Here is a 54,732-nt window from a genome sequence, read left to right as displayed (position 1 = left end):
CTGAACTGGTCCAGGGAGACGATCTTCGGACCTTCGTCGCCCGACGGGGGCGGCGCCTTGGCTTCTGGTTCGGCCTCAGGCTCGGGATCATCTTCAATGACTTCGGGCGCGGAGAACTGCAGGGCGAATTGAACCGACGGATCGTAGAAGCGGGTCACGGCGGAGTAGGGCACATTCAGGCGCTTGGGCTGGCCGCCGAACTTCAGCGTCACCGAGAACGAGCTCTCGCCTGGCGCCAGGTCCCAATACTGGTGCTGCAGGACGATCGTCATCTCGTCCGGATACTTGCCCAGCAGGTCTTGCGGACCCGAGACGCCGACGGCCTTGGTCTTGAAGGTGATGTAGAGGTGATGCGGCTCGGGCAGGCCGCCCGGCTCCGCGGCCTTCTTCAACGCGGCCCTGACCACGCCGCGCAAGGCGTCCTGGGCCATGGCCTCGTATTGCATGAGGTCTTCGGGCTGTTCGGTTTGGGACATGCGCTGGGGTCGATACTTCGGACTGAAAACGAAGCCGCGAGCCTAGCGTGTCGGAACGCTATCGCAAAGCTCTCCGATGTCATTCCGGAGGGAGTGCGACAAAGGCGCTATCGCCCTCGCGGCGCAAGCGTTTGCATCGCGCTGAAGACCTTGCCGACTGTTGGGAAGTGGAGGGATTCTGTTGGCAGGCTCCCTCCGGGCCCCGCCTAGGGATCTGAACCCCTAGGACTTAAGAGGCGAATTCACCTGCACCGCATTACGCGGCGACGGCGAACTCTTCAGCGAAGTTATCGTTCGCATTTAGATAAAGGCCCGAAACGGTGGGCCAAGCCGAGAGAAAGCAGTCACCTTTACACGTCTGTCGATGCTGATCGGCCCCATACAGTCCCATGATAACTTGGGAGAGATTTGGTGGAGCCGCCGGGAATCGCACCCGGGTCCAGTCCGCTTATTACGTGCGCGTTTATCCCCATAGTTCGGCCGAAGCCGGACAATCACAATATAGGGGCTTCGGGCTCGGTATGGAAGGCCGGGCGCTGGACTGTCCCCAGGCTAAGGCGGCCGTTGGACAAAGTGCCGCTGACGACCGCGCCGTGATCCTCGAACAGTTTCAGCGTCTCGCCGACCAGAACGTAGACGCCGGTGAACACGTCGGCGAAGTCGTCGCGAGTCTCGATGAAGCGCCCGTCAGCGCGAAGCTCCAGCGAGATGTGGCCGTCGGGCGAGATCCAGACGCCGGCGACGGGGATGTGGGGAACGATGGCGGACATCATCATCGGGCGAGTCTCCCAATCTGGAAGGGCTGGGCGGGGGCGGATGTCTTGAGTGCGGGTTTCGGAAGCACGGCGGTCGCGGCGGTCAGCGCGGCCGTTCCGCCCAGCAGGGCGGCGACAAACCAGCGCGGAGCCGTCACGCCGCGTCGGGGCGTGTAGCGTCTCATCGCAGAGCTCTGATTTTTGAAGTTGGCCGTGTCGGGGAGCGGAACGACGCCACCATGCGGCAAAGGAGCGTCCCGCCCGTAGACCGATGCTCCGTCATGATTGCACGATCCTCCGGAAGGGCGGGGCGTCGCGTGACGGAGGATCGTGCAAGGCGTACAAATAGCCTCGCACGAACAAGGAAAATTCATGAGCACGCGCGAGGCGCTAGCCGTCTTGATTGAACGATTCACGCCGGATGAAGGTCCGGTCGAGACCTGCTGCCCCAGGGTCAACCTCTATCGGCTGACGAAGCCCAGCGAACCTCACCACGGCCTTCATGACGCGTCCTTTTGCGTGCTGGCCCAGGGGCGCAAGCGCGTCACCGTTGGCGACGCCGTGCACGAGTACGATGAGCGGCACTTCTTCCTGTCGTCTATCGACGTGCCGGCCATGGGCCAGGTCGTCGATGCTTCGGCGGACAAGCCCTACTTGAGTTTCCGGATCGTGCTGGACGCCAAGCTGATCAGCGAGATGATCATGGAGTGCGGCCTGGCCGCTCGCCTCGACGCCGCGGCGCCGCTGGTGGGCGGGATGTCGGCGGGGGCCATGACGCCTCAACTGTTCGACGCGGTCTGCCGGATGGTTTCGCTGCTGGATGCGCCGGACGACGTGGCGGTCATGGCCCCGCTGATCGAGCGGGAAATCCTATACCGCCTGTTGACGGGGCCGCAGGGGCCACGCCTGGCCCAGATCGCTCGCCGCGATGGGCGGCTGCGTCAGGTCAACCGTGCGATCGGCTGGATCAAACGCAACTTCGACCAGCCCTTCAGCATCGAGGCCGTCGCCGACGAAGCGCGGATGAGCCCCTCGGCGCTGCACCAGCACTTCAAGGCGGTGACCTCGCTGTCGCCGCTGCAGTACCAGAAGCAGATTCGTCTACAGGAGGCCCGCCGACTTATTCTGGTGCAACGTCTGGACGCGGCGACCGCAGGCCACACCGTCGGCTATGACAGTCCATCGCAATTCAGCCGCGAGTACGCCCGCCTATTCGGCGCGCCGCCGATTAAGGACGTGGCGCGTCTTCGCGAGCAGCCGGAGATGGCGGCGGCGGGCGCTTAGGGGCCTGTGAGCCCGTTCAGCGGCCCATCCCGCTACATGCCCTCGACGCCCCGCTCGATGGAAAGGACGCCGGTGCGCGAGAGTTCCACGAGGCCTAAGGGGCGCATCAGGTCCAGGAACTTGTCGATCTTGGACGGCGCGCCCGAGATCTCGAACACGAAGCTTTCCAGCGTCGTGTCGACCGGCTTGGCGCGGAAGATCTCGGCGATGCGCAGGGCCTCGACGCGATCGACGCCCGAGCCGCGCACCTTAACCAAGGCCAACTCGCGCTCGACGCCGTTGGGGTCGCGGGTGACGTCGTGCACGCGGCGGACGTTCACGACCTTGTTCAGCTGGGCCTCGATCTGATCCAGCACGTGGCGAGTGCCGCGCGTCACCACGGTGATGCGGCTGGTGTGGGCGTTGCGGTCGGTTTCGGCGACCGTGAGGCTCTCGATATTGTAGCCACGCGCCGCGAACAGGCCGACGACGCGATGCAGAACGCCGGGTTCATTGTCGACGAGCAGCGCGAAGGTCGCGGTCTGTTCGGCCTGGCCCGAGGGGCTAAGGTCGTAGGCCGAGGCGGGGGCGGGTTGGACGTTGGCGGTCATGGATCGCTTCTATGCCAAAGGAATGGGGAAGGGCGAAGGGCTTAGACCAGCCCCGCGCCATCCTCGCCGATCACATTACCGATGTCCTCGACCTCGCCCATGATCATCTCATTGTGGGCCTTGCCCGACGGGATCATCGGCAGGCAGTTCTCGTTCTTCTCGACCCGGCAGTCGAAGATCACCGGCTTGTCGCAATTGATCATCTCGAGAATCTTGCCATCCAGCTCGGCCGGGTCATCGCAGCGGATACCGTGGGCGCCATAGGCCTCGGCCAGCTTCACGAAGTCGGGCAGGCTGTCCGAGTACGAGTGGCTGTAGCGCTCGCCGTGCAGCAGCTGTTGCCACTGACGGACCATGCCCATCCATTCGTTGTTCAGGATGAAGATCTTGACCGGCAGGTCGAACTGGATCGCCGTCGACAGCTCCTGGATGCACATCTGGATCGAGGCTTCGCCGGCGATGTCGACGACCAGGCTGTCCGGATGGGCCAATTGCACGCCGAGGGCGGCGGGCAGGCCGTAGCCCATGGTGCCCAGGCCCCCGGAGGTCATCCAGCGGTTCGGTTCCTCGAAGCGGAAGAACTGCGCGGCCCACATCTGGTGCTGGCCGACCTCGGTCGTGATGTAGACGTCCTTGTCCTTGGTCAGCTCGTACAGGCGCTGGATCGCGTACTGTGGCTTGATGACCGTGTCGGAGGCTCGGTAGTTCAGGCACTGGCGCGCGCGCCATTGGTCGATCTGGGCCCACCAGTCGCTCAGGGCGGCCTTGTTGGGCTGCAGGTTCGCGGTCTTCCAGGCGGCGATCAGGTCTTCCAGCACGGAAGCCGCGTCGCCGACGATCGGCAGGTCGACGCGGACGTTCTTGTTGATCGACGAGGCGTCGATGTCGATGTGGATCTTCTTGCTGCCTGGCGAGAAGGCGTCCAGGCGGCCGGTCACCCGGTCGTCGAAGCGCGCGCCGACGCAGATCATCACGTCGCAATCGTGCATGGCGTTGTTGGCCTCGAACGTGCCGTGCATGCCCAGCATGCCTAGCCATGCAGGGTCGGCCGCCGGGAACGCTCCCAAGCCCATCAGGGTCGAGGTGACCGGCGCGCCGGTTAGGGCCTGAAACTCCCGCAGCGACGCGCTGGCCTTGGGGCCAGCATTGATGACGCCGCCGCCGGTGTAGAAGATCGGGCGGCGAGCACTGGAAATTAGCTTGACCGCCTCGGCGATCCGGGCCGCGTCGCCCTTGATGCGCGGGGCGTAGGCGTGGGTCGATTGGACCTCGTGCGGGCCGTAGTACTCGCCCTTGGCGAACTGGACGTCCTTGGGGATGTCGATCAGCACCGGGCCCGGGCGGCCGGTCGTGGCGATCTTGAAGGCCTCATGGATGATCTGCGGCAGGTCGCGGACGTCTTTGACCAAGTAGTTGTGCTTGGTGCACGAGCGGGTCATGCCGACCGTGTCGGCTTCCTGGAAGGCGTCGGTGCCGATCAGGTGCGTCGGAACCTGGCCGGTGATGACCACCATCGGGATCGAGTCCATCAGGGCGTCCATGATGCCGGTGATGGCGTTGGTCGCGCCCGGGCCCGAGGTGACCAGCACGACGCCCGGCTTGCCCGAGCTGCGGGCATAGCCTTCGGCCGCGTGGGTTGCGCCCTGTTCGTGACGGACCAGGATGTGCTGCAGGCGCGGCTCGTGGAACAGCGCGTCATAAATCGGCAGGACCGCGCCGCCCGGATAGCCGAACAGCACCTCGACGCCCTGGTCCACGAGGCCGCGAACCACGATCTCGGCGCCAGTCATGGCGCGGGAGGTCTCGGCGGCGGCGGGAGCCTTGCTCTCGATGGTCTGGTGGGCGGTCATGGGACGGATCCGGTGGGAAGCGGGAAGGGTGTAGGCGGAAAAGAAAAAAGGTCCCGAAGGACCTTTGCGCGCGCGACCGAACTACGGCGTGACTTCTAAGGTCACGTCGCGGACGGCCGCTCCATAAGTACGATCATGGTTTTGCGCACGAGTCTTGCTCCAAAGCTACGGAATGGGTGATGACATGCGCGCGTTAACCCGTCAAGGCGCGCATTGCCGCAAGGATGTGCCTTTTTCGGGCGCGGTTGCCCGCCAAATCGAAGGTCGGCGAGGCAGGTTTGTCCTCTTATCGCCTGCCCCTCCGCAAACCCGGTTCGTCTTGCCGGCGCGAAGACGTGAATTTGTCGCCAGAACCTAGGCCCGACTTGGGTGAAACACCCGCCCGTCAGGCCTCCAGCGTGCGCGCCAGCAATTCCAGAGCCGCGGCGGCGAAGGCCTGCATGTTGGGGCCGCGATCCGCGTGGCCGGTCTCGAGCGTGGCGCTGACCGAGGTCTCCTCGCCGACCACAGCCATGCAGCAGTGGCCGGGCGCGTCGCCATAGCGGTTGCCGTCGGGGCCGGCCGCGCCGGTTTCCGACAGGCCCCACGTCGCCTTCAGGTTCTTGCGGGCCACGCGCGCCAGCAGTTCCGCATAGGGTTCGCTGGCCGAGCGCAGGCCGTCCATCGCCTTCTGGGGAATGTCCATCAAGGTCAGCCGCGCCCGGGCCGTATAGACGACCGCGCCGCCGGCATAGAACTTGGACGCGCCCGGCACGGCGAGCAGCGCCGCCGAGATCAGTCCGCCGGCGGAAGACTCGGCGATGGCGACGGTCTCGCCTCGAGCGATCAGGCGTTCGGCGACGCGTTCGGCGAGGGCTTTGAGGTCGGACATCGGATTTCCTTCGGGCTTACCGGTCCTCTCCATAGGGGCAAGTCGGGAACCTGCAAACACAGGCTATCGCCAAGATTGAGCGGGTGTGGTCACCATGGCCAAGCTCAACCTGGAGATCACCGTGCTCGTCCAAGCCGCCACGCCCCCCGCCGCGACCGCGCCGGCGCCCCCCGCGCCCCAGCCGCCGCAACTGCAAAGGCTGGCGCCGGTCGCGCAGAAGGCAAAGCCGCTGACGCTGACCAAGGGCGGCCGGACCGAGAACGCGGTGGTGCGCTACCAGATTTTCCTGCGAACCATCGCCAAGCCCGGCGCGGTTCCGGCGACGCCCGAGGGCGTCACGGTGTCAGCGATCCCCTGCGTCTGGGTCGTCGAGTCCTATCTGCAGCGCGATCTGTGCTTCTACTCGATCACGGGCCTGCTCGGTTGCGAGGAGGGCGCTACCAAGCCGTTGCAAGCCATCGAAAACGGTCAGGCCGATCTGCCGGTCGGGACGGCCTGCGAGGTCTTCGCCAAGCCGGTGACGGCCGCCGAGGACCGGGTGATCGCGACCCTGGATCGCCTCAAGGACCAGATGTTCGACGAGGACTATCAGCTCGCCGTGAAGCCCAGGTTGATCAAGGCCGGTGCGACCGTCACGGAACGCTGACGGCTCCTGCTGGGACTCGATCCCAATCTGGCGTCTGGTTGCGGAACCAGGTTAGTTGGCGCTTGGCGTAGCGGCGGGTCTCCTGCCGCGCGGCTTCCAGCGCCTGCTCCAGCGTGGTCTCGCCACGCAGATGGGCCACGAACTCGCGGTATCCGACGGCCTTGAGAGCAGGGAGGGACGGATCGAGCCCTCGGGTCTCCATGGCCCGCACCTCGTCCAGGGCGCCTTGCTCGACCATCGCCGCCAGGCGCGCGTCGCAGCGCGCGTAGAGATCGGCGCGGGGCGGATCGAGCACCACGCCCTTCCAGCTTCCCGGCTGGAGGGCGGGCTTGGTGTCGGTCTGCCAGGCGGTCAGGGACTTGCCGGTGGCGATCGCCACGGCGTGAGCGCGGACCAGGCGCTGACGATCGCCGACCTCGATGCGGGCCTCGGCCTCGGGGTCGAGCGGCTTCAGAATCTCGCGGAATTCCGTCTCGCCTCGGGCCGCGTAGAGCAGGCCGGAAATCTCCCGCTGGGTTTCCGGCACCGGCGGCACATCCGCCAGACCGTGGGTGAGGGCGCGGAAATAGAGACCGGTGCCGCCAACCACGATAGCCGGATTGCCCCGCGCCGCGATCTCGGACAGCGCGGCCGTCGAGGCTTCCAGCCAACGTCCGACGGACCAGCCGACCGCGGCGTCCATGACGCCGAACAGGTGGTGCGGCGCGTGGGCCATCTCCTCGGGAGAAGGGCCCGCCGTCAGCACGCGCAGGCCAGCGTAAATCTGCATGGAGTCGGCGTTGACGATCTCGCCGCCGATCTTCTCCGCCAGCCGGAGCGCATAGGCCGACTTGCCGCTTGCGGTCGGCCCCGCGATCAGCCAGATGCGATAGTCATCGCCTTGGGAGCGATCCAAGGTTGCGTCAGACTGGGGAGAGCTCATGCGTCCGTCCTGCCTCATCGCGGCCAGCCTTGCCGTATCCGCGCTTGTCGCGCCAGCCTTCGCGAACGCGGCGGACGTCAACGTCAAGGCGCAGGTCGCGCCATTGCCCGCCGCCAAGCCGCTGGCGACGGCTCCGACGCTCTCGGCGGCTACGAGTGAAAAGGCGGGCTGTGGCGCGGTGCTCCTGATCCTGGGCAAGGTGGCGGACGGCTATCCCGAGGTGTTCGCCAAGCAGAGCAACGGCAAGACGGTGCAGTCCATGCTCAGCGCCTTCGGGTTCAAGGGTAAAGCCATGCTGGATGAAGCCTTCGCGGAAGGTGGGGCCTTGGGCCTGACGCCCAGTCAAACCTACGAGGCCGGCGTCGCCTCTCTACTGAGCTTGGCCAAGTCCGAAGTCACCGGCGCGAGCGATCCGAGCGCTGCGGGTCGACAAGCCAGTATGGTCCTCATGAAGCGCTGCACGGGGATGGGCGGATAGCTGAGGCGGGTTGACGGCCGGGGTCGCCTGGCTTAGCGCCCCCCGCATGCTCGCCATCACGCTCGTCGGCCAAGAGGCCGAAACCGTCGCTCGCGCCCTGGACCTGGGGCCGTCGGTCCTTCTGGGCCCAAACGCCTTGGATTTGTCGACGAACGTCGCGCTGGCTGACGCCAAGGCGCGGGTCGCCGAGGTGGTCGCCGACCAGGCGATCGACTTCGCCCTCCAACCCGTGGAGAACCGCAAGAAGCGGCTGCTGATCGCGGACATGGACTCGACGATTATCAATGTCGAATGCCTGGACGAGCTCGCCGACTTCGCTGGCGTGAAGGCGCAGGTTTCCGAGATCACCGAACGCGCCATGCGGGGCGAACTGGCCTTCGAGGGCGCGCTGCGCGAGCGGGTCGGCATGCTCAAGGGTCTGTCGGTCGACGCGCTGCAAAGCTGCTACGACGAGCGCGTCCAGCTGAACCCCGGCGCGCGGACCCTGGTCACGACCATGGCCAAGCACGGCGCGCGCTGCGCGCTGGTCTCGGGCGGCTTCACCTTCTTCACCAGCCGCGTGGCGGAGGCGGCGGGCTTCCACTTGAACCGCGCCAACACCTTGATCGAGCAGGGCGGCGCGCTGACCGGCGAGGTCGGGGATCCGATCCTCGGCAAGGAGGCCAAGCTGGCGGCGCTGCGCGAGGAGACGGCGGCCCTGGGCCTCACCCCCGCCGACGCCCTGGCGGTCGGCGACGGCGCCAACGACTTGGCGATGATCGAGGCTGCGGGCCTGGGCGTCGCCTATCGCGCCAAACCGATCGTCGCGGCCCAGGCCCATGCCAAGGTCGACCATACCGATCTGACGACCTTGCTCTACTTCCAGGGCTACCGCGCCGAGGAGTTCGTCTCGTGAGTTTTCCCCGCCGCGTCGAGGCCGTTGTCTTCGACATGGATGGCCTGCTGCTGGACACCGAGATCGTCTACCGCGCGGCGATGATCGAGGCCGGGGGCGTCTTCGGCGTCCAGTTCACCGGCGAGACCTACGCCTCGATGGTGGGGAAGACGAACCCGGAATGTGGGGTGATGCTGCGCGAGCTGTACGGCGAGACCTTTCCGGTCCAGGCCTATTTCGAGCGCGTCTGGTCTGATGTCGAAGATCTGCTGGAAGCTGAGACCAAGCTGAAGGCCGGGGTGGTCGAAATCCTCGACTATCTCGACGACCGGGGCCTGCCGCGCGGAATCGCCACCTCGAACGGGCTTCCGGCCGTTGAGCGGTATCTGGGGCGCTTCGATCTGCTGCACCGGTTCAACGCCGTCGTCGCGCACCATGACGTCACTCGACACAAGCCCAATCCCGATCCCTATTTGCTGGCGGCCCAGCGCATCGGGGTCGAGCCGGCTTATTGCCTGGCGCTGGAGGACTCGCATCCGGGCGTCCGCGCCGCCCATGCGGCCGGCATGATGACGGTGATGGTGCCGGACATTCTCGATCCCAACGAGGAGATGCACGACAAGTGCGTCCACATCGCCGAGAGCCTGCATCACGTGATGGACCTGCTGAAGGCTTCGACCTGAGGCCCTACGAGCCGGCGCGCTCTTGTAAAAGCGGGGCGCGGCGCGGATATGAAGGCCCGCAACACGAGGCCTGACTGACGTGACCGGCGTAAACCCCGCTACCCTCGACGACGCCCGCGCGGCGCTGGACCGTATTCCCGACCCCGTCAGCGGGCGAGGGCTGGTGGCGGCCGAGCTGGTCCAGGGCTTGGTGGTCCGCAACGGCCGCGCCGGCTTCATGCTGGAGGTGCCCGCCAGCCAGGCGGCGACCTATGCCCCAGTCCGCGAGGCCGCCGAGAAGGCCCTGGCCGCTCTGCCCGGCGTCGACGTCGCCCAGGTCGTGCTGACCGCCCAGGCCGCAGAGGGCGCGACCCGGGTGCGCAAGGGGGCCAAGGTTTCCGAGGACCCGCAAGCGCGCATGGTCCCGCCGCCGGAAGCCGAAAAGCCCGCCTACGTCCGCCACGTGATCGCCGTCGCATCCGGTAAGGGCGGGGTGGGCAAGTCCACCGTCTCGACCAACCTCGCCGTCGCCTTCGCCCAGATGGGCCTGCGCGTTGGCCTGCTGGACGCCGACGTCTATGGCCCCTCGGCGCCCAAGATGATGGGCGTCGACGGCGATCCGCTGTTCGAGAACGAAAAGCTCCAGCCGCTGGAAGCTCACGGCGTCAGGCTGATGTCGATCGGCTTCATCGTCGACGAGGGCAAGGCGATGATCTGGCGCGGGCCGATGGCCTCGTCGGCGGTGCGCCAGATGATCCACGATGTCGCCTGGGGCTCGGAAGCTCAGCCGCTGGACGTGCTGGTCGTCGACTTGCCGCCGGGCACCGGCGACATCCAGCTGACCCTGGTCCAGAAGCTGCGGATCGACGGCGTTGTCCTGGTGACGACCCCGCAGGAGATCGCCCTGATCGACGCCCGCCGCGCGGCGGTGATGTTCGAGAAGACCGCGACCCCGATCCTGGGCCTGATCGAGAACATGGCCTTCTTCGCCGATCCCTCGACCGGCGCCCCGATCCCGATCTTTGGCGAGGGCGGCGGCGTGGCCGAGGCCGCCCGCCTGAAGGTTCCGCTGCTGGGCCGCGTGCCGATCGAGATGGGCGTGCGGATTGGCGGCGACGAGGGCGTTCCGGCCGTGATCGGCGAGCCCAAGGGCCAGGCGGCCCAGGTCTTCGTCGCGGCGGCCAAGACGCTGTGGAAAGCCGTCGGTTAACGCCCATGAAAAAGCCCGCCCGGATCGCTCCGGGCGGGCCTTTCATTTCAGGCTTTGCGCTTCCTAGAAAGTGAAGCGCGCGCCGGCCGAGAGCACCACGGCTGAGCCCGTCGCGTTGGCCTTCAACGCGGTGGCCGTCGCGGCGGCCGTGCCGGCGTAGAAGGTGTCACTGCGATTGATGGCGCTGTCGGCGAAGTCGATATAGGTCGCCGCGACGTCCAGCTTCAGGTTCGGCTTGGCGGCCCAGGTCGCGCCGGTCGAGTACATCATGCGGTCGCCGTCCGGAACGCGGGCGGTGCGGCCGATGTCCGGCGTCGGGGTCGGGTCCTTCTGGACGCCGCCACGCAGGGTCAGGCGGGGGCTGTATTGGTAGTCCACGCCCACGGCGATCGTGGTGATGTCCTTGTAGTCCTGCGGGGTCACCGTGGTGCCAGCGGCGCGGGTCACGCGGATCGCGTCGAACTCGCTCCAACCGATGCGGCTGACCGAGGCGTTCAGAGTGGTCTTGGACGTGACGCCCCAGCGGCCGCCGATGGTGGCGATCCAGGGCGTCGTGATTTCTGCCTCGCCGTCGAACGAGCCGTTGCTGGCCGCTAGCAGGCTCAGCAGGCCCGACACGTCGACCTTGCCCTTCAGGGTGTGCTTGATCTTGGAGCGATAGCTGGCGCCGAAGGTCAGGTTCGAGGTCGGGTGATACTGGGCGCCGGCGCTCCAGCCATAGTCCCAGCCGTCGCCGGTCAAGGCCTGGCGGCCGGTGTCGGCCAGCAGCGGCGAGATCTGCGGCAGGGCGTTGGTCAGGTTGGCGTCCATGTACTCGGCGCTGATGCCAACGCCCAGGTCGAGCTTGTCGTTCAGGCGATAGGCGACCGTGCCTTGGATATCCACCGAGGTCAGGCGCGACTTCAGCGCGTCATAGCGCGCGACGCTGGTCGAGCTGTACTTGGTGGTGAAATTGTAGGGCGCGGCGGTCGACAAGCCGATGACGATCTTGTCGTTCAGACGCCAGGCGCCGCCCAGGTTGGGCAGCAGGCCGTTCAGCAGGGGATTGCTGGCGCGGCTGTCGCCGCTGATGGCGGTCGTCGCTTGGCCCGGACGGGTGATCGTCGAGCCGTTATTGGTGGCGTCGGAATCGACCAGAATGCCGTGCAGGCCGCCGTAGATCTCGCCACGTTCGACGCGGGCGATCGCGGCGGGGTTCCACCACAGGCTGGCGACGCCCGTATCGGCGACTTCGCCCGAATAGGCGCGACCCGCGCCGCGGACCGATTGTTCCTGGAGATAGAAAGCCGAGGCGGAGGCCTGCGAGGCGGCGAGAACGGCGACGCCGAAAGCCGCGCCGGCGGCGAGGCGGTTACGCGTAATGGACATGAAACTGACGAGACCTTCTGGGGGAGGAGAGGTCCGCCGAACGCTTGTTTGCGCTGGTGGAGCGAGGGCTCTAGCGCATCAGGTCAGAAACCGTTGCTATTTTTTCGCTTGAGGGTGAATTTTGTTGGCCCTGTCAAAGAAATGGGGGCCTGAAGCCCCCATTTAAATCGACGTTATGTCAGAATTTGCCTCGTTTTTGCCTTCCGTAACGGAAACGAATCCCCGTTGCCGGCGTCAGCCGCCCGCCATCTTGCGGAAGAACTTCTGACCCTGCTCGCCGCCGTTGAAGTAGGCCTTTTGGCCCGCCTCGTCGGTGATCTGGTCCCAGCTGTCGCGGACTTCCTCGGCCGAAAGACCACCTTCGCCCAGATAGACGCCTTCGGTCTCGTAGATGCGCGAGAGGGCGAAGGCCCCGGCGCCGGCCGTCAGGATCGCGCCGGTAGGGGCTTCGTCCGAGCAGAGATAGACTACGCCGGGCGTCACATATTCCGGCGCCAGCTTGGCCAGCACTTCCGGCGGCATCAGGCCCTCGGTCATGCGGGTGGCCGCGACCGGGCTGATGGCGTTGATCTTCACGTCGTTCTTGGCGCCCTCGAGCTTGAGGGTGTTCATCAGGCCCAGCACCGCCATCTTGGCCGCGCCGTAGTTGCTTTGGCCGAAGTTGCCGTACATGCCCGACGATGAGGTCGTCACGACGATGCGGCCGTAGTTCTGGGCCTTCATGATATCCCAGACCGCCTTGATCGGCTTGAACGTGCCGAACACATGCACCTGCAGGACCAGCTCGAAGTCGGCCAGCTCCATCTTGGAGAGGGTCTTGTCGCGCAGGATGCCGGCGTTGGCGATCAGGATGTCGATGCGGCCCCAGGTGTCCATCGCCTGCTTGACCATGTTCGCGACGCCCGCGTCATCGGTGACGGACGAGCCGTTGGCGATGGCTTCGCCGCCGAAGGCCTTGATCTCCTCGACGACCTTTTGGGCCGCTTCGGACGAGCCGCCCGAGCCATCGACGCTGCCGCCCAGGTCGTTGACCAGGACCTTGGCGCCGCGCCGCGCCAGCTCCAGGGCGTGCTGTCGGCCGAGGCCCCCGCCGGCGCCCGTCACGATCGCCACCTTGCCGTCGAAGCGGATGTCCGCCATGCCGAAGTCTCCCTCAAACGCGTGTTTGGTTTGGCCGTGTTGTGCGGCGCGGGAGGAGGGGCGTCAAGGGGAGCGGTTCTCCAATCCTCCCCCCAGCGGGGGAGGTGGCGCGAAGCGCCGGTGGGGGAAGTCCGGCTGACCTTGCCCCTCCCGCCTCCGGTCCTTCGGACCGCCTCCCCCACAGGGGGAGGATTTTGAACGCACGCACACCCCCGCCGCTTCACGCGATCGCTCGCTGAAGGGATGGAAAGGGACGCGGAGCGCCGGACATCCGTCCGGAGGTTTGGGTAGTGAGTACCGTTTCGACGAAGCCCGACGCTCCGCGCGATCGTTATCCGCCAGCGTCCCGTCGGGTGGCCCTGTTCAGGCCTTACCGGGACCTGGGCCTCCCGTTTCCGAGAGACCCAACGGTCGGAGAGGACGGGCTTTCAGCCAAACACGCCCTTTTGCCTCCAACCACGCCGACGGCGGGCGGGTGAGCCCAGCAAGCTCAGCCCCGGACCGTCCGAGTATCCCCCTCGAACCTGTCCCCGCTCGATCGCCCCCCGCCGCCACGATGGTCGCTGGCCATGCGCCCTTTCCTCGCGACGAGGTGGGTAAAGCATAAGGGCGGTTTCAACGCGGATGACAGAGCGGCGTGTAAAAGTCGGAAGCGGTTGATTTCGTTCGGTTCGATTCCGGATACGCGGATGATACAGCGCTGCGAACGCTCGTACCTGCCCCCTCCGCGCTGACGCGCTCCTCCCCCGGAGGGGGAAGAAGGGGTGCGTTCCTTCCGCCCCCTTTGGGGGCGGACGACCACGCGGAGCGTGGTCAGGTGGGGGCCTGCGGCGGCGCCGTTGCCCCCTGGTAGAGCGGCTCTTGACCTACGTCTTCTTCTTCGCGCCGCCCGCGACCGGCGGGGTCGGCTTGTCGCGCTTCACGCCGGCCTTCTGACCGGGCTTCATGAACTTGACCAGCACGCGCTGGCCGACCAACAGCGGGGCGCCGTCGGCGCTGACCACCACTTCGACAACACGCTCGTCGCTGCGCTGGCTGGGATCGTCCGAGGCCAGCTTGCGCGCGCCGAAGACCGAGGCGCGGCGAAGGACCTTGCCGAGATACGTCTTGTCCGGATCGCTCTCTGGCTGGATTTCGACCTCCTGGCCGATCGCCACATTCGGAATGTCGGCCTCGACGATTTCGGCGCGGACGATGCGCTGAGTGTTGGGCTCGAGGTCGAACATGGCCGTGACGTTCAGGGTCGAGGCGCCGGCACCGGGATTGGCCTGACGGCGCGCGATGCGGCCGTCGGCGGGCGCGCGGATCACCGTCAGTTCCTGATTGTACTGGGCCTGGGCCAGCTGGGCCGAGGCGACGCTGATCGCCGCCTGTTGCGCGCCGATATTGGCCTGGGCCTCGGCGATCTTGTCCCGAGCCGCGTCCAGCCGTTGGGCGGCGACGAAGTTCGAGGCGGTCAGGCCTTGCAGGCGGTTGAATTCGCGCTGGGCCGTGCGTAGCTGCACTTGATACAGCTGCAGCTGGGCCTTGGCCGAGGACAGGGCGGCGCTGGCGGTCTGGGCCGCCAGGCGGGCGTCGTCGTCTTCCTGCTTGGCCAGGGGCTGGCCGGCTTTGACGATGTCGCCTTCCTGGACGAACACCTCGCGGACGATCCCTTGGCGGCGGGCGGCCACCTGGATCACGCCGCCGTCGACGTCGGCCTTGCCCTGGGCGATGGCCGCATAGGGGGAGGGCTCCTCCTGTGCGGCGGCTGCTTCAAGCTTCTTCTTCTTCTCGGCCGCCTGGCCCTTCATATAGAAGAAGCTGCCGCCGAGCAGCACGACGACAACAAGAACGATCCAAAAGGCGGGACGGCGCAGAAAGCCGGGCATGTCGAGGTTCCCCCAGAAAATCAGTGGCTGAGCGGCGCGGGATTGGCGTCGGGCGTGCGGCGCACGTCGTCCAGGATCCGGCCGTCTTCGATGTGGATGACGCGGTCGGCATAGGCCTCAAGCCGCGGGTCGTGGGTAACGCAGATCACCGCCGCGCCGCGCTCGGTGGCGGCCGCGCGCAGTAGCTTGATCACGATCTCGCCGCTCTTGCCGTCGAGGGCCGAGGTCGGTTCGTCCGCGAAGATCAGGTTCGGGTTCTTGGCGAGGGCGCGGGCGATGGCGACGCGCTGCTTCTCACCGCCCGAAAGCTCGGATGGGCGCTGGTTGACGCGCGGGCCAAGGCCCACCGACTCCAGCGCCGCCTGGGCGCGCTTGGCCGCTTCGCCGGGGCTGACGTCCTGGTACTTCAGCACCGTCATCACCTGCTGCTTGGCGGTTAGCGCCGGGAACAGGTTGAAGCCCTGGAAGATGAAGCCGCAGTGGTCGAGCCGGAACTTGTCGATCTTGCCCTTGGGCAGGGCCCACAGGTCCTTGGCCTCCAGCGCCGAGACCTTGCCCTCGTCGGGCATCAACAGGCCTGAGAGCGCCGCCACCAGGGTGGACTTGCCCGAGCCCGACGGACCCATGACCATGGTCACGTCGCCGTGCTTGGCGTCGAAGTCCACGCCCTTGAGCACCTCGATGAAAGTCCGGCCGGTCTTGAACCGCTTGACCAGGCTCTTGGCGGTCAAGGCGGACTCGCCGCGCTTGTGAGCGTTGTCACCGTTCATCGCAGCAGGTCCGCAGGTTGGCTGTTCTTGAGGATGCCCAGCGACAGGAAGCCGGACAGCATGGCGATGACGATCAGGAACACCGCGACGATGATGACCAGGGTGGGCGGGAAGTACATCGGCACGCCGCCCGCCACCGCCAGCAGGGAGACCAGCCAGGTCAGGAGGCCGGCGGCCAGAACGCCGACGATGCCGACCCAGAAGCTCAGCTCCATGACGATGTTGCGCAGGTCGCCCATCGACACGCCCAGGGCGCGCAGGGACGCGAACTCCTTGATGTTGGCCATGATCGCGCCGCGCAGGGTCTGCCAGGTGATGGCCACCCCGATCAGCAGGCCCAGGAAGGCCGAGAAACCCAGCATGATGCCGATGATCTGGTCTTCGAGCATGGCGTTGGAATTGGCGTCGGCCAGTTCCTGGCGGGTCCAGGCGCGGAACTTGCCGTCGGCCTTCTTGTTCAGCTGCGCGGCGACGATTTCGGCGCGGGCGGGGTCCTTGATCTCGACCATCAGCGGGCCGACGCGCTGGCCGGTGTCAGCCTCGCCCAGCATGCGCAGCGTGTCGCGAGACATGACCAGCGTGGGCTGGATGATGTTCGGGTAGCCGCGGGTGACGACGGCGATGTTGATCGTCTTGCCATTATAGAGCGCCTTGTCGCCCTTCTTGACGCCCAGGCGCTTCAGCGCCGTCTCGTCGACTGCGACCGCATACGGGCGGCGCAGGGCTTCGATCATCGACTGCGTATAGTCGGTGGGCACCGTGACATAGCCAGGGATCGCGTCGATGACCGTGACATTGACGAACTCGGTCTTGCGAGCCGTGCCGCCGCCGGCGCCTTTCTCGCCCTTACTGGCGCGTTTGGCGCGGGCCTCTTCCTTGGCCTGTTGCTCGGGCGACAGGATATTCTGGAAGCGACCGCCCGAGCCGTCCAGCGGCGCGACCTGGGTCACCTCGGGGTGGCTATAGACCAGCGGGATCATCCGGCGCGGCAGGCCGGAAGGGCCGCCAAAAAGCGCCTTGGCGCCCGGGCCCAGCACCATGATATCGGCGCGCGCGCGGTCGATCTGGGCGGTGAAGCCCTTGCCGATCCCCACGAACATGCCGACCTGGGCCAGCACCAGCAGGCCCGAGAAGGCGAGGGCGACCACGGCCGCCATGTAACGACGCCACTCGTACAGCAGAGTGGACAAGGCCAACGACATTCGGACTCTCGCTCCCCAAACCTCAGGTGGCAGCAATGACCGGCGATCGGTGAAGGTCCAAGTTAAATCGGGGTAAGGCGGCGTTGCGGCGCTGAAACAAGCCCCGCCGCCTCGGACGTTGGCCGGCCTGGCGTCGCGCGGCGAGCATCCTGTGGTCGCGACGTTTCGTTTCTGGCCTGCAATGCGGCGCAAGCTGGAACACTTCTCGCTCGACTCTCCACGCGTCGGCCTTTCGACGCCTTCAACCAAGGGAGAGCGATATGAGCGTCACCAGCGCCACGTCCTCTACGAGCCTGGCGCAGCTGCGCCAGCTTCAGCAGGCGGCCATGTTCAAGACCGCCGACGCTGACGGCGACGGGCAATTGTCGCAGACGGAATTCCAGTCGATTGGGCAAGATCTGCAGGGCTCGGGCCAGGCCAAGGGGCCGCCTCCCATGCGCGGCGGCGGCGGGCCCAGCGGAAGTTTCGCCGGCGACACACTGTCGGCGCTGCTGTCGACCCAGTCGGTGGACGACGTCGCCAGTTCGGTGATGTCGGCCGGCGACACCGATGGCGATGGCCTACTAAGCGCCAGCGAAATCTCTTCGGCCCTGGCGAGCAACGCCCCGGAGGAGGCCAAGGGCCTTGGCCTAGAGGACCAGATGGCCTCCGACATCGTGTCGACCCTCGACAGCGACGGGGACGGCGCCCTGTCGACGACCGAGATCGCCAGCGCCATTTCCAGCGCCTCCAGCACGTCGTCGAGCCAGGCCATGCGCGGCCCGCCGCCTGGACCGCCGCCGTCGGACAGCGCCAGCGGCTCAAGCGGCTCAAGCGGCGTCTTCGAGAGCCTGGACACCAACCAGGACGGCGTCGTCTCCGCCGACGAACTGGCCGCCGCCAACAGCTCGGACAGCACGGACGGCGCCAGCGCCGCCGCCGACCTGATCACGGCCGCCGACCAGGATGGCGACGGCGCGCTGAGCGGCGGGGAGTTCTACGCCTTGCTCGACCAGGGCGAGACGGCGAGCACCGACTCGACCTCGTCCGTCGCCAGCCTGATGTCCGGGTCGACGACCGCGGCAGACCTGATGCAGAAGCTGCTGGCGCAACTGGAAACCGCGCTGAGCGCGTCGTCCGCGTCCGAAACGACCACCAGCGGAACCAGCGTGACAGCTTAAACGCCCCAACCGTCATCCTGGCGCGTCTGGCGTCAGGGTGACGGCTTCCCGACGGTAAGGAGATTATGACTTAGGCGACTTGTCGCTGAGTCAACCATTCCCTAAGCAATCCGCTTGCGCGGGACGGCTGACTTGGTGTCATTTCGCCCCTTGGCGGGCGTCGCGGGGGCGTCGCTCTTTTGTAAGGTCTTCGTCTTGATGTTCCGTCCCGAGAACGTTCAGGCCCTGGCGGGTCTGGCGCTCACCCTGGGCCTTTGCTGGCTCATTTCCGAAAATCGCAAGCGATTCCCCTGGGTTCTGGCCATCGCCGCTCTGGTGGTCCAGGTGCTGCTGGTGCTGGTGCTGTTTGGCCTGCCCCAGGCGCAGAAGCTGATGCAGGGCGTCAACGGCGCGGTCGAGGGGCTGGCCTCGTCGACCCAGGCGGGGACGGCCTTCGTGTTCGGCTTCCTGGCCGGCGGCGACCAGCCCTATCCAGTCAGCAATCCCGGCGCGGGCTTCATCTTCGCCTTCCGCGTCCTGCCGGTGATCCTAGTCGTCTGCGCCCTGTCGGCGCTGCTGTGGCACTGGAAGATCCTGAAGTGGCTGGCCCAGGGTTTCGGCCTGCTGTTCCAGAAGACGCTGGGCCTGCGCGGCCCGCCAGCGCTCGCCACCGCCGCCACCATCTTCATGGGTCAGATCGAAGGGCCGATCTTCATCCGCGCCTATCTCGACAAGTTGAGCCGCTCGGAGCTCTTCATGCTGATCGCGGTCGGTATGGCCTGCGTCTCGGGCTCGACCATGGTCGCCTACGCCACGATCCTGGCAGACGTGCTGCCCAACGCCGCCGCCCACGTGCTGACGGCCTCGATCATCTCGGCCCCGGCCGGCGTGCTGCTGGCGCGGATCATTGTGCCGTCCGATCCGATGGAGAAGGGCGCGGACCTTGATCTCGCCGCCGAGGACAAGACCTATGGCAGCTCGATCGACGCGGTCATGAAGGGCACCACCGACGGCCTGCAGATCGCGCTGAACGTCGGCGCGACGCTGATCGTCTTCGTGGCCCTGGCCACCATGGTCGACAAGATCTTGGGCGCCATGCCTGACGTCGGCGGTCAGCCGCTGAGCATCGCGCGCGGCCTGGGCGTCGTCTTCTCGCCGCTGGCCTGGGCCATGGGCGTGCCCTGGAAGGAAGCCGGCACGGCTGGCGGCCTGCTGGGCGTCAAGCTGATCCTGACCGAGTTCACCGCCTTCATCCAGCTGGCCAAGGTGGGCGCAACGTCGCTGGACGAGCGCACCCGGATGATCATGACCTATGCGCTGTGCGGCTTCGCCAATATCGGCTCTGTCGGCATGAACGTGGCCGGCTTCTCGGTGCTGGTGCCCCAGCGCCGCCAGGAAGTCCTGGGCCTGGTCTGGAAGGCGATGATGGCCGGTTTCCTGGCCACCTGCCTGACCGGCTCGCTGATCGGCCTGATGCCCAGGGCGCTGTTCGGGCTCTAAGCCGCTTCCGTTCCGCCACGGAATGAGATCATCCTCCCGGTCAAAAGCCGGGAGGATTTTTCTTATGAAGCTCTATGACAGCCGTCGCGCGCCCAATCCTCGGCGGGTCCGTTGGTTCATGGCCGAGAAGGGGATCGAGGACATCGAGATCGTCGATGTCGACATCTTCGGCGGCCAGCATCGCCAGCCCGACTACCTGGCCAAGGCTGGCCTGGCGAACGTGCCGGCGCTGGAGATCGACGAGACCACCTGCATCACCGAGTCGGTGGCGATCTGCCGCTATCTGGAGAGCCTCGTACCCGAGCCGAACCTGTTCGGCCGCGGTCCGCTGGAGACGGCGGTGATCGAGATGTGGACGCGGCGGGCCGAGATGCTGCTGTCGACGCCGCTGATGATGGCCGTGCGCCACAGCCATCCGGCGCTGGCCGCGATCGAGACGCAGGTTCCCGAGGTCGCCGAGACCAATCGCAAGGCCGCCGAACGCGCGCTGAAGGTGTTCGACCGCCGCCTCGCCGAGAGCGAATTCATCGCCGCCGATCGCCTGACCATCGCCGACATCCTGGCGGTCACGGGCATCGACTTCGCCCGCATGGTCCGCTTCCGGCCGGCCGAGGAGCTGACCCATGTGAACCGCTGGCTGAAGGCGATGATGGAGCGGCCGGCCGCGAAGGCGGGGGTTTAGCTCACCGCGCCTTGATCTTCTTGATCACGCCCGAGAAGTTCAGCATCGGGCCGGTTCCGGTCGAGACCAGGCCCCGCACGAACAGCAGTGAGCCGCCGGCGCGAACCACTTCACCGGTGGCGGTGACCAGATCGCCCGGGCGGGCAGGGCCGACGAACTCGCCGTTCAGGCTGACGGTCACGGCGCGGCTGTCGGCCAGTTCCTTCCAGGCGATCGCGAAAAGCGAGAAGTCGGCGAAGGTCATCATGCAGCCGCCGTGCATGAAGCCGCCGCCGTTCATGTGCTTGGTCTCGGCCCGGAAGGCGGTGGTGACGCGACCGTCCTCGCCCTCGCGGAAATAGAAGGGGCCGGACTGGTCCTCGAACGGATCGAGGCCCGACCAGGTGCGCCAACCGGCCCAGTCGCCCGTCTCGATCAGGCGCGGTCCGCCGATGACTTCGTTGCCGCCGTCCATGGTGTTCCCCTCGACCTTATCGTCGTTCAGTTAGATGGCCCGGCGACGGCGTGCAAGGCGCCGGTCTCGCCTCTGGTGACAATCCGTGGCATGGGAGCGGCCATGACCACCCCGATCCAAGACACGATCCTGTCCCAGCTGGCCGCGCTGCCCGAAGGCAAGTCGATCGACCCGATGAACGTCGCCAAGGCCATCCAGCCCGAGCGCTGGCAGCAGATTCTGGGCCACGTGCGCACCAACGCCATCGAACTGGCCCGCGAGGGCAAGGTCGTCATCCTGCGCCACAACAAGCCGACAAACCCTGAGAAGTTCCGGGGCGTCTATCGCATCCGCCTGCGGATGGAGGGAGACCCGACCTCGTTCGAGGACGAAGCTGGCGGCGACGAGGAGTGATCCATCCTGTCATCCCGGCCGCAGCGAAGCGGAGAGCCGGGACCTCGGAAAGCTCAGCATTTTCGGCGGTCCCGGGTCTTCGCCCGGGATGACAGATCAAGCGGCGAGACTTGGTATCCGAGGCCTCGCGCCTAAATCCACGTCCATGCCGCTCGACGCGCTCCTCTCCGACATCGCCGCCTGCCGGGCCTGCGCGCCTTACCTGCCGCACACGCCCCGGCCGGTGACGCGCGTCCGCGAGGAGACCCGCATCCTGATCGCCGGCCAGGCGCCAGGAAGGCTGGTTCATGAGACTGGCCTGCCGTTCAACGATCCGTCGGGCGTGCGCCTGCGCCAGTGGATGGGGATCGACCGCGAGACCTTCTATGGCCGACCCGAGATCGGCGTCGCGGCCATGGCCTTCTGCTTTCCCGGCACGAACCCCAAGGGCGGCGACTATCCGCCGCCGCCGCGTTGCGCCGCGACCTGGCGGGCGCGGCTGCTGGAGCAGCTTCCGAACGTCGAGTTGACGCTGCTGGTCGGGTCTTACGCGCAAGCCTGGGCGCTGCCGGGCCGGACCGGCAGGACCATGACCGACACCGTCGCCGCCTGGCGCGAGTTCGGGCCAAACATCATCCCGTTGCCGCATCCGTCGTGGCGCAACACCGCCTGGCTGAAGCGCAATCCGTGGTTCGAGGCCGAGGTGACGCCTTATCTTCGCCAGCGGATCGCGGAAATCCTCGCGCCATGAACCGCCGCGCCCTGATCCTGACCGCTTCGGCCCTGTGCCTTTCCGCCTGCGCGCCGCTGGCGCAGAGGCCGGAGGTCGCCACCCTCGGTTTTCGCGGACCGCGCCTGGTGGACGACGTCTTCGTCAGCTTCGACGGCGCGCGGCTGGGCCTGATGCGCTGGTTGCCGGCCGGCGAGCCTGACTGGGTGGTGGTCGGACTGCACGGCATGAACGATTACGCCAACGCCTATCACCTAGCGGCCGGCTGGTGGGCGGAGCGGGGGATCGCGACCTACGCCCTGGATGTCCGGGGCTTCGGGCGCTCGCCCGAGCGCGGCGTCTGGGCGCCGACCGATCTCGTCCTGGAAGACGTCCGCGCCCTGGTGGCGGCGGTCCGCGAGCGGCATCCGAACGCCAAGGTCGCCCTGGCCGGGATCAGCATGGGCGGCGCCTTGGCCATCTGCGCTATGGCCTCGAGCGATCCGCCGCCGGTCGACAAGCTGATGCTGTTCGCGCCGGCGGTGTGGGGTTGGTCGAACCAGCCCTTGCCGAACCGGGTCAGCCTGTGGGCCACGGCGCATCTGATAGGCGAGTGGGTCGTCAAGCCGCCCGACTGGCTGGCGCGCGAGATCATGGCCAGTGACAACATCGACGAGCTGCGCCGGATGGGCCGCGACCGGCTGATGATCTGGGGCGCGCGGTCCGACGCGATCTATGGCCTGGTCGGCCTGATGGAGCGGGGCTGGCGGTCGGCCGATCAGATCCACGTTCCCACCGCCTGGTTCTACGGCGCCCGCGACCAGATCATTCCTCGCGAGCCGACCGTGGAGGCGGTTCGCCGCCTGCCGGCCCAGGCGCGCACGGCCTACTACGCCGACGGCTACCATCTGCTGCTGGTGGACCGTCAGGCCGATCGGGTCTGGGCCGACGCCGAGGCGTTCCTGAGAGGCTCGCCCGCCGTCTGGCCCCCGTCCGGCGCGCTGGCCATCCCACAGTCGGCCGCAGCCATGGCCGCTCTGGACCCGCCCAAGTCCGGCAAGCCGAAGATGTCGCATCGGCGGCCTTGAGGGTTGTTCGGCGCGGCGAGGGGGCGTAAACCCCGCGCCACATTCATCCTGGCTGATACGAGACCGACGGCATGACCTTGTTCGATTCCCCCGATTTCGAGGGACACGAAGGCGTTCACGCGTTCTTCGACGAAAAAACCGGTCTGAAGTCGATCATCGCGATCCACTCCACCGCGCGTGGCCCGGCCGCCGGCGGCTGCCGCATGTGGGACTATTCCAGCGCCGATGCGGCGATCACCGACGCGCTGCGCCTGTCGCGCGGCATGTCCTACAAGAACGCCATGGCCGAGCTGGACCTGGGCGGCGGCAAGGCCGTGATCATCGGCGACAGCCGCAGCCAGAAGACGCCGGAACTGTTCGAGGCCTTCGGTCGCGCCGTCGACAGCCTGAATGGCAAGTACTGGACCGCCGAGGACGTCGGCGTCTCGCCGGCCGACCTGGAAAGCACCCGCAAGACCACCCGCTTCGTCGCCGGCCTGGAAGGCCACGCCGCCGCTTCGGGCGATCCGTCGCCGGTCACCGCCGAGGGCGTGTTCCGCGGCGTGCGTCTCTGCGTCGAGCGGGCGCTGAACCGCGACCTGAACGGCGTGCACGTCGCCATCCAGGGCGTCGGCCACGTCGGCGCGTATCTGGCCGAGAAGCTGCACGCCGCCGGCGCGCGCCTGACCATCGCCGACGTCAACCAGCCCGCGCTCGAGGCAGTCGCCGCCAAGACCGGCGCCCAGATCGTACCGACCGACGCCATCTTCGATGTCGAGGCCGACGTCTTCGCCCCGTGCGCCCTGGGCGGCGCGATCTCGGCCGCGACCCTGCCGCGCCTGAAGGCCAAGATCATCGCCGGCGCCGCCAACAACCAGCTGGCCGACGCCACGATCGGCCATGCCGTGTTCGAGCGCGGCCTGCTCTATGCGCCGGACTACGTGATCAATGGCGGCGGCATCATCAACGTCGCCGGCGAGATCCGGGCTTTGGAAGCTGGCGGTTCGTTCGACGGCGACTGGGTCGCGACCAAGCTCGACCGCCTGGCCCTGACCCTGGCCGAGGTGATCGACCAGTCGATCGCCGAGAAGCGCCCGGCCAATGTGGTCGCCGACGAGATCGCCCGGGCCCGCATCGCCTCGGCGCGGGCCTGATCGAAGTCTCCGCCCCTCTAGGCTGACCGTGCTCGGCCGCTGATCGTCGCGCCGGCGTCTTTGTCCAGCGCCAGATAGATGGGCAGGGCGAGCAAGGTCACCACGCCGATCGCCACGAACGGCAATACGAACCGGTCCGGCGTCAGGGCTCCGTCCGAACCGCGCGCCAGGTGCAGCATCACGCCGCCGAAGCTGACGCCCAGGGCCAGGCCGATCTGCTGCATCACGGCCGACAGGGTCGAAGCGGCGGCGGTCTGGCTGTCGGGCACGTCGGCATAGGCGATGGTGTTGGCCGCGATGAACTGGTTCGACCGGCAGAAGCCTCCCAGTAGCAACGCCGTGATCATCACGACCATCGGCGTCTCGGGGGTGAAGAAGCCGGGCGCGGCGGTGAACAGCGCCGTCAGGGTGACGAAGACGGCCAGCGAGGTGCGGAAGCCGAAGCGTCGGAGTCCCGCCGCCGCGAACGGGCGCGCGATCAGCACGCCGACGCCGGCGGTCAGGGTGACGAAGCTGGCCTTCAGCGGGCTCCAGCCCAGGGCGACTTGCAACAAGAGCGGCATCAGGAACGGACTGGCGCCGATGCCCAGCCGCACCAGGGTCCCGCCCAGCAAGCTGGCGCGATAGGTCGGATAACGCAGCAGGGACAGGTCCAGGATCGGACGGCCGGTGCGTCGGCAGACCTTCAGATAGGCAAGGCCGCAGGCAATGGAGACCGCCAGCAAGGCGATCTGGAACCAGGCTGGCAGCAGACCGACGCCGGCGGTTTCGGCCACAACGACCAACCCGCTGATCGCCGCCGCCGAGAGGGCGAAACCGAGGGTGTCGAAGCGCCCCAGGTCTGGCTGAGGCTCGCTTGCCGGCACGAAACGCAGCACGGCGATCGCGCCCAGCAGGCCTACCGGCAGGTTGATGTAGAAGATCCATGGCCACTCGGCGACGCTGAGCACCAGGCCGGCCATCGGCGGGCCGATCAAGGGGCCCACCAGGGCGGGCATGGTGAACCAGCCCATGGCCGACAGCAGCCGCGCCTTGGGTGTTGCGCCCACCACGATCAGCCGCGCCACGGGCGTCATCATCGCCCCGCCCAGGCCCTGGATTATGCGCGAAGCTACCAGGGCTTCCAGATTGCGCGACAGGCCACAAAGCGCCGAGCCCAGCAGGAACACCGCCATGGCCGACAGGAAGACCCGCCGCGCGCCGAACCGCTCGGCCGCCCAGCCGCTGGCTGGGGTGAAGACGGCCAGCGCGAGGATGTAAGAGGTCAGGGCCAGCTTCAGATGGATCGGGTCCACCGCGAAGGCGCGGGCCAGGGTCGGCAGGGCCGTGGAAAGGGCGGTGGAGTCGATGAACTCCATCAGAAGCGCGCTGGCGACGGCGATCGACACCAGCCGTGTCGACAGCGGAGATGTCTGTGACTCTGACGCTTGTGGCTCTGGGGAAGGATCGGGCACGAGGGCGCTTTACGCCCGTGCGGGACGCGGGTCCAGGGACCCAAAAGTGTCAGTTGGCGAGCGTCAGTGGCCGGGGCGCGGCTGGAAGGTCCGCTTTTCCTTCAGCTTCACGCAGGCTTCGTCCGGCTTCTGGCCGTGCTGAGGCTTGGGCTCGGCCTTGGGGAAGCAGACATTGGTCATCGGGTTCTGGTTCTGGAAGCCGCTCGTCATCGTCTGTCCTCCCTTATGCCGTTAACCATTATCACGCCGCGTGGCCGATTTCATTGATAAGTCGCACGTCCACCGACACTTGAAGCCGCGACTTGCCCGGATCACCCAGGATCGCGCCCGAGACCGGAAGGGCCTGGGCGGGCGTACGCGTAGCGGCGACCCGGATCAGGTCCGGCGATTCCGCCAGGCCGTTGGTCGGATCGAACTCCAGCCAGCCCAGGTCCGGTAGAAACACCTCGCACCAGGCGTGGGTTGCGCCTGCGCCCCGGATCTGGGCGTTGGGCGAGTGGATATAGCCGGTGGCGAACAGGGCCGCGTAGCCGAGACGCCGGAGGCCCTCGACCATCAGCCATGCGAGGTCGCGGCAGGCGCCGCTGCGCTTCTGCAGAGTCTCGACGGGCGTCTGGACGCCTGCCTCCTCGCGGGCGCGGTAGTCGAACTGCTTATGGATCAGGTCGTTGACGCGTAGCAGGAAGGCCAGGGCGGGCTCGTCCTTGGGGCTGGCCAAGCCTCGCAGCCAGCGCAGTAGAACCGCGTCCGGATCGTCAGTCACCGGGGCGATGAACGGCTCCAGCGTCGCGCGGTCTTCCCGGGCGTAGACGATCGGCGTCAGGGTGTCGGGGTTCTCGATCCGCTGCGGGACGAGGGGCGCGGGATAGCGGTCGATGATCAGCTCGCTGGCCACTCGCATGGCGTCGGCCTTGCCGTTCGGCTGGAACAGGCAGATGCAGTTGCCGTTGGCGTCGTAGCTCCAGCGCGTGTCGCCCGGCGGGAACAGGCGAAGCGAGGCCTCGACGATCCGCAGGGCGTGGCTGTCGCGCGGCCGGAGCATCAGCCGCTGGGGGCCAAAGCCCACCGGCCGTTCATAGTAATACCGCGTCTCATGCAGGATGCGCAGCCGTCCCATGTCGAACCCTAAAGCACGACCGAGACTTGGGTTCCGCCTGCCCTTAAGCGCGGAAGCCGGCCTCGGCGAAGTTGAGCATCCGCTCCAGCAGCGCGGACACGTCGGCTTCGCTGGTCTGGCCTTCCGACAGCACGTTCAGCCGGTCGAACTCGGCGAAGCGGTTGTTATGCAGCATGCCCAAGGTGAAGTGCAGCCGCCAGTAGACTTCTTCCGGCGACAGGTCCGGACGGGCGCGCAGCAGGGCGTCGGAGAACCGGCGCAGGTGCGAGACGTCGGTCTTCAGAACCTGCCGGATTTCGTCGGTGCCTTCGCTGCGGGCGCGGATCAGGAACTGCAGTGAGATGCGGCGCTCGTGGTCCGGCGCCAGCCAGCGCAGGGGCGGAGTCAGCAGGGCGGCCAGGATCTCGCGCAGCGGCGGCGACCCGCCGTTCCGGTCGTTGGCCTCGTGCAGCATCTTGGCCCGCTCGCGATTGAGCTCGGCCGTGCGCCGCTTGAAGATCTCGAACAGCAACGCGTCCTTGGAGCCGAAGTGATAGTTCACCGAGGCCAGGTTGACGCCGGCGGCGGCGGTGATGTCGCGCACCGAGACGTTCTGGAAGCCGTGCAGCGCGAACAGCCGCTCGGCGGCGACGAAGACCAGATTCTTGGTGGCGGCTTCGGTTTCCGCGCCTTCGGCTTCGATGGAGGCGGCGGCTTCGGTCGTCGGACTCACTACATAATCCCCTTTACCCACGGGGAAGTCTTACGGCTGTTCGAATTTGGCGCAAGCGTCAAGATCGCGTCTGTAGCGCCTAACGACGTTCGCGTTTAGGCTTTCCCGTAAAACGGGCGGGGAGTGACCCATGATCGGCATACTGATGGCCTTGATGCTGCTGGCGGGGCAGGCGGCGCCGTCGGCGCCCGCCGATCAGAGCGCTTCGTCCAAGGTCGACTCCGTCACGATCACCGCTCCCGATCGCCAGACCTCGCCCGCGCCCAAGTGGTCGACCCGGATCGAAGGCATCGGCTGGCCCTATCTGGGCGTGGGGCAGGACAGGACGGTCATCGCCTTCGCCAAGGCCGGCAAGAGCCCGCCCGGGCAAGCCTGGCGCCAGGTCTGGGTGCGGCACGAGTTTCGCGAGCCGAGAACCGAGGCGGGCCTTACCTTTATGTCCGAGCGAATGGTCCAGGATGTCGATTGCGAGGCGCGCGCCTTCCGCAGTCTGGCGGTCTATCGCTATCCGGAGAACAATCTGAAGGGCGCCGAGACGGCCTACGCCTTCGAGGATCGTCAGTGGACCAAGCCCGAGCCCGGCGCCTTCGACGAAAGCGTGATCGAGGCCGCCTGCATGAAGCCGCTCGGCGGCTAGGCGGCTAGCGGCGCAGGGCCTGACGCTTCTGGACCTGAGGATTGACCGCCAGGTTCCAGAGATAGGCCTGTCTTGCCTTGGAGCCGACCGCCAGCGATCCCAGGTCCTTGATCTGGTCCTTCGTCAGGCGAAAGCGCTTGTAGCCGCGCTCACCCAGGCACTTGGCCAGCGGCGCCTGCAGCTGGCTGGAAATCTCGCGCCAGGGCCGCGTCATGCGCTGCGGATTGGGCGAGGCGGCGTCGACCATCTCGCGCATCGGCATGTCGACGTCCGTCTCCGCGCCCGGCATCACGATGTTGGTCGAAAAGATCAGGTCGACCTTCGGATAGTCGACCGGCGCGTCCTGACCCACCCGATAGGCGCACTCGACCGCGTCGGTGCGGTACTGAAGGAACGACACCCCGGTCTGGCCCCAGCTTTCATCGCCACGCTGACGCTCGGCTTGGGCTGGCTGGGATGCGGCCATCAGGACGCAGGCGAGGCCGAGGGGCAGGAGGCGTGGATGCATGGCTGGATCAACCCTTGGGAGATTCAGTGGGCTTCAGCGCGGCGACTTCGTCAAGCCGTTAGCCTGAGATCGGGGAGGCTGGCCCTCAGCCCCGCACCAACTCCCGCATGGCCTTGTCCAGGCCTTCCAGGGTCAGCGGGTACATGCGGTCAGACAGGATCTGCTTCATCACGCCGATCGACTGGGTGTAGTCCCAGTGCCGCTCGGGCGTCGGGTTTAGCCAGACGCAGCTCTGATAGATGTCGGTGACGCGCTGCATCCAGATCGCGCCGGGCTCCTCGTTCCAGTGCTCGACGCTGCCGCCCGGATAGGTGATTTCGTAGGGGCTCATGGTCGCGTCGCCCACGAAGATGATCTTGTAGTCGGCCGGGAACTTGTGGAGCACGTCGAAGGTCGGAATCTTCTCGGCGTGCCGACGCTTGTTGTCCTTCCAGACGGCCTCATAGAGGCAGTTGTGGAAGTAGTAGAATTCCAGGTTCTTGAACTCGGTCTTGGCGGCGGAAAACAGCTCCTCGCAGAGCTTGATGTGGCCGTCCATCGAGCCGCCGATGTCGAAGAAGATCAGCACCTTGATGGCGTTGCGCCGCTCGGGGCGCAGCTGGATGTCCAGATAGCCCTTCTCGGCGGTGCCCTTGATCGTGCCGTTCAGGTCCAGTTCCTCGGCCGCGCCGGTGCGGGCGAACTTGCGCAGGCGGCGTAGGGCGACCTTGATGTTGCGGGTGCCCAGCTCGACCGAGTCGTCGAGGTTCTTGTACTCGCGCTTGTCCCAGACTTTTACCGCGCGGCCGTGGCGGCTCTTGTCCTGGCCGATGCGCACGCCCTCGGGATTATAGCCGTTGTTACCGAACGGAGAGGTCCCGCCCGAGCCGATCATCTTGTTTCCGCCCTCGTGGCGCTTCTTCTGCTCGCGCAGGCGCTCCTGCAGTGTCTCCATCAGCTTCTCGAAGCCGCCCAGGGCCTCGATCTGGGCCTTTTCCTCGTCGGTGAGGAACTTTTCGGTCAGGGCCTTGAGCCATTCCTCGGGAATGTCGGCGGTCAGGCCCTCATTGACGGTCTCCAGGCCCTTGAAGACGTGGCCGAAGACGCGGTCGAACTTGTCGAACTTGTCGATTGTCGTTCTTCTCGTCCTTCACCAGGCTGGCGCGCGACAGGAAGTAGAAGTCCTCGACGGTGCGGTCGATCACGTCCTTGTCCAGCGCCTCCATCAGCAGGAGGTACTCGCGCAGGCTGACGGGAACCTTGGCCTGGCGGAGCTCTGAAGAAGCGAAGGAACATCGGCGCGGCTTTCGAACGGTTGTTCGGATTGTGCTGTGTTCCGAGGGCGGACGCAACCAAGCTGGAAAACTTGCCCCCTCCGCGCTTCGCGCTCCTCCCCCGGAGGGGGAAGAAGGATCGCCTTCCGCCCGCCTTTGGGGGCGGACGATCGCGAAGCGGTCAGGTGGGGGGAGGGGCTCACCCCCGCCGCAGGATGAACTCCAGATCCTGCGTCTCACCGACGGGGAAGTGGTACTCCCCGACCTTCTCGAACCCCAGCCGGCCATACAGCCGCTGCGCGCCGAAGTTCTCGGACCAGACGCCGATCCACAGGGGGCGAGGGCCGTCCTTCTCCAGCCATTCCAGGGCGGTGTTCAGCAGGCGCGAGCCGCGCCCGCCGCCCTGATGGGTCTTGAGCACATAGATCCGCTTGAGCTCGCCATCGCCAGGCATCACGTCGTCGTGGGGCAGGTCGCAGGGGCCGGCGAGGGCGTAGCCGATGGCCTCGCCGTCCTCGTCCTCCAGGATCCAAGAGGCCTTCTCGGGATGGGCCAGGTCGTTCCGCGTCCGCTCCAGGCCGTAGGCATAGGCCAGGAAGGTCTCCAGGTCCTCGGGCGGATAGAGGTGCGCGAAGGTCTCGGCGAAGGTGCGCGCGCCCAGGCTGGACAGGGTGTCGGCGTCTTCGATCGTGGCGCGGCGGAGCGTGTCGGTCATGGCGCTTGAGTAGCCGCCGGACTGGGCGCCTTCAAGCCGGCGAGCCCCGGCGGCGCCGAGGGGGCGGGTTGTGTCTCCGCGCCAGGGGGGCTACGACCTGCGGGCGCCGGGGCGATCACCGCCGCCGCGCACAAGTGTTCTTCAGGAGGAACGAGAGGACGGTCCGCCGGCCTTCTCTTCAACATGGCCGACGTTCCCGCCGACCACGCATCTCCCGTCATCCGCCCTGGCGTCATCACGCTGGCTCGCCACGGCGAACCGGCCTTGTCGCGCAAGGTGCGCCTCAACGCGCCCGAATACGGTCTGTGGTGGGCGCGCTACGAGGAGGGCGGCCTGAAGGACGGCCAGGTTCCGCCGCCGAGCCTGGTGGAGCTGGCGAAAAACGCCGACGTGATTATCGCCTCGACCCGCCGTCGCTCGATCGAGACGGCGCGGGCGGTGGTCGGAGAGCGCGCCTTCGCCACCGACCCGACCTTTATCGAGGCGCCGCTGCCGCCGCCGCCCTGGCCGACCTGGATCCGCATGTCGCCCAAGCGGCTAGGCTTCTTCGCCCGGTTCTGGTGGTGGTTCTTCGACAATCACGGCGGCCAGGAGACGCGGAAGGCGGCCGAGGCCCGCGCCGGGCAGGCCGCGGACCTGCTGATCGAGCTTTCGGCCTCCGGCCAGAACGTGCTGGTGCTGGCCCACGGCTTCTTCAACTGGATGATCGCCGACGCTTTGAAGAAGCGCGGACTGACCAAGCTGTTAGACCAGGGCCACGGCTATTGGAGCATCAAGCGCTTCGACCGCGCCTGAGTTCAAACCCTCTTCCCTTAACTCGCGGCAAGCTCTAGGCCGTTGTCGATGAGCTTGCGGGCCACTAGGTTGAAGTCCGCACACCTGAGAGTTGCAATGACCGACGCTACGAACCCTTCCGCCGACATCTCCGCCTTGAGCTTCGAGGAAGCCCTGGCGCAGTTGGAACGGATCGTGGCTGAGTTGGAATCGGGCCAGGCTCCGCTGGAGCGTTCGATCGACATCTACGAACGCGGCGCGGCCCTGAAGGCCCACTGCGAAAAGAAGCTGGAAGCCGCGCGCCTCAAGGTCGAGAAGATCGTCCTGGGCCAAGGGGGCGTATCTGGTGGCGCCGTCGCCGCCGAAGCGGCTGAGTTCAACTGATGAGCGGCGTTCGGCCGAACAGCGAGGGGAGCCGCCCTTGAACGATCTCGCCCCCAAGGATCTGGCCAGGCGGATCGTCCAGGCCGCCGACATCGTCACCGTCGCGCTTGACGAGCTGCTGCCGCGCGCCGATGGCCCGGAAAGCCGCCTGACCGAGGCGATGCGCTATGCCGCGCTTGGCCCCGGCAAGCGCCTGCGGCCGTTCTTCGCGCTGGAAACCGGCAAGATGTTTGACCTGGCCGAGCGGCCGGTGCTGCGCGCGGCCTGCGCGCTGGAGTGCATCCACGCCTACAGCCTGGTCCATGACGACCTGCCGGCCATGGACGACGACGACGTGCGTCGCGGGCGTCCGACCGTGCACAAGCAGTATGACGAGGCGACCGCGATCCTGGCGGGCGACGCCCTGCAAACGGCCGCCTTTGAGATCATGGCCCACCCCGACACCCACGACGACGCTCACATCCGCTCGGAGCTGGTGCGCAAGCTGGCCATCGCGTCCGGCGCGCGCGGCATGGTCGGCGGCCAGATGATCGACATCCTGGGCGTCCGCGACGACCTGGGCGCGGTGGCGCGGATGCAGCGCCTGAAGACCGGCGCCCTGATCGCCTTCGCCTTCGAGATCCCGCTGATCATCGCCCGCGCCAAGGAGGCCGAGCGCCACGCCCTGATGGCCTTCGCCCAGGACCTTGGTCTGGCCTACCAGATCGTCGACGACATCCTCGACGCCGAGGGCGACGAAAAGACCTTGGGCAAGGCCGCCGGCGGCAAGGACGCCGCCAAGGGCAAGGCCAACTACGTCACCCTTCTGGGACTGGATGCGGCCAAGGAGCGCGTGGCGCTTTTGGCCGAGCAGACGCGTTCCCATCTCGATATCTTTGGCGAACGGGCCGAACATCTGCGCGAAAGCGTTGATTTCGTGCTGGACCGCCGCAACTGACCGCGCTTTTGTCAAACATGCCTTCCAAAACGCCCTTGCTCGACTCGATCGCCTCGCCCGCCGATACGCGAGGTCTGTCCGTCGGCGAACTGAAACAGCTGGCCGCCGAGGTCCGCGCCGAGACCATCGACGCGGTGTCGGTGACGGGCGGCCACCTGGGCGCTGGCCTGGGCGTGGTCGAGCTGACCGTGGCCCTTCACCACGTGTTCGAGACGCCCAAGGACATTCTGATCTGGGACGTTGGCCATCAGGCCTATCCGCACAAGATCCTGACCGGTCGGCGCGACCGCATCCGCACCCTGCGCCAGGGCGGGGGCCTGTCTGGCTTCACCAAGCGCGCGGAGAGTCAATATGACCCGTTCGGCGCGGCCCACGCGGCGACCTCGATCTCGGCGGCGCTGGGCTTTTGCGCCGCGCGTGACGCCAAGGGCGAGGACAACAGCGTCATCGCTGTGATCGGTGACGGCTCGCTGGGCGCGGGCATGGCCTATGAGGCGATGAACGCGGCGACGGACACGACCAAGCGCCTGATCGTCATCCTGAACGACAACGACATGTCGATTGCGCCCCCCGTGGGCGGCATGAGCGCCTATCTCGCCAACCTCGTTTCGGGCGGCGCCTACCGCTCGGTGCGCAAGCTGGGCAAGACGGTAGTCGAGAAGCTGCCCAGCCCGATGCGCGAAGCGGCCCGCAAGGCCGAAGAATATGCCCGGGGCATGGTCACCGGCGGCACCTTCTTCGAGGAGCTGGGCTTCTACTATATCGGCCCGATCGACGGCCATGACATGGACGCCCTGGTCAGCGTGCTGAAGAACGCCAAGGCCTTCGCCGACAAGCCGGTCCTGGTCCACTGCGTGACCCAGAAGGGCAAGGGCTACGCCCCAGCCGAGGGGGCGGACGACAAGCTGCACGCGGTGGCCAAGTTCGACGTGGTCACCGGCCAGCAGCAGAAGGCCGCCGCTGGGCCGCCCAGCTACACCAAGGTTTTCGCCCAGGAACTGATCAAGCAGGCGGAAAAGGACGACAAGATCGTCGCCATCACCGCAGCCATGCCGTCGGGCACAGGCCTTGATCTGTTCGGCAAGGCCTTCCCCGATCGCACCTTCGACGTCGGCATCGCCGAGCAGCACGCGGTGACCTTCGCCGCGGGCCTAGCCGCCGACGGCATGAAGCCGTTCACGGCGATCTATTCGACCTTCCTGCAGCGCGGCTACGACCAGGTCGTCCACGACGTGGCGATCCAGGGTCTGCCGGTGCGCTTCGCCATGGACCGCGCCGGCCTCGTGGGCGCCGATGGGCCCACCCATGCCGGCAGCTTCGACATCGGCTTCATGGGCGCTTTGCCCGGCATGGTGCTGATGGCCGCCGCCGACGAGGTCGAGCTGGCCCGCATGGTCGCCACCGCCGCCGAGATCGACGACCGCCCCAGCGCCTTCCGCTATCCGCGCGGCGAGGGTCTTGGTCTGGAGATGCCGGCTAACGTCGATCCGCTGGAGATCGGCAAGGGCCGTATCGTCCGCGAGGGGACCAGCGTCGCCATCGTCTCGTTCGGCACGCGCCTGTCCGAAGGCCTCAAGGCCGCCGATCTGCTGGCCGCGCGCGGCCTGTCGGCCACCGTCTGCGACGCTCGCTTCGCCAAGCCGCTCGACCTTGATCTCCTGCTGCGTCTCGCGCGCGAGCACGAGGCGATCGTCACCGTGGAAGAGGGCTCCATGGGCGGCTTCGGCGCCTTCGTGCTGCAGGCCCTGGCCCAGCACGGCGCTCTGGATCGCGGCCTGAAGATCCGCACCCTGTGCCTGCCCGACGTCTTCCAGGACCAGGACAAGCCCGACGCCATGTACGCCCAGGCCGGTCTCGACGCCGAGGGCATCTTGCGCGGCGCGCTGTCGGCGCTGGGCATGGACAATGTCAGCGCGGCGGGGGCCGGGCGCCGGGCCTGAGGCCTTACAAGTCAGTCAAAAAGAATGGGCGCGGGGTCGAAAGACCGCCGCGCCCTTTTTTAATAGCCGTGCCGATCGCGCCCTAGAACGGCGAGAACTTTTCGATCAGCGCCTGGCCGGCCGGCGTCTTTTGTACGCGGCTGATGTCGCCGCGGCCGCCGTAGCTGATGCGAGCTTCGGCGATCTGGGTATGGCGGATGGTGTTGGCCGAGGAGATGTCCTCGGGACGCACGATGCCGGCAACCGTCAGTTGGCGCAGTTCGGCGTTGGTGCGGACCTCCTGAGTGCCCTGGATCACCATGTTGCCGTTCGGCAGGACCTGGCTGACCACGGCCGCGATCGTCAGGCTAATCTGCTCCGAGCGCTGGACGCTGCCGGCGCCGGCGTTGGTGGTGGTGGAGTTGGTCTCCAGCGCGTTGGCGGCGTCGAAGCCGCCCGGCAAGATCTTGCCAAGGCTCGACTCCAGGCCCAGCAGATGCGGCACGCCGGCCTTGGTGGTCGCGGTGCGCGAGCTGTCGGTCTGGTTCTGGGTATTGGCGCTGTCGTCGATGTCGATCATCACGGTCAGAATGTCGCCGACGCGGCTGGCGCGCTGGTCGTTGAAGAAGGCGCGGGCGCCGACGCGCCACAGCGAGTTGGCCGAGGCCGCCTGCGGGGCGGGCTCGCGGGCGGAGACGTACTGCTGCTGGATTGGAGCCAGGGTGGCCGGATAGCCGACGGGGGCCAGGTCCGGACCCTTCACAGCTTCCTTAACGGTCGAGCAGGCGGCCAGAGGGGCCAGCAGCAGGGTGGCGGCGATCAGGGCGGGGCGACGCATGAGTCAGTGCCTCTTAGCGAGCGGCGAAACGGAGGGGTTGCGAGCGGGCTTGCAAGCCTTGGGCCTGCGGACCGACGGCCGCAGCGCCGGGGCCGGTCGCGACGGCCTGGATGATCTTCTTCGAAGCGGTGTTCTGAACGGCGAAGACATCGCCGGTCGAGGCGGCGGCCATGGCCTTGCCTTGAAGCGAAAGGGAAATTCCGCCGTCGCTGTAGGTGACGGTGATAAGGTCGCCGCTCCGGATGACCTGGGGCGCGGCGACGTCGCGGATCGAGACTGCGGCGCCTTCACGCAGGGGGCGCTTGGCCGCCAGACCGATCACGGCGTCGGAGTCGCGGGGCGCGTCGGCCGGACCGCCGGCCATCTTCACCCAGATCAGGTCCTCCGGCTGGACGATTTCGCCGACCGTGATGCTGCGGGCGTAGGCAAGAACTTCCACGTTGCCGCGCGGCGCGCCCGCGAGACCGCCGCGAGAGGCGGCGCCGCCCTTGTCCGCGCCTTCACGGACGATGATCCGGCGAATGCCCTGGCTGTTGTCCCAATCGAAACCAGCGCGACGAGCGAAGACCTGCACCTGGCCGGCCTCGAGAACGACGGTCGGCCCCGTGCGGGCGGCGACTACCAGGTTGGCGGCCGCGCCGGAAACGCCGTCGAACAGCTCGCCCAGGGTGACGCGGCCGTCGGAGTCGGTGGTGTCCATCCGCAGGCTCACCGGCGTTCCGGCGAGCGCGGGCGAGGCGAAGGTGAGGGCCGCTGCGGCGATCAGGAGCGTCTTCATCGGCTTACGACCTCATCTGCGAGGTGGTTTGCAGCATCTGGTCGGCCGTGGAGATGACCTTGGAGTTCATTTCGTAGGCGCGCTGGGCGGTGATCAGGGCCGTGATTTCCGAGACGGAGTCGACGTTCGAGGCCTCGGTGTAGTGTTGCAGCAGGGTGCCGAAGCCAGGCTCGCCGGGCGCGGCGAGGTTGGCGGCGCCCGAGCCGGCCGTCTCCAGGAACAGGTTATCGCCGATGGCTTCGAGGCCGCCTTCGTTCATGAAGTTGGCGAGCTGCAGCTGGCCGATTGTCTGCGGGTCGGTCTGGCCGTCCAGCTTGACCTGCACCAGGCCGGTCTTGCTGACGATGATGTCGGTGGAGTTCTGCGGGACGGTGATGCCCGGCTGGACCAGATAGCCGTCCTCGGTGACAATCTGGCCCTGGTCGTTGGTCGAGAAGTTGCCGGCGCGGGTATAGGCCGTCTCGCCCGAGGGCAGCAGGATTTGCAGATAGCCCTTGCCCTGGATCGCGATGTCCAAGGGGTTGTCGGTCAGGGTCGGGGTGCCTTGCTCGGTGATGCGATAGACCGAACCGGCCTTGACGCCGCCGCCGACCTGCACGCCGGTCGGAACGATGTTGCCGTCGCTGGACGACTGCGAGCCGGCGCGCTCGATCGTCTGGTACAGCAGGTCTTGGAACTCGGCCCGCTGACGCTTGAAGCCAACGGTGTTCATGTTGGCGATGTTGTTCGAGATGACTTCGACGTTCAGCTGTTGCGCTGACATGCCCGAAGCGGCGGTGCGGAGAGCTTGCATGGGCTAGCGTTCCCTAATTGGCCTTGCCCAGCCGCTCGACGGCGGTCCGGGACAGTTCAGAGGTGTTGTCCATCATCTTCGTGATGCTCTCGTAGGCGCGCTGCACCTGGATCAGCTTCGTGATCTCGATGACGGACTGGACGTTGGAGGATTCCAGCATGCCCTGGTGGACGACGGCGTCCGGCGCGGGCTGCAGGTTGGCGTTGGTGGTGTTGCGGTAGAGGTTGTCGCCATCCTTGGCCATCGAGGCCAGGTTGTCGGGACGAACCACGGCGATCCTGCCGACCCGGATCGCGCCTTGGGTGACGATGCCGTCCTTGCCGATGTTCACCTGGCCCAGCGTCGGGTCGATGTTCAGAGGGCCGCCGCCTTCGTCCAGCACGGGTTGGCCGCCCTGGGTGACCAACTGCCCCTCGGGGTTGGTGGTGAAGCGGCCATCGCGGGTATAGCGATCACCGGCGGCCGTCTGGACCCGGAAGAAGCCTTGCCCCTCGATCGCCAGATCGAAATCGCCGCCCGTCTTGGTCATCGGCCCTTGCGTGAAGTCGCGAGCGACGCCGGAATCCAGAACGAACTTGACCGGCGCGCCACCGTCCAGCGTCTTGGCCGGCTTGGACTGCTCGGTGCGGACCATCAGGTCCTCGACCTTGAAGCCCGTTGTGTTGGCGTTGGCGATGTTGTTGGCGACGATGTCCAGCTCACGGCGAAGCGTCAGTTGGCGCGAAAGGCCGACGTAAAGCGCGTTGTCCATGGCGAGTTAACTCGGGCGGCTGGCGCGACAAATGCGCCGCACCTCCTGAAGCAACCTTCGTGCCAGATCGAAAAGTTCAATAAAAACAGTAAATAGAAAGGTTAATTCGGGGGTGTTGGTCGGACTCTGCCGGGCAGATTCAGCCTGCGACCAAATGGCCGCCAAAACACATCGTTAACCATGCTCGCGCATGAGTAAGGGATATAGATTCCAAGGAACCGCGCGCGTGGCTCAGAACGATCAGGAAGCTCCCGAAGGTGAAGAGGGCGCCGAAGGCGAAGCCTCCGCCAAGAAGAAGCCGCCTATTCTCATCATCGCGATCGCGGCCGGGGTCCTCGTCCTGGGGGCGGCGGCGCCGCGGCCTTCTTCCTGATGAAGCCCAAGCCGGCCGCGGAAGCGGGCGAGCATGGCGCTGAAAAGAAAGAGAAAAAGAAGGAAGAGAAGAAGGAAGAGAAGGGCAAGGAAGGCGAGAAGGGCAAGGAAGGCGCCGCCGCTGGCGGTCCTGCTCCCGTCATCAAGGAAGGCCCTGACGGCGTGGTGTTCTACACCTTGCCAGATATCGTCGTGAACATGCAGACGGCGGACGGCAAGTCGACCTTCCTGAAGCTGAAGCTGACTTTCGAGCTGCCGGACGAAGAGACGGCCGAGGCTTTGACGCCGAATCTGCCCAGGTTGCAGGACATGTTCCAGACGTTCCTGCGCGAACTGCGTCCTGAAGACCTGAATGGCAGCCAAGGCACGTATCAGCTGCGCGTCGAGCTGTTGCGCCGGGTGAACCTGGTCGCCGCGCCGGCCAAGGTGAACGCGGTCCTCATCGAGGAGATGCTAATCAACTAAGCTCTCGGGCTGGTTGGGGCGAACGATCATGGCGGACGAGAACGATCAGGCCCAGTGGGGCGCGGAAGGCGGCGGCGGCGTCAACGAGTTTGGCGACTTCTCGGGCGGCATGGCCGGCTGGGACGACGGCGGCGGCGCCGGCGCCGACGGCGCGTCCGAGCGCATCCTGAACCAGGACGAAATCGACAGCCTGCTGGGCTTCGATCTGTCCGGCGACGGCTCCGAGGACCGCACGGGCATCCGGGCGATCATCAACTCGGCGCTGGTCAGCTACGAGCGCCTGCCGATGCTGGAAATCGTCTTCGACCGCCTGGTGCGGTTGATGACGACGTCCTTGCGGAACTTCACGTCCGACAACGTCGAGGTCAGCCTCGACAACATCAGCTCGATCCGTTTCGGCGACTATCTGAACTCGATCCCGCTGCCGGCCATCCTGGCGGTGTTCCGGGCCGAGGAGCTGGACAACTACGGCCTGCTGACGGTCGACTCCAACCTGATCTACTCGATCGTGGACGTGCTGCTGGGCGGGCGTCGCGGCACGGCGGCGATGCGCATCGAGGGCCGTCCCTACACCACGATCGAGCGCGTGCTGGTGCAGCGGATGATCGAGGTGGTGCTGCACGACCTGAAGAGCGCCTTCGAGCCGCTGCATCCGGTCGCCTTTTCGCTGGATCGTCTGGAGACCAACCCGCGCTTCGCCGCCATCGCCCGCCCGGCCAACGCTGCTATCCTGGTCAAGCTGCGGATCGACATGGAAGACCGCGGCGGCCGCATCGAGCTCCTGCTGCCCTACGCCACGCTGGAACCCATCCGGAAGATGCTGCTGCAGCAGTTCATGGGTGAGAAGTTCGGCCGCGACAACATTTGGGAAGGCCACTTGGCCACCGAACTCTGGACCACCCAGATGGAGGTCCGCGCCGTGCTCGACGAGCAGCAGCTGCCGTTGTCACGCGTGCTGAACATGCAGGTCGGCGACACCCTGATGCTGAACGCCACGCCCGACAGTCTGGTCGAGTTGCGCGCTGGGGCTATCCCGCTGACGCGCGGCCGCATGGGTCGTCGCAACCACTCGATCGCCATCCGCGCCGAGGCGCCTCTGACGCCCGCCGCCAAGAAGGCCGTGCAGAAGCTGAAATGAGTTTTATCGCTTTCGCCATGAACGGTTTGCTGGCGGTGCTGCTGATCGTGGCCCTGGGCTTCGGCTGGCGTCTTGAACGCCGCCTGAAGGCGCTGCGCGACAGCCACGAGGGCTTCGCCAAGGCCGTCAAGGACCTGGACCAGGCCGCCGCCCGCGCCGAGCAGGGTCTCGCCGACCTGCGCGCCGCCACCGACGAAGCGGCCGAGACCTTGGCCATCCGCATCGAACGGGCCCAGGCCCTGGCCGCCCAGCTGGATGAGCGGGTCAGCCGGCCCGCGCCGACGCGGCCCGAGCGCGAGGCGCCGAAGCCGCCTGCCGTGCGGGGCCGCGTGGACGAAGTCCCGCCGTCCGCCGGACGCCGCCTGAAGGCCGAGGACTTCGAGCGCCTGCTGGAGCGCGAATCGCGTCTTCCGCCCGGTGTTCGCCCAACGCCGAGCGCGCCCGCCGCGTCTCGCGAAACCCCGCGTTCACGGGCGCGGGTCGATGATGACCTCTTCGACGGGCCGGGCGAACCCCCGCGTCCCGGACCCCAATCCAGAGCCCGCCGATGAAGAACATTCCGCGCATCCTGCCCCTGGTCGGCGTCGCCGTCGGCGGCGTCCTGGCCATCAACGCCATGGCCGGCGCGAAATCGCTGCCTGACATGCTGGCCGGCGCCAAGGCCTTCGCCGAGGGCGCCGCCAAGCCGGGCGAGAAGGCAGCTGAAGGCGAGGGCGCGCCCTCAGCCGAAGGCGCGGGTCAGCCCGCCGCCGCCAAGACCTTGCCGCGCGCCTGCGCCCCGTCGGCCGACGCGCTGGCTAAGGAGGCTGGTCTCTCGCCCGCAGAACTGCGCGTTCTCCAGAGCCTGGGCGCTCGTCGCGGTCAACTGGACCAGCGCGAGCAGGATATCGACGTCCAACTGCAGCTGCTTGCCGCCGCCGAGGCCAAGCTCGACACCAAGATGAAGGCCCTGACCGGCCTCAAGGGCGAGATCCAGGGGCTGCTGGGCCAGGTCGACGCTCAGAAGCAGGCCGAGGTCGATCGTCTGGTCACCGTCTATCAGGGCATGAAGCCCAAGGACGCCGCCGTCCGCATGACCCTTCTGTCGGATGAGGTTCGCCTGCCGATCGCCGCCAAGATGAAAGAACGCACCCTGGCGATGATCCTGTCGAACATGGCCCCGGCCGACGCCAAGATCCTGACCGAGCGCTTGGCCGCCCGTCTCGCCAACCCCGTGGTGGAAAAGGGCAGAGCCGCGGTTGCCGATAACGCTGCGGCGGCTGCCCAGCAGGCCGCTGGCGCGCCTCTGGCGGGCGCGCCCAACCGGGGTGGTTAAGGGAGGCTCATGACCCTTCGCCAGTTCCTGCGATCCAGCGTCGCCGCCGCGTGCATCGTGGGCGTGCTGGCGCCGTCCGGCTACGCTGCGCCGCCGCCCGTCGCGGCGCGGTCGGCCTTGGACGTGCGTGTCGCGCAGGCTGCGGACTTCTCCCGGGTCGAGTTTCATTGGAGCGGCGGGGCCCGCATGACTTCGCGCCGCGAGGGCGCCAACCTGATTCTGCGGTTCAGCCGCGACGCCAATCCCGATCTCTCCAGTCTCAAGATCGCGCCCCCGCGCTGGGTAAAGGGCGCAGATGCTCGTCGCGTAGGCGGGGCGCTTGAACTGGTCCTGACCCTGGCCGACGACGCCGACTTCAAGGTCGGCGCGGCCGACGGCGTCAATTTCGTCAACATCTTCGCCAAGGACGGAGCGCTCGCCGCCGCCCAGGCCTCGACTGCCACCGCGCCGCCGCCGCCGGTTGGGCGTGCCAACCCGATGCCGCGCGACGGCGTCGTGCGCGCCGGGATCGAGCGCGGCGATGGACAGGTCACTCTGTCGTTCACCTGGGCCGCGCCCGCTGGGGCGGCCGTGTTCCGGCGCGGGGAGGCGGTCTGGATCGTCTTTGACACGCCCGCGCGGATCGACATCTCCAAGCTACCCGCCAACACCCCCCGCTACTCCCGGATCCAGGCGCTGAAGGGCGCTGACTATTCGGCCCTGCGTATCGTGGCGCCGGTGGGGGAGCCCTATGTGGCGGTCGGCGCGGGGCCGACCTGGCGCATCAGTTTCGGTCCGGGGCCGCAGCAGAGCCCCGACATCATCCAGATCAACCGCGACGAGGCCGCGCCCTCCGCCGCGCTCACGGCGGCCGTAGCGGGCGTCACGCGCGCCATCTGGGTCGACGATCCGGCCGTCGGCGACAAGATCATCGTCGCGCCCGCCTTGCCCCCAGCCAAGGGTCTGTCCTCTCGCCGGGACTATGTCGAGTTCGCCCTGCTGCAATCGGCGCAAGGCCTGGCGGCGGAAGCCTATGCGTCGGACCTGATGGTCCAGGCGGCCGCTGATCAGGTGCGCGTCGGCCGGCCCAAGGGACTGGCGCTGTCGCCTGCCTCGGCCGCCGCGCCGCCGGAAGAGGCCGTTGCGGGCGCGCCTCAGCCGCTGGCGATGCCGGCCCTGATCGACCTGGAAGAGTGGCCCAAGCTCGGATCGGGCGGCTTCCTGGCCCGCTACAACGCTCTGCAGAAGGCCATCAGCGCGGCGCCGGACGAAGACGCCGACATCGCGGCGCGCCTCGCTTTGGCGCGATTCCTGGTTGGCTCGCAGATGTCGCTCGAAGCCATCGGCGTGCTCAACGCGGGCGCTCGCCAACATCAGACGATGATGGCCAATCCGGAGTTCCGGGGACTGCGCGGCATCGCGCGGGTGCTGGCCGGCCGTTATGCGGAAGCCGATGCCGATTTCTCATCGCCTGTCCTGGCGGACGAGCCCTCCAGCGCGCTTTGGCGGGGCTACATCTCGACCAAGAACGGCCAATGGCTGGACGCGCGCACCAAGTTCGCCAGCGGCGGCCGGGCGCTGGATCTCTTTCCGCCGATCTGGAAGGCGAGGTTCCTGGGCGCTCAGGCCGAGGCCGCCTTGGGCGTTGGAGACCAGACCGGCGCCTTGCAGTTCGCCGCCAAGGCGCTAGCGCAGCCGAAGATCCCCGTGAAGGATCAGTTGGCCATACGCTTGGTCCAAGCCCGCATCTTCGAAGCCAAGGGCGAGAAGGTTCGCGCCAAGAAGATGTTCCAGGCCATCGCCCGCGCGCCTTACGACGATCTGGCCGCGCCCGCGCTCCTGCACGCCACGCGTCTGCAGTACGAGAAGCGCGAGATCAACGCGGTCAAGGCGGCTGACACCCTGAACCAGCTCCGTTACCGCTGGCGCGGTGACGGCGTCGAGATGGAGGTCATCCGCGCCCTCGGAAAACTCTATATCGACCAAGGTCGATATCGCGAGGCGCTGGAGGTCATGCGCTCGGCGGGCCGGCCAAGTTCGGACCGTCCAGAAGCCCTGGCCCTGCAGAACGAGATCTCCAGCACTTTCCGGGCGTTGTTCCTGGATGGGCTAGCGGACGGCATGCAGCCGATCCAGGCCGTGGGCCTGTTCTACGACTTCCAGGAGCTGACCCCGATCGGCGCCGACGGCGACCAGATGGTCCGCAACCTGGTGCGTCGCCTGGTGGACGTTGATCTGCTGGACGACGCGGCCAAACTCCTCAAGTACCAGGTCGACAATCGCCTGAACGGCGTGCCCAAGGCCCAGGTCGCGACCGACCTGGCCTGGATCTATCTGATGAACAAGCGTCCCGAGGACGCGCTGAACACCATCAACGCCACGCGCACGACGATCTTGCCGCCGGCTTTGAACGCCGAGCGTCGTCTGGCCACCGCGCGAGCCTTGATCGGCCTTGGGCGTTACGATGACGCTCAGGAGTTGGTGGAGCGCGACAACAGCAGGGATGGCCAGGAGATTCGCGCCGACATCGCCTGGAAGCAGCGGGCCTGGCCGTTGGCCGGGTCGCTCTACGAGCGCATGCTGGGTGATCGCTGGAAGGGGCAGGGCGGGCTGTCGGCGCCCGAGGAGGCGCGTCTGCTGCGCTCGGCGGTGGCCTACAGCCTGGCCGACGACGACGCGGCCCTGGCGCGCCTGCGCCTGCGCTGGACCCGCTTCGTTGACAACGCCCGCAATCCCGACGGCCTGCGCGTGGCGCTGCAGGGGCTGGGCTCCGAGGCGGTCTCGCCGTCCGACTTCGGCAAGGTCAGCGCCGACAACGAAGCCTTCAGCGGCTGGGTCGCTCGCATGAAGGACAAGTTCCGAACCGGCCAGCCGGCGGGCGCGGCGGCGCGGGCCGGCGGCTGAGGGCGTCGGAGGCGCTCAAGGCATGCCCGTTCGCCGCCTTGACCTTTTCGCGCGCATTCAAGGCAAGGTCTTTCGTTCGCGCCTTGCTGGATGAACAAACCTCCGCCGAAACTCCATTGGTCTTATGGCGGCGGCGCGGGGTTTGCCCTAGTTAAGGCGCGCTCGCTCGGCTTCTGGCCAGGCGACTCCGGTTCGCGTTGGAGAGCCTCTCCAGCTCGGCGCTCACGCTCGCGCTTGCCATTCTACCGCAGGCATGTCATGACAACGTTGTCATAGGGTGGAAGACATTGGTGACGAAGAACAACGACGGCGAGAATGGCCGCGAAGTGCTTGTACTGCTGGGCGGCGCGGGGGATTTGGCCCTGCGGATGCTGCTACCTTCGCTGTACTTCCTCGAAGTCGATCGACTTCTGCCGCATGATCTCCGCATCATCGGCGTGGCCCGCGCGGATCACGACGCCGCCGGCTACAAGGCCCTGGTGCGCGAACAACTGGGCAAGCGCGCGACGGTGGAGGAGGCGGCCTGGAATCGCCTCGCGGCCCGCCTCGACTATGTGCCGGCCAACATTACCAGCGAGGATGACGCCAAGAAGCTGGCCGAGCGGATCGGCGAGCACGGCGATCTGGTGATCTTCTTCTCGCTGTCGCCAAGCCTCTACGGCCCGGCCTGCCAGGCGCTGCAGGCGGCCGGCCTGACCGGTCCCAAGGCACGCCTAATCCTGGAAAAGCCGCTGGGTCGCGACCTGGAGAGTTCCAAGGCCACCAACGCCGCCGTCGCGGCCGTCGTGGACGAAAGCCAGGTCTTCCGGATCGACCACTATCTGGGCAAGGAGACGGTCCAGAACCTGACCGCCCTGCGCTTTGCCAACGTGCTGTTCGAGCCCTTGTGGGACCGCAACACGATCGACCACGTGCAGATCACCATCGCCGAGACCGAGAAGGTCGGCGATCGCTGGCCCTATTACGACGAGTACGGCGCGCTGCGGGACATGGTGCAGAACCACATGCTGCAGCTGCTCTGCCTGGTCGCCATGGAGGCGCCGTCGGGTTTCGACCCGGATGCAGTCCGCGACGAGAAGGTCAAGGTTCTCCGTAGCTTGCGCCCCTTTACTAAGGAGACGGTCGCCCACGACACCGTGCGCGGCCAGTACGTCGCCGGCGTGGTCGAGGGCAGCGCGCGGGCTGGTTATGTCGAGGAAGTGGGCAAGCCCACCAAGACCGAGACCTTCGTTGCGATGAAGGTGGCGATCGACAACTGGCGCTGGGATGGCGTGCCGTTCTTCCTGCGCACCGGCAAGAACCTGCCCGACCGTCGCACCCAGATTGTCGTGCAGTTCAAGCCTCTGCCGCACAACATCTTCGGCCCGGCGACGGACGGCGAGCTGGTCGCCAATCGCCTGGTCATCGACCTGCAGCCCGATGAAGACATCTCGCTGACGATCATGAACAAGCGTCCTGGCCTGTCGGACGAGGGCATGCGCCTGCAGTCGCTGCCGCTGTCGCTGTCGTTCGGCCAGACCGGCGGCCGCCGCCGGATCGCCTACGAGAAGCTGTTCCTGGACGCCTTCCGCGGCGACCGCACGCTTTTCGTGCGTCGCGACGAGGTCGAGCAGGCCTGGCGCTTCATCGACGGCGTCTCGGCCGCTTGGGTTGAGGCCGGCATTGATCCCGCGCCATACGCCGCCGGCACCTGGGGGCCGCAGACGGCCAACGCGCTGATCTCGCCCGGCGGCCGGTCCTGGAAAGCCTAGGCGATGCCGAAACTGGAAGCCTTCGGCTCTCGCGAAGCCCTCTACGACGCCACCGCGTCGATCCTGGTGGACGCCTTGACCAATGCGGTGGCCGCTTCGGGGCGGACGGGGTTCGCCGCGACGGGCGGCACGACGCCGGCCCCGGTCTATGACCGCCTGGCTGCGCTCACCGCGCCTTGGGACAAGATCACCGTCACCCTGACCGACGAACGCTTTGTCCCGCCGACCGATCCGAGCAGCAACGAGGGCCTGGTGCGTCGTCACCTGCTGGTGGGAGAGGCGGCCAAGGCCCAGTTCGCGCCGCTGTATTTCGACGGCCTGAGCCATGCCGAAAGCGCCCGCGCCGCCGAAGCCGGCGTCGAGGCCGCCACGCCGTTTGGTGCGGTGCTTCTGGGCGTGGGTCCCGACGGCCACTTCGCCTCGCTGTTCCCGGGCAATCCGGTCCTGGCTCAAGGCCTAGATCCGCGCTCGGACCGACTGGTTCTGGATGTGCCGCCCAGCGATCCCGCGCCCGACCTTCCTCGTCTCAGCCTGACCTTCGCCGCCCTGACCCGCACCGATCTGATCATGCTGCTAGTCACCGGAGCGGCCAAGAAGGCGTTGTTGGAAGGCGACGTCGATCCGGCCCTGCCGGTCGCCGCCATCCTGAAGCAGGACCGCGCCAAGGTCCGCATCCTTTGGGCGGAGTAACGCCATGAGCCTCAATCCCGTCATCGCCGAAGTCACCGCCCGCATCGTGGCGCGCAGCAAGGACAGCCGCGCAGCTTACCTCGCCAACATGCAGCAGGCGATCGACAGCCAGCCGGGCCGCGCCAAGCTGTCCTGCGCCAACTGGGCCCACGCCTTCGCCGCCTCGCCGGGCGTCGACAAGGTCCGGGCGCTGGACCCGAACGCGCCCAATATCGGCATCGTCTCGGCCTATAACGACATGCTGTCGGCCCACCAGCCGCTGGAAGAGTATCCGGCGCTGATCAAGGACGCGGCGCGTGAAGTCGGGGCCACCGCCCAGTTCGCCGGCGGCGTGCCGGCCATGTGCGATGGCGTCACGCAAGGCCGCCCAGGCATGGAGCTGTCGCTGTTCTCGCGCGACGTCATCGCCATGGCCACGGCCGTGGCCCTGACCCACGATGCCTTTGACTCGGCCCTGTATCTGGGTGTCTGCGACAAGATCGTTCCGGGCCTGGTGATCGGCGCCCTGACCTTCAGCCACCTGCCGGCCCTGTTCGTGCCCGCAGGGCCCATGACCTCGGGCCTGCCCAACTCGGAGAAGGCTCGCATCCGCGCCCTTTACGCCGAGGGCAAGGTTGGCCGCGCCGAACTGCTGGAGGCTGAGAGCGCCAGCTATCACGGTCCGGGCACCTGCACCTTCTACGGCACGGCCAACACCAACCAGATGCTGATGGAGTTGATGGGCCTGCACCTGCCGGGCTCGGCTTTCGTGCATCCCAACACGCCGCTGCGCGAGGCTCTGGTCAAGGAAGCGGCTCGCCGCGTGGCCTCGGTCACCAACAAGGGCAACGAGTACATCCCGGTTGGCCGCATCATCGACGAGAAGGCCATGGTCAACGGCGTGGTCGGCCTGATGGCCACCGGCGGCTCGACAAATCTGGCCCTGCACATGGTCGCCATGGCCCACGCGGCCGGGATCGCGCTGACGCTGGAGGACCTCGACGACATTTCGCGCGCCACGCCGCTGCTGGCCCGCGTCTATCCGAACGGCTCGGCCGACGTGAACCACTTCCAGGCCGCCGGCGGCATGGCCTTTGTGATCCGCGAGCTCTTGAAGGCGGGCCTTGTCCACGAGGACGTCCAGACCATCGCGGGGCCCGGCCTGTCGCGTTACGCCCAGGAACCCTACCTCGACGGCGGCGAGCTGAAGTGGCGCGATGGCGCCGCCGATAGCTTGGACCCAGCCATCGTGCGTCCCGTCTCCGACCCGTTCAGCAAGGAGGGCGGTCTTCGCTTGATGGCCGGCAACCTGGGCCGCGGCGTCATGAAGATCTCGGCCGTGAAGCCTGAGCATCACGTGATCACCGCGCCGGCGGCCGTTTTCCAGGAGCAGGAAGACTTCATCGCCGCCTTCAAGCGCGGCGAGCTGGACCGCGACGTCGTGGTCGTTGTCCGCTTCCAGGGCCCCTCTGCCAATGGCATGCCGGAACTGCATAACCTGTCGCCGTCGATCTCAGTGCTGCTGGATCGCGGCTACAAGGTCGCCTTGGTCACCGACGGTCGGATGTCCGGCGCCTCGGGCAAGACCCCGGCCGCAATTCACGTGACGCCCGAAGCCGCCAAGGGCGGCCCTCTGGCCTATGTCCAGGACGGCGACGTGATCAGCGTCAACGCCGAGACCGGCGAACTTAAAATCCTGGTGGACGAGGTGACGCTGTTCGCTCGGACGCCAGCGAACGTCCCGGCGTCCAAGCCGGGCTTTGGCAGGGAACTGTTCGGATGGATGCGATCGGGGGTCGGCGCCGCCGACGCCGGCGCGTCCGTCTTCGGCTAAGGAAACGCTAGGTCATGGACGGCAATCACAGCGGGGGTCTCGGCCTCGTCGGCGATATCGGCGGCACGAACGCCCGCTTCGCCCTGGTCGAGTTTGATGGGGCCGATCCGCGCCTGATCGAACCCGCCGCCTTCAAGGGCGAGGACTACGGCACGGCCGAGGACGCCATCGAGGCCTATATGCACAAGGTTGGCGTTAAGCACGCCGACCAGGCGGTGGTGGCGGTGGCCGGGCCCATCGACCACGGTCAGGTCCACATGACCAATCTGGACTGGACGATCTCCGAGGATGGCCTGCGGCGCGCCGGCGGCTTCCGCACGGCCAAGCTGATCAACGACTTCACGGCCCAAGCCCTGGCCGCGCCGCGTCTGGCGCCCAAGGATCTGCGTCAGGTCGGCACGCTGCCGACCTCGGGGGAGGGGGACTTGGCCATTCTTGGCCCGGGCACGGGCTTTGGCGTCGCGGGCCTGGTCCGCCGGCACGGCCATGAGCTGCCGCTGGCGACCGAGGGCGGCCACGTCGCCTTCGCGCCGGTCGACGCGGTCGAGATCGAGGTACTGCGTTTGCTGACCAAGCAACTGGATGGCGGCCGCGTCTCGGTCGAGCGCATTCTGTCGGGTCCCGGCATGGAGGATCTGCACGTCGCCTTGGGCGAGGCGGAGGGCCGCAAGGTCGACAGCCTGACCGCCAAGCAGATCACCGAACGCGCCACCGAGGACTGTCCTGACTGCCTGGCGACCGTGAACCGGTTCTGCGCGGTGCTGGGCTCGACGGCCGGCGACATCGCCCTGACCCTGGGCGCGCGCGGCGGCGTGTTCATCGCCGGCGGCATCGCGCCTCGGATCATCGACATCCTGGAAAAGAGCGACTTCCGCGCGCGCTTCGAAGCCAAGGGACGCCTGTCGGGCTTCACCCAGGCGATCCCGACCCACGTGATCCTGCACCCGCACACCGCGCTGATCGGCGCGGCGGTGGCGCTGACGCCGGAGGGGAGGGCGTCGGTTTCGTGATCGACGCCTCCTTGATGAAGCGGACAGGCGGTTAGCGAGCCGCCTTAAGCGCCTCCGCGTCGCGGGCTAGCATGCCTTTGCACTCCGTCGCGTCGAACCTGCTGTTGCCGCTGTTTCGCGGCGCTCGCCGCTTCAATTGGTCGAAATAGGCCACGGCCTTGTTGCGCACGCCCGCCGGAAAGCGGCTTGGCGCGTACAGTTCCGCGACATAGGCGTCCGATTGAGGGCGGGTCAGGTAAGCGGCGCAGTAGGTGACGGCCCTGATCATATCGCCACCAGCCCGGATATAGGGCGTCTGCCAGCTGGCTAGGCCGGCGGGCGCGAGCATCTCGTCCGAGAGTTCGCGCACCAAGTCCTCGTCGCTGACCGACGGGTTCTCGACGAGCACGCGGGTCACGGGATCCTTCGCGATCGCTCGACAGGATTTGACGATTTTCTCCACGCCTCTTCGAGTGTTTTCGGCGAAACGGGCTTCGTCGCTCATGTCGAACGCCGTCATCTGCTCCATTTCCTGTTCAAATTCCTGCATGCCCCTGTCCCTGGCGTTCGTAAGGCGACCAACGGCGAGATCTTCCGAGAACCCTTTGCCCATGGCGTCCGCGATGACTTCACCGGCCATCGCGCCGACATTTTCCCCGTGAACCTTGAACCCAAACTCACCGCAGCTCGGGCCCCGGCCCATGTGGTAGCCGATTTGGTCTAGCCGCTTGGCCAGATCCGTCGTTGCCTGAGCCTCAGCCGAATTCGCCCACAGGGCGCCAAGCATGGCCGTTACGACCAAGTTTCTCCAATTTCGCACAGATACCCCCTAAGCGGCCGAAAAGGGCCTCGAGGGATGATAGATCGTCAATTTTTGAGTTAGAAGCGCCGTTGATGCTCGCCGAAGGGGAGGGGCATAAAGGGATCGCCATGACAGCCTTGTCATGGCTAAGTACGCGCCAAACCGAACGAATCGGGGCGGTGGGGACGGAATTGAGCGCCAAGATCACGATCCACGACGTGGCCCGCGAGAGCGGCGTTTCGATCAAGACCGTCTCGCGGGTCCTCAATCGCGAGCCCAACGTCAAGGCCGATACGCGCGATCGGGTGCAGGCGGCGGTGGCCGCTTTGAACTATCGGCCCAATATCTCGGCCCGCAGCCTCGCTGGCGCGAAGGCCTATCTGATCGGCGTTTTCTTCGACAATCCCAGCCCCGGCTACGTCACCGACGTGCAGCTGGGGGCGATCTCGCGCTGCCGGCAGGAGGGCTACCACCTGATTGTCGAGCCGATCGACTCCACGAGCGACGTCGAAGATCAGGTCGCCCCGATGCTGGCGACCTTACGCATGGATGGAGTGATCTTGACGCCGCCGCTCAGCGACCACCCGGTGGTGCTGGACGCCCTTGAGCGCGAGGGTGTCGCCTATGTCCGCATCGCCCCGGGCGACGACGTCGAGCGTGCCCCCTGGGTCAGCATGGACGACCGCGAGGCCGCCTATGAGATGACCAACCACCTGATCGGCCTGGGTCATCGAGACATCGGATTCATCATTGGGCACCCCGATCACGGCGCCTCGGCGCGGCGACATCAAGGTTTCGTGGACGCCATGCGCGACGCGGACCTGCCCGTGCGCCAGGATCGGGTGGAGCAGGGGTGGTTCTCGTTCCGCTCGGGTTTCGAGGCCGCCGAACGCTTGCTTGGCGGAGCCGACCGACCCACCGCGATCTTCGCCTCCAACGACGACATGGCGCTGGGGGTCATGGCCGTCGCCAACCGCATGCGGCTGGACGTCCCGGCCCAGTTGTCGATCGCGGGGTTCGACGACACGCCCGGAGCGCGGATCACCTGGCCCCAGCTGACGACAGTCAGGCAGCCGATCGCCGCCATGGCCGCTGCGGCGGCGGATATGTTGATGAGCGGCGTCCAGCATGAGGAGGGTGATCCGCCGCCGTCCCGGCTACTGGATTTCGAGCTCGTCGTCCGGGAGTCCACCGGCAAGGCGCCCGGTTAGTGCGATAAATAGACGGACGAGATTCAGATTATTCTTGACAGCGCTGTCCGTTCAACATGAGATCACCCGTGATCAAGACGGACGCCCACGGAAAGGCGGCGTCAGGAGGAAACGCCATGACCTCGCCTGGCCAGTCCAGCGCCCGTCGCGCCGTCCTGCGCGCACGATCACTCCCCTCCAAGCGGTGTTTCTAGCCGCTTTCTTTCGCTCGGCGCGGTTCCCCGCAAGCGCCGCGCCGAGCGCTTTTCTTTCAGATCAGTCGCCTTTTTAGAGGCCTTCGAGGACCGCCTATGTTTTCGCGTCGCTCCCTTCGTGTTTCCTTCCTGGCCTTGGCGATCGCCGGTGGATTTTCGGGAGCTGTGCTGGCCCAGACGCCTTCGGGCGCTGCGACCACTCATCCTGAGCTGTGGCCGAAGACCTCCAGCCCGGCGACTATTACCGACGCCAAAGCCGAGGCTTTCGTCACCCAGTTGATGGGCCAGATGAGCGTCGAGGATAAGGTCGCTCAGACGATCCAAGCCGACGGTGCGTCGATCACGCCGGAGGAGCTTAAGAAGTACCGCTTGGGCTCAGTTCTGGTGGGCGGCAACAGCGCGCCAGACGGCAATGACCGGGCCTCGGCCCAGCGTTGGATCGAGTGGACCAACGCCTTTCGCGCGGCGGCCCTGGAGAGCCGCGGCGGCCACCAGGAAATCCCGATCATCTTCGGCGTGGACGCGGTCCACGGCCATAACAATGTCGTTGGCGCGACGATCTTTCCGCACAACATCGGCCTGGGCGCTGCGCGCGATCCCGACCTGATCCGCCGCATCGGCGAGGCGACCGCCAAGGAAATGGCGGCCACCGGCGCCGACTGGACCTTTGGACCGACCGTGGCTGTGCCGCGCGACGTGCGCTGGGGCCGTACCTATGAGGGCTATGCCGAGGATCCGGAGGTGGTGAAGACCTATGCCGGTCCGATGACGCTGGGCCTGCAAGGCGCTCTGGTCGCAGGCAAGCCCTTGGCGACCGGCCACATCGCCGGTTCGGCCAAGCACTTCCTGGGCGATGGCGGCACGGACGGCGGCAAGGACCAGGGCGACGCTCAGTTGCCCGAGGCCGAGCTGATCCGCCTGCACAACGCCGGCTACCCGCCCGCGATCGAAGCCGGCATCCTGTCGGTGATGGTCTCGTTCTCCAGCTGGAATGGCGTCAAGCATACCGGCAACAAGGGCCTGCTGACCGACGTGCTGAAAGGCCGCCTGGGCTTCGAGGGCTTTGTGGTCGGCGACTGGAACGCCCACGGCCAGGTCGAGGGTTGCACCAACACCAGCTGCGCCCAGGCCTACAACGCCGGCATGGACATGATGATGGCCCCCGACAGCTGGAAGGGCCTCTATGACAATACGTTGGCCCAGGTGAAGGCTGGTCAGATCCCGATGGCGCGGATCGACGACGCCGTCCGCCGTATCCTGCGTGTTAAGGTCAAGGCGGGCCTGTTCGAGAACAAGCGTCCGCTGGAAGGCAAGCTTGAGTTGCTGGGCGCGCCCGAGCACCGGGCGATCGCGCGCGAGGCGGTCCGCAAGTCGCTCGTTTTGCTCAAGAACGAAGGCGTGCTGCCGCTGAAGAGCTCGGCGCGGGTGCTGGTGGCCGGCGACGGCGCCGACGACATCGGCAAGGCCTCTGGCGGCTGGACCCTGACCTGGCAGGGTACGGGCAACAAGAACAGCGACTTCCCGAACGGCCAGTCGATCTTCGGCGGGATCGCCGAGGCCGTGAAGGCCGGCGGCGGCAGCGCCGAGCTGTCGGTCTCGGGCGACTACAAGCAAAAGCCCGATGTCGCGATCGTCGTCTTCGGCGAGAACCCCTACGCCGAGTTCCAGGGCGACATCGCCACGGCCGAGTACCAGCCGGGCGACAAGACCGATCTGGCCTTGCTGAAGAAGCTGAAGGCCCAGGGAATCCCGGTGGTGTCGGTGTTCCTGAGCGGTCGCCCGCTTTGGACCAATCCCGAGATCAATGCGTCCGACGCCTTCGTGGCGGCGTGGTTGCCGGGCTCGGAAGGTGGCGGGGTCGCGGACGTTCTGATCGGCGACAAGGCCGGCAAGCCGCGCTTCGACTTCAAGGGCAAGCTGTCGTTCTCGTGGCCCAAGCGCGCCGACCAGGAGCCGATCAATGTCGGCGACAAGGGCTATGACCCGCTGTTCGCCTATGGCTATGGCCTGAGCTACGCCAAGCCGGGCAAGGTGGCCGTGCTGTCTGAGGAGTCCGGCGTGACGTCGGCGGCGGCCACGAATGTAGACCGTTATTTCATCGCCGGCCGCGCGCCGGCGCCATGGCTTCTGACCACCTCCGGCGCCGTCACCACCAAGGCGATCGACGCTGGCGCGCAAGAGAATGCTCGCCAGGCGGTTTGGACCGGGGAGGGGCAGGGGCTGCTTGGCGTGTCCGGCCGGCCCGTCGACCTGTCGCGTCAGACCACGGGCGACATGGCCGTGATGCTCCGTTACCGCGTCGATGCTTCCCCAGAGAAACCCGTCTCGATGGCCATCGGCTGTGGCGAATCCTGCGGGGCGACGGTAGACGTAACGTCAACGTTTTCAGGTGCGAAAATCGGCGAATGGCGTACGGCCAAGATCAAACTGTCCTGTTTCAAGGCAAAGGGCGCGGATATGGCGCGGGTGACCGCACCGTTCGCGCTCATGACCTCCGGCCGCATGTCCATGACCTTCACGGAGATCCGGCTGGCCTCCAACGAGGGCGACGCGGTCTGCCCAGCCAACTGACCTTCGGCCAAGGAGCGACGGCATGATCCGCGCCCGTCGCTCCCGCATCGTCGCCACGATCGGTCCGGCTTCCAGCTCGCCCGAGATGATCGTCACCCTGGCCAAGGCCGGGGCGGACGTCTTCCGCCTGAACTTCAGCCACGGCGCGCATGAAACCCACGCGGCGGTCTACAAGGCCATCCGCGAGGCCGAGAAGGTCGTCGGCCGCCCGCTGGGCGTGCTGGCCGACCTGCAGGGCCCCAAGCTGCGCGTTGGCAAGTTCGCCGATGGTCCGGTGATGCTGAAGGCGGGGCAGGCGTTCCGGTTCGACAGCGACCCGACGCCGGGCGACGAGACCCGCGTGCACCTGCCGCATCCGGAAATCCTGACCGCCATGCGGCCGGGCGCGACCCTGCTGCTGGACGACGGCAAGCTGCGGATGACGGTGACGGACGCTGGCCCCGGCTACGCCAACACCACGGTCGTCAATGGCGGCAAGCTGTCCGAGCGCAAGGGCGTGGCGGTGCCTGACGTCGTGATCCCGATGTCGCCTCTGACCGCCAAGGACCGCGAGGACCTGGCTTTCGCGCTGCGTCTGGGCGTCGACTGGATCGCTCTGTCGTTCGTGCAGGCGCCGGAAGACATGGCCGAACTGCGCCGCATCGTCGAAGGCCGCGCGGCGGTCCTGGCCAAGATCGAAAAGCCCCAGGCGCTGAAGGTGCTAGGTCCGATCCTCGACCTCTGCGATGGCGTCATGGTCGCCCGCGGCGACCTCGGCGTCGAGATGGCGCCCGAAGAGGTGCCGGTGGCCCAGAAGGTCATCCTGCGCGCCGCCCGCGAGCGCGGCATCCCGGTGATCGTGGCGACCCAGATGCTGGAGTCGATGACCAGTTCGCCCACGCCGACCCGCGCCGAGGCCTCGGACGTGGCCAACGCCGTCTAT

At 67.1% G+C, this 54,732-nt stretch carries 53 protein-coding genes, 1 other RNA gene and 5 pseudogenes (2 of these 59 running past the window's edge); 32 read left to right on the top strand and 27 right to left on the bottom strand.

The genetic code is table 11. The features are described from left to right. The 3 genes from CSW59_RS02560 to CSW59_RS02550 all read right to left on the bottom strand — a co-directional run. Positions 1–476, bottom strand: the 5' portion of a protein-coding gene (locus CSW59_RS02560) for an SspB family protein (RefSeq protein ID WP_099442551.1). The gene continues 10 nt to the left of window position 1, outside the view; only the first 476 of its 486 coding nucleotides appear in the window; its start codon is at positions 474–476; its stop codon lies beyond the left edge, outside the window. 166 nt (positions 477–642) lie between these two features. After that, positions 643–1,007, bottom strand: a transfer-messenger RNA (tmRNA) gene (gene ssrA / locus CSW59_RS02555). Further along, complete coding sequence (locus CSW59_RS02550) at positions 971–1,252, bottom strand: Atu4866 domain-containing protein (RefSeq protein WP_161495008.1); 282 nt, start codon at positions 1,250–1,252, stop codon at positions 971–973. The genes ssrA and CSW59_RS02550 overlap by 37 nt, the downstream gene beginning before the upstream one ends. Positions 1,253–1,603: 351 nt before the next feature. On the opposite strand from CSW59_RS02550, the gene CSW59_RS02545 reads away from it, so the two are divergent. Next, entirely contained in the window at positions 1,604–2,515 is a 912-nt protein-coding gene (locus CSW59_RS02545) for an AraC family transcriptional regulator (protein ID WP_099442550.1), read from the top strand. 32 nt (positions 2,516–2,547) lie between these two features. Here CSW59_RS02545 and ilvN read toward each other — a convergent pair whose 3' ends face one another. The 4 genes from ilvN to CSW59_RS02530 all read right to left on the bottom strand — a co-directional run bounded on the left by ilvN (position 2,548) and on the right by CSW59_RS02530 (position 5,826). Further along, complete coding sequence (gene ilvN, locus CSW59_RS02540) at positions 2,548–3,105, bottom strand: acetolactate synthase small subunit (protein WP_099442549.1); 558 nt, start codon at positions 3,103–3,105, stop codon at positions 2,548–2,550. 41 nt (positions 3,106–3,146) lie between these two features. Next, positions 3,147–4,955 carry an acetolactate synthase 3 large subunit gene (locus CSW59_RS02535; RefSeq protein WP_099442548.1) on the bottom strand — a complete coding sequence of 603 codons (1,809 nt, stop codon included), beginning with the start codon at positions 4,953–4,955 and terminating at the stop codon, positions 3,147–3,149. Between the two features lie 101 nt (positions 4,956–5,056). After that, positions 5,057–5,104, bottom strand: coding sequence for a hypothetical protein (locus CSW59_RS20880; protein ID WP_193852718.1), 48 nt, complete (start codon positions 5,102–5,104; stop codon positions 5,057–5,059). Between the two features lie 236 nt (positions 5,105–5,340). Continuing rightward, positions 5,341–5,826, bottom strand: a complete 486-nt coding sequence (locus CSW59_RS02530) for a CinA family protein (protein WP_099442547.1) — start codon at positions 5,824–5,826, stop codon at positions 5,341–5,343. Positions 5,827–5,920: 94 nt separating this feature from the next. On the opposite strand from CSW59_RS02530, the gene CSW59_RS02525 reads away from it, so the two are divergent. Further along, positions 5,921–6,472 carry a hypothetical protein gene (locus CSW59_RS02525; RefSeq protein ID WP_099442678.1) on the top strand — a complete coding sequence of 184 codons (552 nt, stop codon included), beginning with the start codon at positions 5,921–5,923 and terminating at the stop codon, positions 6,470–6,472. Here CSW59_RS02525 and miaA read toward each other — a convergent pair. Beyond that, entirely contained in the window at positions 6,459–7,394 is a 936-nt protein-coding gene (miaA, locus tag CSW59_RS02520) for a tRNA (adenosine(37)-N6)-dimethylallyltransferase MiaA (protein ID WP_099442546.1), read from the bottom strand. The genes CSW59_RS02525 and miaA overlap by 14 nt on opposite strands. On the opposite strand from miaA, the gene CSW59_RS02515 reads away from it, so the two are divergent. From CSW59_RS02515 to CSW59_RS02500, 4 genes are all read left to right on the top strand, one after another. Further along, on the top strand, positions 7,393–7,872 hold the full coding sequence (locus CSW59_RS02515; RefSeq protein WP_099442545.1) for a hypothetical protein: 480 nt from the start codon (positions 7,393–7,395) through the stop codon (positions 7,870–7,872). The genes miaA and CSW59_RS02515 overlap by 2 nt on opposite strands. 46 nt (positions 7,873–7,918) lie before the next feature. Then, positions 7,919–8,767 (top strand): phosphoserine phosphatase SerB, encoded by an 849-nt coding sequence (serB, locus tag CSW59_RS02510; RefSeq protein ID WP_201722698.1) that lies wholly within the window; start codon positions 7,919–7,921, stop codon positions 8,765–8,767. After that, positions 8,764–9,429, top strand: coding sequence for an HAD family phosphatase (locus tag CSW59_RS02505; protein WP_099442543.1), 666 nt, complete (start codon positions 8,764–8,766; stop codon positions 9,427–9,429). Before serB ends, CSW59_RS02505 begins: the two co-directional genes overlap by 4 nt. Before the next feature lie 79 nt (positions 9,430–9,508). Then, positions 9,509–10,618, top strand: a complete 1,110-nt coding sequence (locus CSW59_RS02500; protein ID WP_099442542.1) for an Mrp/NBP35 family ATP-binding protein — start codon at positions 9,509–9,511, stop codon at positions 10,616–10,618. 63 nt (positions 10,619–10,681) lie between these two features. Here the strand turns inward: CSW59_RS02500 and CSW59_RS02495 are convergent, their stop codons facing one another. Both CSW59_RS02495 and CSW59_RS02490 read right to left on the bottom strand, forming a co-directional pair. Continuing rightward, positions 10,682–11,986 (bottom strand): outer membrane protein transport protein, encoded by a 1,305-nt coding sequence (locus CSW59_RS02495; protein WP_099442541.1) that lies wholly within the window; start codon positions 11,984–11,986, stop codon positions 10,682–10,684. Positions 11,987–12,220: 234 nt separating this feature from the next. Further along, positions 12,221–13,126: an SDR family NAD(P)-dependent oxidoreductase gene (locus CSW59_RS02490; protein ID WP_099442540.1), complete on the bottom strand. Its 906-nt coding sequence runs from the start codon at positions 13,124–13,126 to the stop codon at positions 12,221–12,223. A gap of 217 nt (positions 13,127–13,343) precedes the next feature. On the opposite strand from CSW59_RS02490, the pseudogene CSW59_RS21725 reads away from it, so the two are divergent. Continuing rightward, a pseudogene (locus tag CSW59_RS21725) lies at positions 13,344–13,553 on the top strand (hypothetical protein); the annotation flags it as partial. A gap of 27 nt (positions 13,554–13,580) precedes the next feature. Further along, positions 13,581–13,733 (top strand): annotated as a pseudogene (locus CSW59_RS21720) (hypothetical protein); the annotation flags it as partial. A gap of 113 nt (positions 13,734–13,846) precedes the next feature. Here the strand turns inward: CSW59_RS21720 and CSW59_RS21715 are convergent. From CSW59_RS21715 to CSW59_RS02470, 4 genes and pseudogenes are all read right to left on the bottom strand, one after another. Continuing rightward, positions 13,847–13,922 (bottom strand): annotated as a pseudogene (locus CSW59_RS21715) (hypothetical protein); the annotation flags it as partial. Between the two features lie 70 nt (positions 13,923–13,992). Beyond that, positions 13,993–14,997, bottom strand: a complete 1,005-nt coding sequence (locus tag CSW59_RS02480) for an HlyD family secretion protein (protein ID WP_099442539.1) — start codon at positions 14,995–14,997, stop codon at positions 13,993–13,995. Between the two features lie 20 nt (positions 14,998–15,017). Beyond that, on the bottom strand, positions 15,018–15,767 hold the full coding sequence (locus CSW59_RS02475) for an ABC transporter ATP-binding protein (protein WP_099442538.1): 750 nt from the start codon (positions 15,765–15,767) through the stop codon (positions 15,018–15,020). Then, entirely contained in the window at positions 15,764–16,969 is a 1,206-nt protein-coding gene (locus CSW59_RS02470; RefSeq protein ID WP_099442537.1) for an ABC transporter permease, read from the bottom strand. The genes CSW59_RS02475 and CSW59_RS02470 overlap by 4 nt, the downstream gene beginning before the upstream one ends. A gap of 260 nt (positions 16,970–17,229) precedes the next feature. On the opposite strand from CSW59_RS02470, the gene CSW59_RS02465 reads away from it, so the two are divergent. From CSW59_RS02465 to CSW59_RS02455, 3 genes are all read left to right on the top strand, one after another. Further along, positions 17,230–18,129 carry an EF-hand domain-containing protein gene (locus CSW59_RS02465; protein WP_099442536.1) on the top strand — a complete coding sequence of 300 codons (900 nt, stop codon included), beginning with the start codon at positions 17,230–17,232 and terminating at the stop codon, positions 18,127–18,129. Between the two features lie 198 nt (positions 18,130–18,327). Next, positions 18,328–19,608, top strand: coding sequence for a NupC/NupG family nucleoside CNT transporter (locus CSW59_RS02460; protein WP_099442535.1), 1,281 nt, complete (start codon positions 18,328–18,330; stop codon positions 19,606–19,608). 64 nt (positions 19,609–19,672) lie between these two features. Next, positions 19,673–20,290, top strand: a complete 618-nt coding sequence (locus CSW59_RS02455; RefSeq protein WP_099442534.1) for a glutathione S-transferase family protein — start codon at positions 19,673–19,675, stop codon at positions 20,288–20,290. 1 nt (position 20,291) lies between these two features. On the opposite strand, the gene CSW59_RS02450 is transcribed toward CSW59_RS02455, so the two are convergent. Continuing rightward, complete coding sequence (locus tag CSW59_RS02450; protein ID WP_099442533.1) at positions 20,292–20,744, bottom strand: PaaI family thioesterase; 453 nt, start codon at positions 20,742–20,744, stop codon at positions 20,292–20,294. 102 nt (positions 20,745–20,846) lie between these two features. On the opposite strand from CSW59_RS02450, the gene CSW59_RS02445 reads away from it, so the two are divergent. The 4 genes from CSW59_RS02445 to CSW59_RS02430 all read left to right on the top strand — a co-directional run bounded on the left by CSW59_RS02445 (position 20,847) and on the right by CSW59_RS02430 (position 24,046). Next, positions 20,847–21,137 carry a DUF3253 domain-containing protein gene (locus CSW59_RS02445; protein ID WP_099442532.1) on the top strand — a complete coding sequence of 97 codons (291 nt, stop codon included), beginning with the start codon at positions 20,847–20,849 and terminating at the stop codon, positions 21,135–21,137. Positions 21,138–21,282: 145 nt separating this feature from the next. Then, the gene (locus tag CSW59_RS02440; RefSeq protein ID WP_099442531.1) at positions 21,283–21,867 is read left to right on the top strand and encodes a uracil-DNA glycosylase family protein; all 585 of its coding nucleotides are present in this window, start codon (positions 21,283–21,285) and stop codon (positions 21,865–21,867) included. Next, entirely contained in the window at positions 21,864–22,913 is a 1,050-nt protein-coding gene (locus CSW59_RS02435) for an alpha/beta hydrolase (RefSeq protein ID WP_099442530.1), read from the top strand. The genes CSW59_RS02440 and CSW59_RS02435 overlap by 4 nt, the downstream gene beginning before the upstream one ends. Positions 22,914–22,984: 71 nt before the next feature. Next, positions 22,985–24,046, top strand: coding sequence for a Glu/Leu/Phe/Val dehydrogenase (locus tag CSW59_RS02430; RefSeq protein ID WP_099442529.1), 1,062 nt, complete (start codon positions 22,985–22,987; stop codon positions 24,044–24,046). 17 nt (positions 24,047–24,063) lie between these two features. Here the strand turns inward: CSW59_RS02430 and CSW59_RS02425 are convergent, their stop codons facing one another. The 4 genes from CSW59_RS02425 to CSW59_RS02415 form a co-directional block, all read right to left on the bottom strand. Then, on the bottom strand, positions 24,064–25,434 hold the full coding sequence (locus CSW59_RS02425; protein WP_236632139.1) for an MFS transporter: 1,371 nt from the start codon (positions 25,432–25,434) through the stop codon (positions 24,064–24,066). Positions 25,435–25,563: 129 nt separating this feature from the next. Next, on the bottom strand, positions 25,564–25,710 hold the full coding sequence (locus CSW59_RS20875; protein WP_201722697.1) for a hypothetical protein: 147 nt from the start codon (positions 25,708–25,710) through the stop codon (positions 25,564–25,566). A 31-nt stretch (positions 25,711–25,741) separates the two neighbouring features. Further along, positions 25,742–26,617: a transglutaminase family protein gene (locus CSW59_RS02420; protein ID WP_099442527.1), complete on the bottom strand. Its 876-nt coding sequence runs from the start codon at positions 26,615–26,617 to the stop codon at positions 25,742–25,744. Between the two features lie 43 nt (positions 26,618–26,660). Next, positions 26,661–27,329 carry a TetR/AcrR family transcriptional regulator gene (locus CSW59_RS02415; protein WP_099442526.1) on the bottom strand — a complete coding sequence of 223 codons (669 nt, stop codon included), beginning with the start codon at positions 27,327–27,329 and terminating at the stop codon, positions 26,661–26,663. A gap of 130 nt (positions 27,330–27,459) precedes the next feature. Between CSW59_RS02415 and CSW59_RS02410 the strand changes: the two genes are divergently transcribed. Next, positions 27,460–27,966: a surface-adhesin E family protein gene (locus tag CSW59_RS02410; protein WP_099442525.1), complete on the top strand. Its 507-nt coding sequence runs from the start codon at positions 27,460–27,462 to the stop codon at positions 27,964–27,966. Positions 27,967–27,970: 4 nt separating this feature from the next. Here the strand turns inward: CSW59_RS02410 and CSW59_RS02405 are convergent, their stop codons facing one another. The 3 genes and pseudogenes from CSW59_RS02405 to CSW59_RS02395 form a co-directional block, all read right to left on the bottom strand. Continuing rightward, positions 27,971–28,474 carry a hypothetical protein gene (locus tag CSW59_RS02405; protein ID WP_099442524.1) on the bottom strand — a complete coding sequence of 168 codons (504 nt, stop codon included), beginning with the start codon at positions 28,472–28,474 and terminating at the stop codon, positions 27,971–27,973. 85 nt (positions 28,475–28,559) lie between these two features. After that, positions 28,560–29,749, bottom strand: a pseudogene (locus CSW59_RS02400) (VWA domain-containing protein). Between the two features lie 177 nt (positions 29,750–29,926). After that, positions 29,927–30,442, bottom strand: coding sequence for a GNAT family N-acetyltransferase (locus CSW59_RS02395; RefSeq protein ID WP_099442523.1), 516 nt, complete (start codon positions 30,440–30,442; stop codon positions 29,927–29,929). Between the two features lie 183 nt (positions 30,443–30,625). Between CSW59_RS02395 and CSW59_RS02390 the strand changes: the two genes are divergently transcribed. The 4 genes from CSW59_RS02390 to dxs all read left to right on the top strand — a co-directional run bounded on the left by CSW59_RS02390 (position 30,626) and on the right by dxs (position 34,477). After that, a complete protein-coding gene (locus CSW59_RS02390; protein WP_099442522.1) occupies positions 30,626–31,237 on the top strand; it encodes a histidine phosphatase family protein in 612 nt (203 codons plus the stop codon). 96 nt (positions 31,238–31,333) lie between these two features. Next, positions 31,334–31,600 carry an exodeoxyribonuclease VII small subunit gene (locus tag CSW59_RS02385; RefSeq protein ID WP_099442521.1) on the top strand — a complete coding sequence of 89 codons (267 nt, stop codon included), beginning with the start codon at positions 31,334–31,336 and terminating at the stop codon, positions 31,598–31,600. Between the two features lie 37 nt (positions 31,601–31,637). After that, positions 31,638–32,537, top strand: a complete 900-nt coding sequence (locus CSW59_RS02380; protein ID WP_099442520.1) for a polyprenyl synthetase family protein — start codon at positions 31,638–31,640, stop codon at positions 32,535–32,537. Positions 32,538–32,554: 17 nt separating this feature from the next. Further along, on the top strand, positions 32,555–34,477 hold the full coding sequence (dxs, locus tag CSW59_RS02375) for a 1-deoxy-D-xylulose-5-phosphate synthase (protein ID WP_099442519.1): 1,923 nt from the start codon (positions 32,555–32,557) through the stop codon (positions 34,475–34,477). 82 nt (positions 34,478–34,559) lie between these two features. Here dxs and flgH read toward each other — a convergent pair whose 3' ends face one another. Genes flgH through flgF form a run of 4 tightly spaced genes read right to left on the bottom strand, consistent with a single transcriptional unit; the run spans position 34,560 to position 37,616 of the window. Further along, positions 34,560–35,294, bottom strand: coding sequence for a flagellar basal body L-ring protein FlgH (flgH, locus tag CSW59_RS02370; RefSeq protein ID WP_099442518.1), 735 nt, complete (start codon positions 35,292–35,294; stop codon positions 34,560–34,562). A 13-nt stretch (positions 35,295–35,307) separates the two neighbouring features. Then, on the bottom strand, positions 35,308–36,072 hold the full coding sequence (gene flgA, locus CSW59_RS02365; protein ID WP_099442517.1) for a flagellar basal body P-ring formation chaperone FlgA: 765 nt from the start codon (positions 36,070–36,072) through the stop codon (positions 35,308–35,310). 4 nt (positions 36,073–36,076) lie between these two features. Then, positions 36,077–36,865 (bottom strand): flagellar basal-body rod protein FlgG, encoded by a 789-nt coding sequence (gene flgG / locus CSW59_RS02360; RefSeq protein ID WP_099442516.1) that lies wholly within the window; start codon positions 36,863–36,865, stop codon positions 36,077–36,079. A 13-nt stretch (positions 36,866–36,878) separates the two neighbouring features. Further along, positions 36,879–37,616, bottom strand: coding sequence for a flagellar basal-body rod protein FlgF (gene flgF, locus CSW59_RS02355; protein WP_099442515.1), 738 nt, complete (start codon positions 37,614–37,616; stop codon positions 36,879–36,881). A gap of 190 nt (positions 37,617–37,806) precedes the next feature. Here flgF and fliL point away from each other — a divergent pair. From fliL to glk, 9 genes and pseudogenes are all read left to right on the top strand, one after another. After that, positions 37,807–38,453: pseudogene (gene fliL, locus CSW59_RS02350) on the top strand (flagellar basal body-associated protein FliL). A gap of 28 nt (positions 38,454–38,481) precedes the next feature. Then, the gene (gene fliM, locus CSW59_RS02345) at positions 38,482–39,591 is read left to right on the top strand and encodes a flagellar motor switch protein FliM (RefSeq protein WP_099442514.1); all 1,110 of its coding nucleotides are present in this window, start codon (positions 38,482–38,484) and stop codon (positions 39,589–39,591) included. Continuing rightward, positions 39,588–40,142 (top strand): DUF6468 domain-containing protein, encoded by a 555-nt coding sequence (locus CSW59_RS02340; RefSeq protein ID WP_099442513.1) that lies wholly within the window; start codon positions 39,588–39,590, stop codon positions 40,140–40,142. The genes fliM and CSW59_RS02340 overlap by 4 nt, the downstream gene beginning before the upstream one ends. Next, positions 40,139–40,906, top strand: coding sequence for a MotE family protein (locus CSW59_RS02335; RefSeq protein WP_099442512.1), 768 nt, complete (start codon positions 40,139–40,141; stop codon positions 40,904–40,906). Before CSW59_RS02340 ends, CSW59_RS02335 begins: the two co-directional genes overlap by 4 nt. A gap of 9 nt (positions 40,907–40,915) precedes the next feature. After that, on the top strand, positions 40,916–43,789 hold the full coding sequence (locus tag CSW59_RS02330; protein ID WP_099442511.1) for a lipopolysaccharide assembly protein LapB: 2,874 nt from the start codon (positions 40,916–40,918) through the stop codon (positions 43,787–43,789). Positions 43,790–44,079: 290 nt separating this feature from the next. After that, a complete protein-coding gene (gene zwf, locus CSW59_RS02325; protein WP_099442510.1) occupies positions 44,080–45,540 on the top strand; it encodes a glucose-6-phosphate dehydrogenase in 1,461 nt (486 codons plus the stop codon). 3 nt (positions 45,541–45,543) lie between these two features. Beyond that, positions 45,544–46,230, top strand: a complete 687-nt coding sequence (gene pgl / locus CSW59_RS02320) for a 6-phosphogluconolactonase (RefSeq protein ID WP_099442509.1) — start codon at positions 45,544–45,546, stop codon at positions 46,228–46,230. A 4-nt stretch (positions 46,231–46,234) separates the two neighbouring features. Continuing rightward, positions 46,235–48,043, top strand: coding sequence for a phosphogluconate dehydratase (edd, locus tag CSW59_RS02315; RefSeq protein ID WP_099442508.1), 1,809 nt, complete (start codon positions 46,235–46,237; stop codon positions 48,041–48,043). Positions 48,044–48,057: 14 nt separating this feature from the next. Beyond that, positions 48,058–49,053, top strand: coding sequence for a glucokinase (gene glk / locus CSW59_RS02310; protein ID WP_099442507.1), 996 nt, complete (start codon positions 48,058–48,060; stop codon positions 49,051–49,053). Positions 49,054–49,084: 31 nt separating this feature from the next. Here glk and CSW59_RS02305 read toward each other — a convergent pair whose 3' ends face one another. Continuing rightward, entirely contained in the window at positions 49,085–49,819 is a 735-nt protein-coding gene (locus CSW59_RS02305) for a hypothetical protein (RefSeq protein WP_099442506.1), read from the bottom strand. 206 nt (positions 49,820–50,025) lie between these two features. On the opposite strand from CSW59_RS02305, the gene CSW59_RS02300 reads away from it, so the two are divergent. From CSW59_RS02300 to pyk, 3 genes are all read left to right on the top strand, one after another. Then, on the top strand, positions 50,026–51,045 hold the full coding sequence (locus CSW59_RS02300) for a LacI family DNA-binding transcriptional regulator (RefSeq protein ID WP_099442505.1): 1,020 nt from the start codon (positions 50,026–50,028) through the stop codon (positions 51,043–51,045). 290 nt (positions 51,046–51,335) lie between these two features. Then, positions 51,336–53,810 (top strand): exo 1,3/1,4-beta-D-glucan glucohydrolase, encoded by a 2,475-nt coding sequence (locus tag CSW59_RS02295; protein WP_099442504.1) that lies wholly within the window; start codon positions 51,336–51,338, stop codon positions 53,808–53,810. 22 nt (positions 53,811–53,832) lie between these two features. Continuing rightward, positions 53,833–54,732: the 5' portion of a pyruvate kinase gene (pyk, locus tag CSW59_RS02290; protein WP_099442503.1), read on the top strand. 534 nt of this gene lie beyond the right edge of the window; 900 of the gene's 1,434 nt are visible here — the first part of the coding sequence; the start codon lies at positions 53,833–53,835; its stop codon lies off the right edge, out of view.

This window comes from Caulobacter sp. BP25 (assembly GCF_002737755.1).
GTDB lineage: Bacteria > Pseudomonadota > Alphaproteobacteria > Caulobacterales > Caulobacteraceae > Caulobacter.
This window is presented reverse-complemented; position numbering and strand designations above follow the sequence as displayed.

What these genes read in the sequence shown, in the direction of transcription:
- CSW59_RS02340 (WP_099442513.1), top strand. Translation starts at nt 39,588, where the DNA reads ATGAGTTTTATCGCTTTCGCCATGAACGGTTTGCTGGCGGTGCTGCTG.
- CSW59_RS02495 (WP_099442541.1), bottom strand. Translation starts at nt 11,986, where the DNA reads ATGTCCATTACGCGTAACCGCCTCGCCGCCGGCGCGGCTTTCGGCGTC.
- CSW59_RS02515 (WP_099442545.1), top strand. Translation starts at nt 7,393, where the DNA reads ATGCGTCCGTCCTGCCTCATCGCGGCCAGCCTTGCCGTATCCGCGCTT.
- ilvN (WP_099442549.1), bottom strand. Translation starts at nt 3,105, where the DNA reads ATGACCGCCAACGTCCAACCCGCCCCCGCCTCGGCCTACGACCTTAGC.
- flgG (WP_099442516.1), bottom strand. Translation starts at nt 36,865, where the DNA reads ATGCAAGCTCTCCGCACCGCCGCTTCGGGCATGTCAGCGCAACAGCTG.
- CSW59_RS02480 (WP_099442539.1), bottom strand. Translation starts at nt 14,997, where the DNA reads ATGCCCGGCTTTCTGCGCCGTCCCGCCTTTTGGATCGTTCTTGTTGTC.
- CSW59_RS02330 (WP_099442511.1), top strand. Translation starts at nt 40,916, where the DNA reads ATGACCCTTCGCCAGTTCCTGCGATCCAGCGTCGCCGCCGCGTGCATC.
- CSW59_RS02460 (WP_099442535.1), top strand. Translation starts at nt 18,328, where the DNA reads ATGTTCCGTCCCGAGAACGTTCAGGCCCTGGCGGGTCTGGCGCTCACC.
- CSW59_RS02545 (WP_099442550.1), top strand. Translation starts at nt 1,604, where the DNA reads ATGAGCACGCGCGAGGCGCTAGCCGTCTTGATTGAACGATTCACGCCG.
- CSW59_RS02535 (WP_099442548.1), bottom strand. Translation starts at nt 4,955, where the DNA reads ATGACCGCCCACCAGACCATCGAGAGCAAGGCTCCCGCCGCCGCCGAG.
- glk (WP_099442507.1), top strand. Translation starts at nt 48,058, where the DNA reads ATGGACGGCAATCACAGCGGGGGTCTCGGCCTCGTCGGCGATATCGGC.
- CSW59_RS02435 (WP_099442530.1), top strand. Translation starts at nt 21,864, where the DNA reads ATGAACCGCCGCGCCCTGATCCTGACCGCTTCGGCCCTGTGCCTTTCC.
- CSW59_RS02295 (WP_099442504.1), top strand. Translation starts at nt 51,336, where the DNA reads ATGTTTTCGCGTCGCTCCCTTCGTGTTTCCTTCCTGGCCTTGGCGATC.
- flgH (WP_099442518.1), bottom strand. Translation starts at nt 35,294, where the DNA reads ATGCGTCGCCCCGCCCTGATCGCCGCCACCCTGCTGCTGGCCCCTCTG.
- CSW59_RS02445 (WP_099442532.1), top strand. Translation starts at nt 20,847, where the DNA reads ATGACCACCCCGATCCAAGACACGATCCTGTCCCAGCTGGCCGCGCTG.
- CSW59_RS02470 (WP_099442537.1), bottom strand. Translation starts at nt 16,969, where the DNA reads ATGTCGTTGGCCTTGTCCACTCTGCTGTACGAGTGGCGTCGTTACATG.
- pgl (WP_099442509.1), top strand. Translation starts at nt 45,544, where the DNA reads ATGCCGAAACTGGAAGCCTTCGGCTCTCGCGAAGCCCTCTACGACGCC.
- CSW59_RS02390 (WP_099442522.1), top strand. Translation starts at nt 30,626, where the DNA reads ATGGCCGACGTTCCCGCCGACCACGCATCTCCCGTCATCCGCCCTGGC.
- CSW59_RS02410 (WP_099442525.1), top strand. Translation starts at nt 27,460, where the DNA reads ATGATCGGCATACTGATGGCCTTGATGCTGCTGGCGGGGCAGGCGGCG.
- CSW59_RS02305 (WP_099442506.1), bottom strand. Translation starts at nt 49,819, where the DNA reads ATGCTTGGCGCCCTGTGGGCGAATTCGGCTGAGGCTCAGGCAACGACG.
- miaA (WP_099442546.1), bottom strand. Translation starts at nt 7,394, where the DNA reads ATGAGCTCTCCCCAGTCTGACGCAACCTTGGATCGCTCCCAAGGCGAT.
- CSW59_RS20875 (WP_201722697.1), bottom strand. Translation starts at nt 25,710, where the DNA reads ATGACGAGCGGCTTCCAGAACCAGAACCCGATGACCAATGTCTGCTTC.
- CSW59_RS02525 (WP_099442678.1), top strand. Translation starts at nt 5,921, where the DNA reads ATGGCCAAGCTCAACCTGGAGATCACCGTGCTCGTCCAAGCCGCCACG.
- CSW59_RS02335 (WP_099442512.1), top strand. Translation starts at nt 40,139, where the DNA reads ATGAAGAACATTCCGCGCATCCTGCCCCTGGTCGGCGTCGCCGTCGGC.
- CSW59_RS02420 (WP_099442527.1), bottom strand. Translation starts at nt 26,617, where the DNA reads ATGGGACGGCTGCGCATCCTGCATGAGACGCGGTATTACTATGAACGG.
- CSW59_RS02465 (WP_099442536.1), top strand. Translation starts at nt 17,230, where the DNA reads ATGAGCGTCACCAGCGCCACGTCCTCTACGAGCCTGGCGCAGCTGCGC.
- serB (WP_201722698.1), top strand. Translation starts at nt 7,919, where the DNA reads ATGCTCGCCATCACGCTCGTCGGCCAAGAGGCCGAAACCGTCGCTCGC.
- CSW59_RS02455 (WP_099442534.1), top strand. Translation starts at nt 19,673, where the DNA reads ATGAAGCTCTATGACAGCCGTCGCGCGCCCAATCCTCGGCGGGTCCGT.
- CSW59_RS02530 (WP_099442547.1), bottom strand. Translation starts at nt 5,826, where the DNA reads ATGTCCGACCTCAAAGCCCTCGCCGAACGCGTCGCCGAACGCCTGATC.
- CSW59_RS02475 (WP_099442538.1), bottom strand. Translation starts at nt 15,767, where the DNA reads ATGAACGGTGACAACGCTCACAAGCGCGGCGAGTCCGCCTTGACCGCC.
- edd (WP_099442508.1), top strand. Translation starts at nt 46,235, where the DNA reads ATGAGCCTCAATCCCGTCATCGCCGAAGTCACCGCCCGCATCGTGGCG.
- CSW59_RS02440 (WP_099442531.1), top strand. Translation starts at nt 21,283, where the DNA reads ATGCCGCTCGACGCGCTCCTCTCCGACATCGCCGCCTGCCGGGCCTGC.
- CSW59_RS02490 (WP_099442540.1), bottom strand. Translation starts at nt 13,126, where the DNA reads ATGGCGGACATCCGCTTCGACGGCAAGGTGGCGATCGTGACGGGCGCC.
- dxs (WP_099442519.1), top strand. Translation starts at nt 32,555, where the DNA reads ATGCCTTCCAAAACGCCCTTGCTCGACTCGATCGCCTCGCCCGCCGAT.
- CSW59_RS02450 (WP_099442533.1), bottom strand. Translation starts at nt 20,744, where the DNA reads ATGGACGGCGGCAACGAAGTCATCGGCGGACCGCGCCTGATCGAGACG.
- CSW59_RS02405 (WP_099442524.1), bottom strand. Translation starts at nt 28,474, where the DNA reads ATGCATCCACGCCTCCTGCCCCTCGGCCTCGCCTGCGTCCTGATGGCC.
- fliM (WP_099442514.1), top strand. Translation starts at nt 38,482, where the DNA reads ATGGCGGACGAGAACGATCAGGCCCAGTGGGGCGCGGAAGGCGGCGGC.
- CSW59_RS02395 (WP_099442523.1), bottom strand. Translation starts at nt 30,442, where the DNA reads ATGACCGACACGCTCCGCCGCGCCACGATCGAAGACGCCGACACCCTG.
- flgA (WP_099442517.1), bottom strand. Translation starts at nt 36,072, where the DNA reads ATGAAGACGCTCCTGATCGCCGCAGCGGCCCTCACCTTCGCCTCGCCC.
- CSW59_RS02550 (WP_161495008.1), bottom strand. Translation starts at nt 1,252, where the DNA reads ATGATGATGTCCGCCATCGTTCCCCACATCCCCGTCGCCGGCGTCTGG.
- flgF (WP_099442515.1), bottom strand. Translation starts at nt 37,616, where the DNA reads ATGGACAACGCGCTTTACGTCGGCCTTTCGCGCCAACTGACGCTTCGC.
- CSW59_RS02430 (WP_099442529.1), top strand. Translation starts at nt 22,985, where the DNA reads ATGACCTTGTTCGATTCCCCCGATTTCGAGGGACACGAAGGCGTTCAC.
- CSW59_RS02385 (WP_099442521.1), top strand. Translation starts at nt 31,334, where the DNA reads ATGACCGACGCTACGAACCCTTCCGCCGACATCTCCGCCTTGAGCTTC.